The 57,671-nt window shown below is 54.8% G+C and carries 44 protein-coding genes and 3 pseudogenes (1 of these 47 running past the window's edge); 19 read left to right on the forward strand and 28 right to left on the reverse strand.

Features of this window, described 5'->3' with window-relative positions:
* Nucleotides 1-934, reverse strand: a 934-nt coding sequence (locus tag ABLU86_RS10310; RefSeq protein WP_348816937.1) for a BapA prefix-like domain-containing protein, incomplete at its 3' end; no start/stop codon positions are given.
* 627 nt (nt 935-1,561) lie between these two features.
* Between ABLU86_RS10310 and ABLU86_RS10315 the strand changes: the two are divergent.
* Nucleotides 1,562-1,956: pseudogene (locus tag ABLU86_RS10315) on the forward strand (IS4/IS5 family transposase); the annotation flags it as partial.
* Between the two features lie 45 nt (nt 1,957-2,001).
* Here ABLU86_RS10315 and ABLU86_RS10320 read toward each other — a convergent pair.
* Nucleotides 2,002-2,415: a CoA-binding protein gene (locus ABLU86_RS10320; protein WP_015704912.1), complete on the reverse strand. Its 414-nt coding sequence runs from the start codon at nt 2,413-2,415 to the stop codon at nt 2,002-2,004.
* Between the two features lie 157 nt (nt 2,416-2,572).
* On the opposite strand from ABLU86_RS10320, the gene mgsA reads away from it, so the two are divergent.
* Nucleotides 2,573-3,031 (forward strand): methylglyoxal synthase, encoded by a 459-nt coding sequence (gene mgsA, locus ABLU86_RS10325; protein WP_015367424.1) that lies wholly within the window; start codon nt 2,573-2,575, stop codon nt 3,029-3,031.
* 30 nt (nt 3,032-3,061) lie between these two features.
* Here mgsA and helD read toward each other — a convergent pair whose 3' ends face one another.
* The gene (gene helD / locus ABLU86_RS10330) at nt 3,062-5,116 is read right to left on the reverse strand and encodes a DNA helicase IV (RefSeq protein ID WP_046883503.1); all 2,055 of its coding nucleotides are present in this window, start codon (nt 5,114-5,116) and stop codon (nt 3,062-3,064) included.
* A gap of 123 nt (nt 5,117-5,239) precedes the next feature.
* Between helD and ABLU86_RS10335 the strand changes: the two genes are divergently transcribed.
* A complete protein-coding gene (locus ABLU86_RS10335; RefSeq protein WP_020079238.1) occupies nt 5,240-5,686 on the forward strand; it encodes a YccF domain-containing protein in 447 nt (148 codons plus the stop codon).
* Nucleotides 5,687-5,703: 17 nt separating this feature from the next.
* A complete protein-coding gene (gene yccS / locus ABLU86_RS10340) occupies nt 5,704-7,839 on the forward strand; it encodes a YccS family putative transporter (protein WP_020079239.1) in 2,136 nt (711 codons plus the stop codon).
* Here yccS and ABLU86_RS10345 read toward each other — a convergent pair.
* A complete protein-coding gene (locus tag ABLU86_RS10345; RefSeq protein ID WP_046883543.1) occupies nt 7,827-8,450 on the reverse strand; it encodes a TfoX/Sxy family DNA transformation protein in 624 nt (207 codons plus the stop codon). The genes yccS and ABLU86_RS10345 overlap by 13 nt on opposite strands.
* A gap of 449 nt (nt 8,451-8,899) precedes the next feature.
* Here ABLU86_RS10345 and sulA point away from each other — a divergent pair, with 449 nt between their 5' ends.
* A complete protein-coding gene (sulA, locus tag ABLU86_RS10350; protein WP_020079240.1) occupies nt 8,900-9,409 on the forward strand; it encodes an SOS-induced cell division inhibitor SulA in 510 nt (169 codons plus the stop codon).
* A gap of 352 nt (nt 9,410-9,761) precedes the next feature.
* Nucleotides 9,762-10,814: a porin OmpA gene (gene ompA / locus ABLU86_RS10355; RefSeq protein ID WP_080473199.1), complete on the forward strand. Its 1,053-nt coding sequence runs from the start codon at nt 9,762-9,764 to the stop codon at nt 10,812-10,814.
* A gap of 92 nt (nt 10,815-10,906) precedes the next feature.
* Here ompA and matP read toward each other — a convergent pair whose 3' ends face one another.
* Complete coding sequence (gene matP, locus ABLU86_RS10360) at nt 10,907-11,359, reverse strand: macrodomain Ter protein MatP (RefSeq protein WP_015367432.1); 453 nt, start codon at nt 11,357-11,359, stop codon at nt 10,907-10,909.
* 185 nt (nt 11,360-11,544) lie between these two features.
* On the opposite strand from matP, the gene ABLU86_RS10365 reads away from it, so the two are divergent.
* On the forward strand, nt 11,545-13,302 hold the full coding sequence (locus ABLU86_RS10365; RefSeq protein ID WP_046883504.1) for a Lon protease family protein: 1,758 nt from the start codon (nt 11,545-11,547) through the stop codon (nt 13,300-13,302).
* A 69-nt stretch (nt 13,303-13,371) separates the two neighbouring features.
* On the forward strand, nt 13,372-13,890 hold the full coding sequence (fabA, locus tag ABLU86_RS10370; RefSeq protein WP_015704907.1) for a bifunctional 3-hydroxydecanoyl-ACP dehydratase/trans-2-decenoyl-ACP isomerase: 519 nt from the start codon (nt 13,372-13,374) through the stop codon (nt 13,888-13,890).
* 93 nt (nt 13,891-13,983) lie between these two features.
* On the opposite strand, the gene rmf is transcribed toward fabA, so the two are convergent.
* From rmf to rlmKL, 6 genes are all read right to left on the reverse strand, one after another.
* Complete coding sequence (gene rmf / locus ABLU86_RS10375; protein ID WP_015704906.1) at nt 13,984-14,151, reverse strand: ribosome modulation factor; 168 nt, start codon at nt 14,149-14,151, stop codon at nt 13,984-13,986.
* Between the two features lie 254 nt (nt 14,152-14,405).
* Nucleotides 14,406-14,969: a membrane integrity-associated transporter subunit PqiC gene (gene pqiC / locus ABLU86_RS10380; protein WP_348796113.1), complete on the reverse strand. Its 564-nt coding sequence runs from the start codon at nt 14,967-14,969 to the stop codon at nt 14,406-14,408.
* Nucleotides 14,969-16,606, reverse strand: coding sequence for an intermembrane transport protein PqiB (gene pqiB / locus ABLU86_RS10385; protein ID WP_348796114.1), 1,638 nt, complete (start codon nt 16,604-16,606; stop codon nt 14,969-14,971). Before pqiB ends, pqiC begins: the two co-directional genes overlap by 1 nt.
* Nucleotides 16,596-17,864: a membrane integrity-associated transporter subunit PqiA gene (pqiA, locus tag ABLU86_RS10390; protein ID WP_032714173.1), complete on the reverse strand. Its 1,269-nt coding sequence runs from the start codon at nt 17,862-17,864 to the stop codon at nt 16,596-16,598. Before pqiA ends, pqiB begins: the two co-directional genes overlap by 11 nt.
* A gap of 14 nt (nt 17,865-17,878) precedes the next feature.
* Nucleotides 17,879-19,786, reverse strand: a complete 1,908-nt coding sequence (locus tag ABLU86_RS10395) for an ABC transporter ATP-binding protein (RefSeq protein WP_348796115.1) — start codon at nt 19,784-19,786, stop codon at nt 17,879-17,881.
* Between the two features lie 12 nt (nt 19,787-19,798).
* Nucleotides 19,799-21,904 carry a bifunctional 23S rRNA (guanine(2069)-N(7))-methyltransferase RlmK/23S rRNA (guanine(2445)-N(2))-methyltransferase RlmL gene (rlmKL, locus tag ABLU86_RS10400; RefSeq protein ID WP_020079245.1) on the reverse strand — a complete coding sequence of 702 codons (2,106 nt, stop codon included), beginning with the start codon at nt 21,902-21,904 and terminating at the stop codon, nt 19,799-19,801.
* Nucleotides 21,905-22,002: 98 nt separating this feature from the next.
* Here rlmKL and ABLU86_RS10405 point away from each other — a divergent pair, with 98 nt between their 5' ends.
* Nucleotides 22,003-23,112, forward strand: a complete 1,110-nt coding sequence (locus ABLU86_RS10405; protein WP_020079246.1) for a YcbX family protein — start codon at nt 22,003-22,005, stop codon at nt 23,110-23,112.
* Here the strand turns inward: ABLU86_RS10405 and zapC are convergent.
* Together zapC and pyrD are read right to left on the reverse strand one after the other, a co-directional pair.
* Nucleotides 23,109-23,651 (reverse strand): cell division protein ZapC, encoded by a 543-nt coding sequence (gene zapC / locus ABLU86_RS10410; protein ID WP_048230745.1) that lies wholly within the window; start codon nt 23,649-23,651, stop codon nt 23,109-23,111. The genes ABLU86_RS10405 and zapC overlap by 4 nt on opposite strands.
* 169 nt (nt 23,652-23,820) lie before the next feature.
* Nucleotides 23,821-24,831: a quinone-dependent dihydroorotate dehydrogenase gene (pyrD, locus tag ABLU86_RS10415; protein ID WP_045362313.1), complete on the reverse strand. Its 1,011-nt coding sequence runs from the start codon at nt 24,829-24,831 to the stop codon at nt 23,821-23,823.
* Between the two features lie 248 nt (nt 24,832-25,079).
* On the opposite strand from pyrD, the gene ssuE reads away from it, so the two are divergent.
* From ssuE to ssuB, 5 genes and pseudogenes are all read left to right on the forward strand, one after another.
* A complete protein-coding gene (gene ssuE, locus ABLU86_RS10420; RefSeq protein ID WP_015704899.1) occupies nt 25,080-25,655 on the forward strand; it encodes an NADPH-dependent FMN reductase in 576 nt (191 codons plus the stop codon).
* Nucleotides 25,648-26,647, forward strand: a pseudogene (locus ABLU86_RS10425) (sulfonate ABC transporter substrate-binding protein). The gene ssuE and the pseudogene ABLU86_RS10425 overlap by 8 nt, the downstream one beginning before the upstream one ends.
* Entirely contained in the window at nt 26,607-27,752 is a 1,146-nt protein-coding gene (gene ssuD / locus ABLU86_RS10430; RefSeq protein ID WP_015367446.1) for an FMNH2-dependent alkanesulfonate monooxygenase, read from the forward strand. The pseudogene ABLU86_RS10425 and the gene ssuD overlap by 41 nt, the downstream one beginning before the upstream one ends.
* 10 nt (nt 27,753-27,762) lie before the next feature.
* The gene (gene ssuC / locus ABLU86_RS10435) at nt 27,763-28,554 is read left to right on the forward strand and encodes an aliphatic sulfonate ABC transporter permease SsuC (protein ID WP_015367447.1); all 792 of its coding nucleotides are present in this window, start codon (nt 27,763-27,765) and stop codon (nt 28,552-28,554) included.
* Complete coding sequence (gene ssuB / locus ABLU86_RS10440; RefSeq protein WP_047041720.1) at nt 28,551-29,324, forward strand: aliphatic sulfonates ABC transporter ATP-binding protein; 774 nt, start codon at nt 28,551-28,553, stop codon at nt 29,322-29,324. The genes ssuC and ssuB overlap by 4 nt, the downstream gene beginning before the upstream one ends.
* Before the next feature lie 97 nt (nt 29,325-29,421).
* Here ssuB and pepN read toward each other — a convergent pair whose 3' ends face one another.
* Nucleotides 29,422-32,037, reverse strand: a complete 2,616-nt coding sequence (gene pepN / locus ABLU86_RS10445) for an aminopeptidase N (protein WP_042892900.1) — start codon at nt 32,035-32,037, stop codon at nt 29,422-29,424.
* Nucleotides 32,038-32,365: 328 nt separating this feature from the next.
* Here pepN and pncB point away from each other — a divergent pair, with 328 nt between their 5' ends.
* The 4 genes from pncB to ABLU86_RS10465 all read left to right on the forward strand — a co-directional run bounded on the left by pncB (nt 32,366) and on the right by ABLU86_RS10465 (nt 38,182).
* The gene (gene pncB / locus ABLU86_RS10450; RefSeq protein WP_047080107.1) at nt 32,366-33,568 is read left to right on the forward strand and encodes a nicotinate phosphoribosyltransferase; all 1,203 of its coding nucleotides are present in this window, start codon (nt 32,366-32,368) and stop codon (nt 33,566-33,568) included.
* Between the two features lie 164 nt (nt 33,569-33,732).
* On the forward strand, nt 33,733-35,133 hold the full coding sequence (gene asnS, locus ABLU86_RS10455) for an asparagine--tRNA ligase (protein ID WP_015367451.1): 1,401 nt from the start codon (nt 33,733-33,735) through the stop codon (nt 35,131-35,133).
* Nucleotides 35,134-35,725: 592 nt separating this feature from the next.
* Entirely contained in the window at nt 35,726-36,805 is a 1,080-nt protein-coding gene (gene ompK35, locus ABLU86_RS10460) for a porin OmpK35 (protein WP_015367453.1), read from the forward strand.
* Between the two features lie 186 nt (nt 36,806-36,991).
* Entirely contained in the window at nt 36,992-38,182 is a 1,191-nt protein-coding gene (locus ABLU86_RS10465) for an amino acid aminotransferase (protein ID WP_015367454.1), read from the forward strand.
* Between the two features lie 67 nt (nt 38,183-38,249).
* Here the strand turns inward: ABLU86_RS10465 and ABLU86_RS10470 are convergent, their stop codons facing one another.
* From ABLU86_RS10470 to cmoM, 7 genes and pseudogenes are all read right to left on the reverse strand, one after another.
* Nucleotides 38,250-38,897, reverse strand: a complete 648-nt coding sequence (locus ABLU86_RS10470; protein ID WP_015367455.1) for an MBL fold metallo-hydrolase — start codon at nt 38,895-38,897, stop codon at nt 38,250-38,252.
* Nucleotides 38,898-38,910: 13 nt separating this feature from the next.
* Entirely contained in the window at nt 38,911-39,462 is a 552-nt protein-coding gene (locus ABLU86_RS10475) for a YcbK family protein (protein WP_015367456.1), read from the reverse strand.
* A gap of 252 nt (nt 39,463-39,714) precedes the next feature.
* Nucleotides 39,715-41,511, reverse strand: coding sequence for a L,D-transpeptidase (gene ldtD, locus ABLU86_RS10480; RefSeq protein ID WP_348796116.1), 1,797 nt, complete (start codon nt 41,509-41,511; stop codon nt 39,715-39,717).
* Between the two features lie 184 nt (nt 41,512-41,695).
* Nucleotides 41,696-46,144 (reverse strand): chromosome partition protein MukB, encoded by a 4,449-nt coding sequence (mukB, locus tag ABLU86_RS10485; protein ID WP_015704893.1) that lies wholly within the window; start codon nt 46,142-46,144, stop codon nt 41,696-41,698.
* Entirely contained in the window at nt 46,144-46,848 is a 705-nt protein-coding gene (gene mukE / locus ABLU86_RS10490) for a chromosome partition protein MukE (protein WP_015367459.1), read from the reverse strand. The genes mukB and mukE overlap by 1 nt, the downstream gene beginning before the upstream one ends.
* A complete protein-coding gene (gene mukF, locus ABLU86_RS10495; protein ID WP_015367460.1) occupies nt 46,829-48,151 on the reverse strand; it encodes a chromosome partition protein MukF in 1,323 nt (440 codons plus the stop codon). Before mukF ends, mukE begins: the two co-directional genes overlap by 20 nt.
* Nucleotides 48,148-48,952 (reverse strand): annotated as a pseudogene (gene cmoM, locus ABLU86_RS10500) (tRNA uridine 5-oxyacetic acid(34) methyltransferase CmoM). Before cmoM ends, mukF begins: the two are co-directional and overlap by 4 nt.
* A gap of 121 nt (nt 48,953-49,073) precedes the next feature.
* Between cmoM and elyC the strand changes: the two are divergent.
* Nucleotides 49,074-49,853 carry an envelope biogenesis factor ElyC gene (gene elyC / locus ABLU86_RS10505; RefSeq protein WP_348796117.1) on the forward strand — a complete coding sequence of 260 codons (780 nt, stop codon included), beginning with the start codon at nt 49,074-49,076 and terminating at the stop codon, nt 49,851-49,853.
* Here the strand turns inward: elyC and ABLU86_RS10510 are convergent.
* The 7 genes from ABLU86_RS10510 to ABLU86_RS10540 form a co-directional block, all read right to left on the reverse strand.
* Nucleotides 49,830-50,723, reverse strand: coding sequence for a YcbJ family phosphotransferase (locus tag ABLU86_RS10510; protein WP_032706173.1), 894 nt, complete (start codon nt 50,721-50,723; stop codon nt 49,830-49,832). The two genes, elyC and ABLU86_RS10510, sit on opposite strands and share 24 nt — an antisense overlap.
* Nucleotides 50,724-50,853: 130 nt before the next feature.
* Nucleotides 50,854-51,600, reverse strand: a complete 747-nt coding sequence (gene kdsB / locus ABLU86_RS10515; RefSeq protein ID WP_015367464.1) for a 3-deoxy-manno-octulosonate cytidylyltransferase — start codon at nt 51,598-51,600, stop codon at nt 50,854-50,856.
* A complete protein-coding gene (gene ycaR / locus ABLU86_RS10520; protein ID WP_042892909.1) occupies nt 51,597-51,779 on the reverse strand; it encodes a protein YcaR in 183 nt (60 codons plus the stop codon). Before ycaR ends, kdsB begins: the two co-directional genes overlap by 4 nt.
* A gap of 62 nt (nt 51,780-51,841) precedes the next feature.
* A complete protein-coding gene (locus ABLU86_RS10525) occupies nt 51,842-53,071 on the reverse strand; it encodes a winged helix-turn-helix domain-containing protein (protein WP_045362330.1) in 1,230 nt (409 codons plus the stop codon).
* Nucleotides 53,072-53,125: 54 nt separating this feature from the next.
* Nucleotides 53,126-54,106, reverse strand: a complete 981-nt coding sequence (gene lpxK / locus ABLU86_RS10530) for a tetraacyldisaccharide 4'-kinase (protein WP_032714164.1) — start codon at nt 54,104-54,106, stop codon at nt 53,126-53,128.
* Nucleotides 54,103-55,851 (reverse strand): lipid A ABC transporter ATP-binding protein/permease MsbA, encoded by a 1,749-nt coding sequence (gene msbA, locus ABLU86_RS10535; RefSeq protein ID WP_015367468.1) that lies wholly within the window; start codon nt 55,849-55,851, stop codon nt 54,103-54,105. Before msbA ends, lpxK begins: the two co-directional genes overlap by 4 nt.
* A 45-nt stretch (nt 55,852-55,896) precedes the next feature.
* Nucleotides 55,897-57,671 carry the 3' portion of a ComEC family protein gene (locus tag ABLU86_RS10540; protein WP_046883508.1) on the reverse strand. It continues 481 nt past the right edge of the window, so the window shows 1,775 of its 2,256 coding nt (coding positions 482-2,256); the start codon falls outside the window, past its right edge; the stop codon is at nt 55,897-55,899.

A 57,671-nucleotide genomic window follows, 5' to 3' on the forward strand; every position in this document is an offset into this window, starting at 1 on the left:
CGGTGTGCTGCGCCACATCATCCGTCACCTGCAGATCGCTGACCGGCGCCACGGTGGTGTCCACCGTGAGCACAAAATCCGGCGAGTGGCCGCTGGTGTGACCTTCCGTATCAGATACGGTGGTGCTAAGCGAATGTTCACCATCACTTAGTGTTGGGAGCGTAAAACTCCACTTCCCGTCAGCACCAACGACTACCTTACCCACTACAGTCGTGCCATCGTATATGGTCACTGTCGTACCAGCCTGCGCGGTTCCGCTTATTGTCGGAGTGGCATCATTGGTCAAGCCGCCGTTAGATATACTCCCGGTATGTAGAGCAACATCGTCTGTCACCGTAATGTTTTTAGCGGCGGAGAGAGGGTCGACTCCAGGCCCTGCATCCGAATCACTATCAGCATCTGCGTCACTATCTGCATCTGCGTCACTATCTGCATCTGCATCACTATCCGAATCCGAATCACTGTCCGCATCAGAGTCAGTATCATCATTCGAAGAATGCGAGGAATGATCTTTATCGGAAGCCCCCGCAAACATCGCCCCTATACCCAGCAAAGCCGCACCCGCCATTACCCATGGCGCGATACTGCCGCCGGAGCTTCCAGCGGCTAAAAGTCCTGAAATATCACTGATGAGAGAATAATGCGCATCGCCGGTTCCGGCTCCCTCAAGCCACCACAACGCGCCAGTGTCATCATCCTGCAACACTAAATCGCTATGATGTCCATTAGCATCATTAACAAAAAAGTTTTTTAATGTAACGGTGCTACCGTCATTTATTTTCAGAACAAGATCATTACCTTGCCTGGCATAGGAACTAATATCCTCACGCTTAATATGCAATACCACCACTGACTGCGTGTTTAAGCTAACTTGATTGCCATCAACGGTGTATTTCACACCAGTATCTTTTGCTGTCACATTTATATTTTTCATCAGGAAGCACCCTTGAGATGAAGACGCAGTCAGAGGTATGGGATAATTCTTAATTATGCATCTTATTAGATATACCAGAACCTCCGACCTCGCAAGGATGTTACAAAATAAAAACGAAACATACTGAAATAGTCACAACATCATGATTAAATTAACAAAATAATGAAAAAACACATTTTGACATGAGATTATTTTTCATGCCAGCTTTCCAACTCATAACTGAAATCTATGGTAATAAAAATTATACTTCCTGGTTTCTTCATTTCTTTTTGTATCAAGTTCGCGTCATATCAATAAAATCCGTGACGGACATCATCTATTTTAATGATAAAAAGATAAATTATTTTTAATTATTAAAATTTACAAACAACACAAAATAAACACCGTAACTTTTCCGCGGCAATTAAAAAAACGATTTTCGGAGTCTTTTTTAATATTTTCTTCATTCTATTACTGCCCACCAAAAATAAATAAACATCAGTTATATTGTGGGTAATTAACATTTATTAGATTACAACTTTATTGACGAAACGTTTCGCTCATCTAAATAAGTAATAACATCCTTGTTTGCAAATTAAGTCCATAAAAAACCCGCAAATGTGCTGAGGAATCCCCAGTAATGGCTCAATCTTCAGTAGTACGAATGAATTTGAAACCAGAAAAATCATGAAGCTATACAGCTGAAGAATGCAGATAGAGCAGAATTTCCGCGATGAAAAAAGTGAACGCTTTGAGTTTGGTCTGAGGAACAGTCACAGCCATTCAGCGGGTCGTCTGCTGACACTGAGTCTGCTGCAAGTCTGATGACTATAGTGATGTGGCCGTTGGGTTATCATGCTGAAAAAAAAGGATTTCATCTTAGATATCAGGCGAACAGTCTGAAGTCGAGAAGAGTTATTTCGTATCTGACATTAGCGGAGAATATGCTGAGACATTCTCCGCTAGTTTTAAAGGGAACAGTGCTAAGCACTGTTCTTAATCACCCCGCCAGAACCTACCAGAATATGCTACTGGTTTATTAGCGCTGAGTTTGTGGGGAGCCCTCAGCGCAAATGCGGGGTTTTACTTTACTTCGCTAACCCTAGTCGGGGAATTTCAATGGCCGGGCAACGGTCCATAACCACATTAAGTCCAGCTTCACGTGCCATAACCGCTGCCTGCTCATTAATAACGCCAAGCTGCATCCACAACGTCTTCGCACCAATGGCAACCGCCTCTTGCGCCACCCCCCACGCCGCTTCAGAGTTGCGGAACACATCGACCATATCGACTTTTTCCGGTACCTCCGCCAGAGTGGCATAGCCCTGTTGACCGAGCAGCGTTTTACCCGCTACCTTTGGTGAAACCGGAATGACGTGGTAGCCCTGTTCCAGCAGATATTTCATTACCCGATAGCTCGGGCGATCGGGTTTGTCGCTGGCGCCTACCAGCGCAATCGTCCGGGTGGTGGTCAGAATGCTAGCAATATCGTTCTCTTTCATCATAATCCTCCTGCGCTTTAGCCCTAGTGTAAGCTAATCCATGTAAACCAGCCATCAAGCCTAACTCACAGATACGGCAAAATTTTTCTTTCCGACGCTTGCAGCATCAGTCACTTCCAGTACTCTGTCTGCAGGTTAATATAAGTGGAACCCAATTATGGAACTGACAACACGCACCTTACCCGCACGCAAACATATCGCGCTGGTAGCACACGATCACTGCAAAGATCTGCTGATGAAATGGGTCGAACGTCACCAGGCGCTACTGGCTCAGCACCAGCTCTATGCAACCGGGACCACCGGCAACCTGGTCTCACGCGCCACCGGGCTGGAAGTGAAAGCGATGCTGAGCGGACCGATGGGCGGCGACCAGCAGGTGGGCGCGCTGATTTCGGAAGGGAAAATTGATGTACTGATCTTCTTCTGGGATCCGCTCAATGCGGTACCTCACGATCCTGACGTCAAAGCGCTCCTGCGTCTGGCGACGGTGTGGAATATCCCGGTAGCCACGAATGCCGCCACCGCTGACTTTATTATCCAGTCGCCGGACTTTAATCAACCGATTGAAATTTTAATCCCTGATTACCAACGCTACCTTGCCGAGCGCCTGAAGTAATCCCCACGGCGGCCTGATGGCCGCCGACGATCAGGGCTTTCGCGCTACCGGCACGCCCAGTTCCTGCAGTATCTCAACAAATGACGAAGGCCGTTCTTTATTGAACAGCAGCCAGACCCGCAGGCGAGCGCGGGTTATCGCCACATACAGTAGCCGACGCTCTTCAGCATCCGGGAAATCTTCCGGCTGTGGCAACAACGCTTGTTCCATTACCGACTCTCTTGCCGGCGCCGGGAAGGCGTCATCCCCCTCCTGCAGGCCCAACACAATAACAAAGTCAGCCTGCTGGCCTTTGCTGGCGTGAATTGTCATAAAATCTAGCTGTAGATGCGGCCAACGCGTTGCGGCCTTTTCCAGCGCGGCGGGCTTCAGATGGTGATAGCGCGCCAGCAGCAAAATTCGCTGTTCGGGTTTAACGTAGCCGCTCAACTTGTCGAGCAGATCGTCGAGTTTATCGTCAGGCAGCAGGGTCACCGCTTTCTTATCGCCAGCCGTGAGGCTATTCAGCGGTTTAGCCAGTTGATGCGGGTTTAGCTGAATAAAACCGTTGGCAATCTCGCCGATACGACCGTTAAATCGATAGGTGGTATCCAGCGCACAACAGTCCCCTTCACCAAAGTAGTGGTTAAATGCCGTGGTTAAAGAGAGCTGCGCGCCGCTGAAGCGATAAATCGCCTGCCAGTCGTCACCCACCGCAAATAACGAGGTCTGTTTATTTTGCCGGCGCAACGCCGCCAGCAATTCAGCGCGCTGTGGAGAGATATCCTGAAATTCATCCACCAGAATATGTTTCCAGGGGCTCACAAAACGGCCTTTATCCAGTATGTTAACCGCCTGGTGTATAAGCCCGGAGAAATCAACGGCATTTTCCTCTTTCAACGCTGCTTTCCAGGCTTTCAGCAGCGGGGCCATCAGTTTCACACGCTTATTAAAAAGATCGCGGACTTCTTCAGGGGCGCTGGCGATCATCTCCGCCTGCGAGCCGCCGTGCATGCGCATTAAACTAACCCAGCGGTCAAGGCGGCCGGCCAGGCGGCGCAGCAGCGCGCGATCCTGCCAGAAATCGCCTTCGTCAATCTGCCACTCCATCTCATCCACCAGCCACTGACGCCAGCCTTTGGCCTGCGCTTTTTTCTCCTGACACTGCTGCTGCCAGGCCTTCAACAATAGCTTTTGCCGGGCGGCTGTATCGTTTTCCAGCTTACTGATCGCCGGCACTTTCTTGCTGCCCTGCTGAATAATATGTAACGCCAGTGAATGGAAAGTTCGCGCGGCAATCTCGTCAGTTCCCAACCGCTCCTGAATACGTTCATCCATTTCCTGAGCCGCCTGACGGCCAAAGGCCAGTAGGAGGATCTGATCCGCCGCTGCTTCGCCGCGATTTAATAACCACCCGGCACGAGCGACCAGTACCGACGTTTTGCCGCTACCGGCGCCAGCAAGAACCAGCAGCGAACGCTCGCCGTTAACCACCGCCCGCGCCTGCGCCGGGTTGAGCGGCGAAGACTCAATCTTATCGAAGAAACCGCGATACTGTTCCAGCATAGCTTCGGTATAGGCTTGATTATGCGCCAGGCGAGCCTCGTCGATATCGCTAAGCCAACATTGACACTGGCGCCACAGTTCGCGGCAATTATCGAATTCATCCAGACGGCTCTCAGGGAAAGGTAACCCGGTTAAAGCCCGGCGGATTTTATCCTGCACGTCCGCGACCTGCTGGCGCGTCAACCACTTACCTTCGGCGCTGGCTCGTTCAATTTCACTTAACTGCTGGCGCAGCAAGTCCGCGGCGATTTCGCTCATCTCCGCGCTCCACTGCTGCCAGAGATTATTGAGATGATGAAAGAAATGCTGCGTCTCAGTCCATTCGGTACCATGCAAACGCACAACTTTGCTTTCCGGCAGCACGAACTCCAGCTCGCCCCACACAAGGCCACGCTTACATTGAACTGACAATAACTGATTGAAAGGTATAAGATACTCATGACGATCGCCTGAGACTTTGACCCCGGCATTAAGCAACTGCACCCGATCATAAGGATGCTGTGCCATGCGTTTGCCCAATGTTGTCGCTTTAAGTTCCATATATCGCCAAATTTCAATCAGTTTGAATGTTTTTAAGTTTAACCGCCCGCGAGCAGGTGCTCCAGCGCAAAAAAACGTTACAATTGCCGGGTCTTATTATCCACAGGGTTAACCAGAGGGTTTATGCGTACCATTCTGAATATTTTGAACTTTGTTCTTGGCGGTTTCGCCACCACGCTCGGTTGGCTACTGGCGACGCTGGTCAGTATTATTTTGATCTTCACGTTACCGCTGACGCGTTCATGTTGGGAAATCACCAGACTATCGCTGTTCCCCTACGGTAATGAAGCAATTCATGTTGATGAACTGGAACCTGAAGCAAAAAACAGTTTACTGAACGCGGGCGGCACTATTTTGAATATTTTGTGGTTCATGTTCTTCGGTTGGTGGCTGTGCCTGATGCATATTTTCAGCGGTATTGCGCAGTGCCTGACCATCATTGGTATCCCCGTGGGGATCGCCAATTTTAAAATTGCCGCCATTGCACTTTGGCCGGTAGGACGCCGCGTGGTCTCCGTTGAAACGGCTCGCGCCGCGCGCGAAGCCAACGCCCGCCGTCGCTTTCAGTAATTGTACGGAACACTGTTATGTTAAGCCCCCTGCTCCGCCGTTATACATGGAATAGCGCCTGGCTATATAACGCCAGGATATTTATTGCGCTTTGTGGCACCACGGTTGCGCCGTGGTGGATTGGCGAAGTCAAACTCACCATCCCGTTAACGCTTGGGGTGGTTGCCGCGGCGTTGACCGACCTCGACGATCGCCTTACCGGGCGGTTACGTAATCTCGCTATTACGCTGGTCTGCTTCTTTATTGCCTCCGCGTCGGTGGAGTTACTGTTTCCATGGCCGTGGCTGTTTGCTATTGGGTTAACCCTGTCCACGACGGGTTTTATCCTGCTCGGCGGGCTGGGTCAACGCTATGCCACCATTGCTTTCGGCGCCTTACTGATCGCTATCTACACCATGTTAGGGGTCACTCTGTATAACAGTTGGTACCTGCAGCCGCTCTTTTTGCTGGCTGGCGCCATCTGGTACAACGTATTGACGCTCGCAGGACATCTTATTTTTCCCATCCGCCCACTGCAGGATAATCTTGCGCGCAGCTATGAACAGCTGGCCCAATACCTTGAACTTAAATCCCGACTGTTCGATCCGGATATCGAAGATGAAAGTCAGGCCCCGTTGTACGATCTGGCGCTCGCTAACGGCAAGCTGGTTGCGATGCTTAACCAGACGAAAGCGTCTTTACTGACACGCCTGCGCGGCGACCGCGGGCAACGCGGCACTCGTCGCACCCTTCAGTATTATTTCGTCGCCCAGGACATTCATGAGCGTGCCAGCTCATCACATATTCAGTATCAGACGCTTCGCGACCATTTCCGCTACAGCGATGTGATGTTCCGTTTCCAACGGATGTTGTCAATGCAGGCGCAGGCCTGTCAAAAACTTTCCCGCGCCATTCTCTTACGCATCCCGTATCAGCATGATGCGCACTTTGAACGCGCCTTTATGCATCTGGACGCGGCGCTGGATCGCGTCCGCGCCAGCGGCGCGCCGCAAGATCAGGTCAAAGCGCTGGGTTTTCTGCTCAATAACCTACGCGCTATTGATGCGCAATTGGCAACTATCGAATCGGTGCAGACCAGCGTGCTGGCCAGCAACCATCCCGAAAATCTGCTTGCCGACGATCGCCCTAGCGGGTTTAGCGATATCTGGTTACGACTGCGCAGCAATATGACGCCGGAATCGGCGCTTTTCCGCCACGCGGTGCGAATGTCACTGGTGCTGTGCGCGGGCTATGCGTTCATTCAGTTTACCGGCCTCAACCACGGTTACTGGATTCTGCTTACCAGCCTGTTTGTTTGTCAGCCGAACTATAACGCGACCCGGCATCGTCTGGCGTTAAGGATCATCGGTACATTGATTGGCGTCGCGATCGGCCTACCGGTGCTGCTGCTGGTTCCCTCGGTTGAAGGCCAGCTGCTGCTCATTGTACTAACCGGCGTGCTGTTTTTCGCTTTTCGCAACGTGCAGTATGCGCACGCCACTATGTTTATCACGCTGCTGGTACTGCTGTGCTTTAACCTGTTAGGTGAAGGATTCGAAGTCGCTTTACCGCGTATCCTTGATACGCTGATCGGCTGCGCCATCGCCTGGGCGGCAGTGACCTTTATCTGGCCTGACTGGAACTTCCGTAACTTACCTCGCGTACTGGATCAGGCCATCAACGCTAACTGCCGTTATCTTGACGCTATTCTCGAGCAGTATCATCAGGGGCGCGATAACCGTCTTGAGTATCGCGTTGCCCGGCGTAACGCACATAACCGGGATAGCGAACTGGCATCAGTGGTATCAAATTTATCCACAGAGCCTAAAGCCGACACCACGATGCGTGAAACGGCATTCCGCCTGTTGTGTCTTAACCATACCTTTACCAGCTATATTTCCGCGTTGGGGGCGCACAGGGAAAAACTGACGACTCCGGAAATACTGGCGTTACTCGATGATGCCGTCTGCTACGTCGATGATGCGCTGCATCATTCTCCCGCAGACGAACAGCGTGTTCAGCAGGCGCTCAGCAACCTGCAATCGCGAATTCAACATCTGGAGCCGCGAGCCGACAGTAAAGAACCATTGGTCCTGCAGCAGATTGGGCTACTGCTCGCACTGCTGCCGGAAATATGTCGTCTGCAGCGCCGGATTGCTGGTCAACCGGAATAATCCTCCACGCTGTATCCTTGTGTATTAGCCCACTCCCGTAGCTCCTGGCGCCGCTGCGCCGGGAGCGCGGCGGAATGAATGCCGGCAATCGCGCCCGCCAGGGACTCAAGGACATTGATTGATATTCCTTTATTATGCTCTCTCAATTTTAACCAGCTCTTTTCCGCCCCGAGTGTACGCAGCATTTTCACATCGGTTATTCCGGCATGGATCAACATCAACTCCATATGGAAGCTGATATTAGGCAAATTCTTTAGTCTGCCGGCATCACGCTGATGCTGCTTTTCGCTTCGCGCCGAATGCAATGACAGCTGCGATAGGTGAAACAGCATTTTACTGTCCTGCCATAGTGCTTCATCTATCCGGTAATACTTTAAGGCCACTGGCCGGCCATTCTTGCGCATCATCAGCATCGGGCTGTGATGTTCAACCCGATAAGAGGCGCTTTGTTCGCAAACCCTAAGATAGATTTCGCCCTCAGCCACCATGGCGAATACGGTATTTTCAATCGCCAGACTATACCCGCCGAATAAAGGCCGGCTACTGATTTTACCTAAGGGGGAAAGGCACTCCTGAAACTGGAGGAACCGTAATTTTGAAATTTTCTTCATGATCATTCCTTTGGTAATCATGCACATAAAAGTAATTTTATTAACGGATCCGTTATTGAAGAAAATAAGTGAGTTCGTTTTGTGCAGCAAGATGAATTTTGGCTTCATCTCAATCAGCTCGCTGTTTTGCGAGGCGCTTTCAGGAAAAAGTTATTCTGCAAATTGTGTTACAGAGACTCGCTGAATACTTAAGCAATGTTAATTGATGAACAGCATATCGGCCCCATTGACGACACGCCCGGTAGCCGTGAAGTAAAGATTAACGGAGGAAAATGTCGCCTGCGGGTTCAGCATAGAGACAGTGAATTCATATAAATAAGTCGCCGCAGCGATAATTCATAGCCGGGTAGAGTGCATAAAATATATGCAAAAATGGGAAAATGAGGTTGACGACGCCCCCTGGCAGATATACTGTATATGCATACAGTAACCCACAGGCGAGATAGACTATGTTTACTTCAGCTCACGCAAATCGTTCACCACTGACTTCGGCTTCAGTACGTCGCCCTTCGCACAGCGTCGTCGAACATTCAGCCACTGGGCTGATTAGTGAAATCGTCTATCGCGAAGATCAACCCATGATGACGCAGCTTTTACTGCTACCTTTATTACAGCAGCTTGGCCAGCAGTCGCGCTGGCAACTGTGGCTCACCCCGCAGCAAAAGCTGAGTAAAGAATGGGTACAGTCGTCCGGCCTTCCGCTTTCAAAAGTGATGCAGATTAACCAGATGTCGCCCTGCAATACTCTGGAATCGATGATTCGCGCTTTACGTACCGGGAATTATAGCGTGGTTATTGGCTGGCTGACGGATGAACTTACTGAACAAGAACATGAACGTCTGGCGCTCGCCGCAGAAGAAGGTCATGCGATGGGCTTTATCATGCGCCCGGTGAGAAATACAAGCCAGCCTGGGAGACAATTAAGTGGGCTAAAAATTCACTCAAATTTATATCATTGAGTGAAATTAGGATTAATCCTGGAATTTTTTTTGCCTCGTCAAAAACCATTCTCGCAAAGTGGCTAATTTCACAGAGATCCCGGTGTGGTGCGGTTTTGCGACTTTTCACCGCGTTCACAAATTAACCATATTTGTTAAATATTGTGTATACAACCCTTTTTTTTCATATGCCTGACCGAGTTCACACTTGTAAGTTTCTAACTAAGTTGTAGACTTTACATCGCCAGGGGTGATCGGCTTACGCTGCATGTATCAGCATAGTTAACAACGAGTCACGCCCCCGGTGAAGGATTTAACCGTGAGGTCTTATGTACCTTCATGGCGAATTTTGGATGATAATGAGGCGCAAAAAATGAAAAAGACAGCTATCGCGATTGCAGTGGCACTGGCTGGCTTCGCTACCGTAGCGCAGGCCGCTCCGAAAGATAACACCTGGTATGCAGGTGGTAAACTGGGTTGGTCCCAGTTCCATGACACCGGCTGGTACAACAGCAACCTGAACAACAATGGTCCGACCCACGAAAGCCAGCTGGGCGCTGGTGCGTTCGGTGGTTATCAGGTTAACCCGTACCTCGGTTTCGAAATGGGTTACGACTGGCTGGGCCGTATGCCTTACAAAGGCGACAAAGTTAACGGCGCATTCAAAGCTCAGGGTGTTCAGCTGACCGCTAAACTGGGTTACCCGATCACTGACGATCTGGACATCTACACCCGTCTGGGCGGCATGGTATGGCGCGCTGACTCCAGCAACAGCATCGCTGGCGACAACCACGACACCGGCGTTTCCCCAGTATTCGCTGGCGGCGTTGAGTGGGCTATGACCCGTGACATCGCTACCCGTCTGGAATACCAGTGGGTTAACAACATCGGCGACGCTGGCACTGTAGGCGTTCGTCCGGACAACGGCATGCTGAGCGTTGGTGTTTCCTACCGTTTCGGTCAGGAAGACAATGCACCGGTTGTAGCTCCGGCTCCAGCTCCGGCTCCGGAAGTCACCACCAAGACCTTCACCCTGAAGTCTGACGTACTGTTCAACTTCAACAAAGCAACTCTGAAACCAGAAGGTCAGCAGGCTCTGGATCAGCTGTACACCCAGCTGAGCAACATGGACCCGAAAGACGGTTCTGCAGTTGTTCTGGGTTACACCGACCGCATCGGTTCCGAGCAGTACAACCAGAAACTGTCTGAGAAACGTGCTCAGTCCGTTGTTGACTACCTCGTAGCTAAAGGCATCCCGGCTAACAAGATCTCTGCTCGCGGTATGGGCGAATCTGATCCGGTTACCGGCAACACCTGTGACAACGTGAAAGCTCGCGCTGCACTGATCGACTGCCTGGCTCCGGATCGTCGCGTAGCGATCGAAGTTAAAGGTTACAAAGACGTAGTAACTCAGCCGCAGGCTTAAGTTTCCTACGATAAAAAACCCCGCTGATGCGGGGTTTTTTTTTGGCCTGATTTTGAGTTCAGAGGAAAATCTCAAGCAACGTTGGCCGCTACTTACTCTTTTCCTAAGAGCACCTGCAGATCGTGCTTCAGGCTCGACATCTTGCTGGCATATTTTTCTTTATGCTCGGCGTCTTCAATTAGCTGTACGATGGTTTCTGATAATGTCTTGCCTCGCCGTTGCGCAAGCCCGGCCAGGCGTTGCCAGACAACGAACTCCAGATCGATGGACTTTTTCCGCGTATGCTGATGCTCGGCGTTAAAATGACGCTTGCGTCGTGCGCGAATAGTCTGCTTCATCCGGTTAGCGAGCTCCGGATTCATATGCTGATCGATCCAGGTATTCACCAGAACAGGTTCATTTTCGAGCGTCAGCAAGACATCGACCGCGGCTTGCGCAGCGCTGGCTTCAATGTAGCGGGTAATCAACTCACCTTCCCGGTGCTTCTTTACCAGATATTTCCATTTCCAGCCGCTTTCAAGGTTTTCCAGTTGTTGATATTTCATTGCGATCTCAATGTGACCGTGTAACTCATTTCAGGATATCAGTTTTTTCTGGATGTGCTGAGAATAAATCATCTTTCGTGAAGTGGACGATTCCATTATCAGCGTGATAAACGCAATCCTCCGTGTGCGCAGACGAGGTATCGGGTATAATCGCTCGTTTTACATCTGACTAAAAAACAGCGACTTTGACCATTACGAAACTTACCCGAAACGACCTCGCTCCTGATACGGAAAGTTATCAGGCGCTGTTTACCCAGGTCAATCTCGCCGAGACAGAGGCATCCCTCGCCGGCGATCTACAACCCCGTTTATTTTATGCGCTGGAACAGCTTCTGATCACGCCAGCCATTTCATCATTTATGCTGGTAAAGGCACCGGAAGAGCCGGAGTATCTGCATTGGGTAGCCGAAGCCGCGCGCAGCCTGCAGCAGTCCACGACAGCGCTATGCGGTGTACGCTATCAGGTCAACGGCGGCAACGTAACCATGTCGCCGGCACAAAGCGCGGAAGACAGTTTTGCCAGCAACGGTCCGGTTGAATCCGCCGACTGGATTGAAGCGGAACAGCTCTTTGGTTGCGTACGCCAGTTTAACGGCGAAATTTCGCTGCAGCCTGGTCTGGTGCACCGCGCGAACGGCGGCGTCCTGTTGCTCTCCCTGCGTGCGCTACTGGCCCAGCCGCTGCTATGGATGCGCCTGAAGAACATGGTGACCCGTCAGCGCTTTGACTGGTTGTCCATTGATGAATCCCGCCCTCTTCCCGTTAGCATTCCTTCCATGCCGCTGAACCTGAGGATCATTCTGATCGGCGAGCGTGATGCGCTGGCTGACTTTCAGGAGATGGAACCGGAACTCGCGTCGCAGGCCATTTATAGCGAGTATGAAGATAACCTGCAGATAGCCGATGCCGACACCCTGAAACTCTGGTGCCAGTGGGTCTGGCAACATGCTCGTCAGCTTTTGCTGCCGGGGCCGGCGGCTGACGCATGGCCGCTGCTGATTGAAGAAGGCGTGCGCGACACCGGCGATCAGGAGACGCTTCCGCTTTCCCCTCTCTGGATTGGCCGTCAGCTGCGTGAAGCGGCAGCCTTCTGCGAAGGCGAATTGATTAGCGGCGCGGAGATGCAAACTATGCTTGAGCGCCGTGAATGGCGTGAAGGCTATCTTGCCGAGCGAATGCGCGATGAAATTCTTCTCGATCAGATCATGATTGATACCGAAGGCGAATGCATTGGCCAAATCAATGCCCTGTCGGTAATCGAATTTCCGGGCCACCCGCGCGCCTTTGGCGAACCTTCGCGCATCAGCTGCGTGGTACATATCGGCGACGGCGAATTTATTGACGTTGAGCGTAAAGCTGAACTGGGCGGCAATATTCACGCCAAAGGCATGATGATCATGCAGGCGTTTATTATGTCCGAGCTCGAACTTGAACAGCAGCTGCCATTTAGCGCTTCACTAACCTTCGAGCAGTCCTACAGTGAAGTGGATGGCGATAGCGCCTCAATGGCTGAGCTGTGCGCGCTTATCAGCGCGCTGGCCAATGTGCCGATCAACCAGAGTATTGCGATTACCGGCTCGGTCGATCAGTTCGGTCGCGTCCAGCCGGTCGGCGGACTGAATGAAAAGATTGAAGGTTTCTTCACCATCTGCCAGCAGCGCGGATTAACAGGCAAGCAAGGCGTTATTATTCCGTCTGCCAACGTCCGCCATCTGAGCCTGGCACAGGAGCTTCGCCAGGCGGTGGCTGACGAACAGTTCTTTATCTGGGCCATTGACGACGTTACCGAAGCCCTGCCGCTTCTCACCCAGCTGCAATGGGATGGTGAAGGACAAACGCTACGACAAACTATTCAGGAACGGATTGCGCAGGCGATGCAACAAGAGACTCGCCATCGTTTTCCATGGCCGCTACGCTGGTTAGGCGGATCAAATTCGAACTGATCGGACTTGTTCAGCTTACACGTGTTAGCTATCCTGCGTCCCGAACTCAAAATAAGGCTTACTGAAAACATGGTAGATAAACGCGAATCCTATACAAAAGAAGATCTTCTTGCCTCTGGTCGTGGTGAACTGTTTGGCGCGAAAGGCCCGCAACTGCCGGCGCCGAGCATGCTGATGATGGACCGCGTCGTCAAGATGACCGAAACCGGCGGCAACTACGACAAAGGTTACGTTGAAGCTGAGCTCGACATCAACCCAGACCTGTGGTTCTTCGGTTGTCACTTCATTGGCGACCCGGTAATGCCTGGCTGTCTGGGTCTGGACGCAATGTGGCAACTGGTTGGCTTCTATCTGGGCTGGCTGGGCGGCGAAGGGAAAGGCCGTGCGCTGGGCGTAGGCGAAGTGAAATTTACCGGTCAGATTCTGCCGACGGCGAAAAAAGTCACCTATCGTATCCACTTCAAACGCATCGTAAACCGTCGCCTGATCATGGGCTTGGCGGATGGCGAAGTGCTGGTAGATGGTCGTCTGATCTACTCTGCAACTGACCTGAAAGTCGGTCTGTTCCAGGATACTTCCGCGTTCTGATTTACCTTCCGTACTTATCCTGAAGTACAAAAGGTCCTGAAGTACAAAAGGCGAAGCCTTCGCAGAGCGAAGGCTTCTTTTTTAAAGAGACAGTCAGGCAGTTTGCACCCTGTCCTCCATGGCTTCTCGCCAACCTCCTAGCCAATGGGACCTCTGATTAAGGGTCTGGTAGGGACACATTTCTTTCGATCTGCCGGTAATGCCGGCCTGATATCCACGCTGATGTGCCCGTTCCAGGCGATCTCGTTTTTGTCTCTTCATGCCTCGTTTCCCTCATTATTTGATCTGGTGGAAAAGAAAACAGTGGTCACTAAATATGCAACCACGTATAACCTTTACCGCGAAACGCAGGCAGCGTCAATGCGCAAAATTCACGCCAGTGTCATATTTGTGAGCTATATGAAAGTTCATTTGTACAAAAATCGTGAGCCAGCACAACTATCAACCTGATGCGGCAAATAAAAAAGCCGCGGCGATTTTTCAGGTCGCGGCGGCTTTAATTTTATTAATTTTACTTATGGCAGGCGGTTCAACTCACTCGCAATCGCGGTGGCTTCCTGGCTCCAGGCCTGCGCCAGAGTCTTAACCATCGCGTCATAGCCATCCTGCTGTTGCTTAAGTTCAATATTGAACGGACGCTTGATTAACTGCCCCTGATGCTTAAGCAGCCATTCACCGCTAACAATGACCCGGCCGTCGTAGCGGCCGTGGAAGCCGCTAACGGAGACATTAAGCGTATCCTGCTCGCTGCCTAACGGCTGCGATGCCACCACCCAACCCGGCAGTTGATTGCTCAGATTCGCCACCAGCGTGGTACATAACTGCTGGTCCAGCGGGCTCGCCCACAGATTGTTATTAGCAATCACATACTGCACATCGGTAGTCTGATAAACCACGCCATTCCCGGCCAGATAATCAGGGATACTGACCTGCTCAACCCACAGCAAATTCTTGCTCTGGTTGACGGCGCTTTGCGCGCCGCTCTTTGCTACCGGTAATTGATAGTAAGTTTTACTCTCACCACCGCTGCTGCAGGCCGTCAGTACGCATACCGCTGCCGCTACTAACCACTTTTTCATTATTTCGCTCCCTTCGGCTGCGGATCTTTTTTATCCTTGGCCTCAAATACCAGCGCATTGCTCTTGTCGTTGAGGGTTTTCAGTACCGGCTGCAGTTCACGAAGCACCTGATCCAGTCGCTGCATATCCGCAACCATCTTATTGTAGGCCGCCGAGCCTGGCTGGAAGCCCTGCATACTGCGGTTCAACTCGCGCAACGTACTCTGCATATCAGCTGGAAGCTGCTGCATCGACTGGCTTGAAGTGATCTTATTCAAGTTGTCGAGCGTAGTCTGGACACGCTGCATGGTTTTCTGGCTCTGCGCCAGGGTACTGGTCGCCTGCTCCAGCAGCGGGTTAATCGGCAGATTGTTAATCTTATCGAGCGCATCCATCAGACGCTGCTGGATCTGCGCCAGACCGCCGCTGACGGTTGGAATGATCGGATAGCCGCCGAACTCCTGAATCTTGCCGCGCGGAGGCGCTTTCGGATAGAAGTCGAGATCGATATACAGCGCGCCGGTGACCAGGTTGCCGGTTTTCAGCGAAGCACGAAGCCCGCGGTTGATCAGATCGTCAATATGCGCGCGAATGTTCGGATCGCCGCCCAGTTGATTGATCAGACGTTCCGGCTCGATACGTATTTCAACCGGGATACGATAATCATCGTTCAGGCTCTGTTTCAAACCGGGGATAAAGAACGGCACTTTGCCGACGGTACCAAGACGAATACCGCGGAATTCAACCGGCGCCCCTGGCTGCAGACCACGCACTGAATCTTTAAAGAACAGGACGTAATCGATATGTTGGGTGAACACCGAATCCTGAATACTCTTCTGATCGTCAAACAGGTGGTATTCCGTTTTATTCGCCACCGGCTCGCCGAGATCAAGTCCTTCCGGAATGTCAAAACTCACACCGCCGCCAAACAGCGTCGACAGCGATCCCATCTCGACGCGCATTCCCGCGGACGTGAGGTCAACCGCGATACCGCTATCTTTCCAGAAGCGAACGTTGGTCGTCACCAGACGGTCGTTCGGCGCATTGATAAACAGCTGATAGGTGATGCGGCGCTTCTGCGTATCAAAGGTACTGGTTTCAACCGAACCAACGCGATAGCCGCGGAACAGCACCGGATCGCCAGGCGAGAGTTGCCCGGCTTTGCTACTTTCCAGCAGAACACGGATGCCTTTGGCATCCGGTGAAGCCAATGGCGGCGAATCCAACAGCGGATACTGCAGCGCCACAGAACCTTCTTTACCTGGCTGCAATTCGATATAGGCGCCGGAAAGCAAGGTGCCGAGGCCGCTAATCCCCTCGCGCCCCACCTGCGGTTTTACTACCCAGAACACCGAGTCTTTATGCAGCAGCTTCTGCATCCCCGAGTTCAGACGCGCTTTAATTTCTACATGTTTCAGGTCATCAGTCAGGATAGCGCTTTCCACTACCCCGACATCAACGCTGCGGCTCTTGATACGCGTTTTACCCCCTTCAATGCCTTCGGCGTTGGTGGTGATAAGCGTCACCTCCGGCCCCTGGTGGCTGTAGTGGTAAAACAGTATCCATGCGCCGATGAGCACAGTCACAATCGGAAAGATCCAGACCGGTGACCAGTTCTTCACCTTCTGCACTTTCGCTTCTCCGCTCTTATTTTCCATGCTGTTGCATTTCCTCATGGCTTGGATCTGGTTCACGGTCCCACAATAGACGTGGGTCAAACATCATGGCCGAGAACATGGTCATAACAACGACCAGCGCGAACATCACCGCGCCTATCGCCGGATAGATATTCATCAAGCCTCCCATACGCACCAGCGCCGAGAGTACCGCGATGACAAAAACGTCGATCATTGACCAACGGCCAACAAATTCAACCACTTCATAAATCAGGTGCATACGCTCTGAATCACGCGCGCCGTTTCCGTTCGCACTCCAGCATAGCCAGCCGATAGCGATCATTTTTAACGTCGGCACCATGATACTGGCGATAAAGATAACCAGCGCGACCGGGTAAGAGCCCTCACTCCACAGCAGAACGACGCCCGCCATGATTGTCGACGGCATTTTATCGCCCAGCAGATCGGTAATCATAATCGGCAGAATATTGGCGGGTAAATAGAGCACAAATGACGTCAACAGCAGCGCCAGCGTCCACTGCAGGCTGTTTTTACGCCGCGGGGTACCTTTGGTGTGACAGCGTGGACACTCTTTCTCATCCGCTGGCAGCACCGCCGTGCAGCACGAGCAGGAGCGTAACCCCTGGCGAAGCCCCGGCACGCCAGGGCGCAGCGGCTGCTTAATGACCGGCATTGGCGCAATGTCGTCCCACAGCCAGCGGCGATCGACGCACTGAAACGCCCGCAATTGCAGCAGGCAGAACAGACACCAGGGAACAAAGCTCAGCCCAACGCCGATATCACCATAGGCCATGAGTTTAACGAAGCTAACCAGCACCCCGGCGAGGAAAATCTCCGCCATCCCCCAGCTTTTGAGGTGAAACAAAATCCGCGCCAGAAACGCCTTCAAGCGTGAAGGCATATGAACGCGATTGACCAACAATAAGATGGTTACCAGACAAAACGCCGGGACCAGTTGGACAAAGAGTAAAAAGAACGTACCGAGGCTGGCGTAATCCTCGGTGAACAACACATTAGGGATTTCCAGCAGCTCAATTTCGCTGCTGATCCCGCCGACTTTCATATAAACAAAAGGAAACAGGTTCGCCAGCAGCAGCATGAACAGCGCCACCAGCGCATAGGCCGTGGGGCGCTGCCGCGGCGCGTCCCACGATGTGGTGAGCGTGGTGCCGCAGCGTGGGCATGCGGCTTTCTGGCGATGCTCCAGCGGCGGCAAAGCCACCAGCAGATCACATTGTGGGCACAATATGTGCCGCGCAGCATGATGATGATCGCACATGAACACTCCTCAGCTTAAGCGCCGTTTTTGAGTCCTTCGAGATATTCCCAGCGTTCAAAGGCCGCTTCCAGGGCCTGTTCCGCTTCCGCTAACTGCGCCAGCACCTGCTGGGTCTGGTCATGCGGCTGGCCGAAGAAAGAAGGATCGGCAACTTTTTCCTGCAGCGTCTGCAGTTGAGTTTCCAGATCTTCCAGCTTCTGCGGCAGCTGTTCCAGTTCGCGCTGCAGGTTATAGCTTAGTTTGCTGGCGGAGCGTTTGACACTTTCTGCTTTCGGTTGAGCGACTTCCGCCGGTTTTTTTACAATCGGCTGTTTATTCGCCAGCGACTGCGCTTGCTGTCCGCGCGCGTCGTGATAACCGCCGATATATTGGCCGATACGCCCGCCGCCCTCGAAGATCCAGCACTCGGTCACGGTGTTGTCAACAAATTGACGGTCGTGGCTCACCAGCATCACGGTGCCCTGGTAGCCATCGATCAGCTCTTCCAGCAGTTCCAGCGTTTCGACATCAAGGTCGTTAGTCGGTTCATCAAGAATCAATAAGTTACTGGGTTTCAGGAACAAGCGCGCGAGCAGCAGACGGTTACGCTCCCCGCCGGACAACGCGCGTACCGGGGTCATCGCCCGTTTTGGATGGAACAGGAAGTCCTGCAGATAGCCCAGCACGTGACGCGGCTTACCGTTAACCATCACCTCTTGTTTACCTTCCGCAAGGTTATCCATCACCGTGCGGTCCGGATCCAACTCCGCGCGGTGCTGATCGAAGTAGGCGACTTCCAGCTTGGTACCGACGTGGATACGCCCGCTATCGGCCTGCAACTGGCCGAGCATCAGCTTCAACAGCGTGGTTTTACCGCAGCCGTTCGGGCCAATCAGCGCAATCTTGTCGCCACGCTGGATTTGCGCGGAGAAATCTTTGACCAGCACTTTGCCGTCAACCTGATAGTTGACGTTTTCCATCTCAAAGACGATTTTGCCGGAGCGAGAAGCCTCCTCGACCTGCATCTTCGCGCTGCCCATCACTTCACGGCGCTCGCCGCGTTCGCGACGCATCGCCTTCAGCGCGCGGACGCGGCCTTCGTTGCGGGTACGACGCGCTTTAATCCCCTGACGGATCCACACCTCTTCCTGCGCCAGCTTGCGGTCGAATTCAGCATTCTGTAACTCTTCGACGCGCAGCGCTTCTTCTTTATCCAGCAGATATTGATCGTAATTGCCCGGATAGGTCACCAGCTTGCCGCGATCGAGATCGACGATGCGCGTTGCCATATTGCGGATAAAAGAACGGTCGTGCGAAATGAAGATGATGGTGCCTTTGAAAGATTTGAGGAACCCTTCCAGCCAGTCGATAGTTTCGATATCGAGGTGGTTAGTCGGTTCATCCAGCAGCAGTACGCGAGGCCCGCTAACCAGCGCGCGGCCCAGCGCCGCTTTACGCAGCCAGCCGCCGGACAGCGACGCAAGCTGCGCGTCGGCGTTAAGGCCAAGCTGCTCGATCACTTCGTTGATACGGCTATCTAACTGCCACAGCCCCAGGTTATCCAGCTGTTCCTGCAGGCGGGCCAGTTCATTTAAATTTTTGTCGCTCGGATCGGTCATCACCTGATGCGAAACATCATGATAGGCCTTCAGGTACGCCGCCTGTTCGGCGATCCCTTCCGCGACAAAATCGTACACCGTACCGGCGACGTTACGTGGAGGCTCCTGCTGCAGACGCGCGACGATCAGATCCTGTTCATAAATAATACGCCCATCGTCCAGACCCTGCTCGCGGTTGAGGATTTTCATCAGGGTCGATTTACCGGCGCCGTTACGCCCTACCAGGCAGACGCGTTCGTTATCTTCGATATGCAGTTCAGCATTATCCAGCAGCGGTGCATCGCTGAACGAAAGCCAGGCGCCGTGCATACTAATCAGTGACATTCTTTATTCCTTTCAGGCCGCGGTAATCAGCCAGCAGTTGTGGATCTGACGGTTGCGGGCAAAATCCTGCGACAGCGTTTTTTGCGAAATTTCTTGCGCCTTCAGGCCAAGTGCCGCCAGCCCGTCATGATCCATACGGAAACCGCGTTTGTTATTCGAGAACATAATCGTGCCGCCTTTACGCAGCAGACGTTTTAGATCGGTCATCAGACGGATATGATCGCGCTGCACATCAAAGGCATCTTCCATTCGTTTGGAGTTGGAGAAGGTCGGCGGATCGATAAAGATCAGATCGAACTGCTCGGTGCTTTCCCGCAGCCAACCCAGCACGTCCGCCTGCATCAGGCGATGCGCACGGCCGGTTAAACCATTGAGACGCAGGTTGCGTTCCGCCCATTCCAGATAGGTGCGTGACATATCGACAGTCGTAGTTGAGCGCGCGCCGCCCAGACCGGCGTGAACGCTGGCGCTGCCGGTATAGGAGAACAGGTTAAGGAAATCCTTACCCTTGCTCATCTGGCCGAGCATACGACGGGCGATACGGTGGTCAAGGAACAGACCGGTGTCGAGATAGTCGGTAAGGTTAACCCATAGACGCGCGTTATACTCCTGTACCTCGATAAAGTCGCCCTTCTCCGCCATCTTCTGGTACTGATTTTTACCCTTCTGCCGCTCGCGGGTCTTCAGCACCAGTTTATTCGGCGCAATCCCTAACACCGCGATAGTCGCGGCGATAATATCGAACAGACGCTGGCGCGCTTTGTGCGCATCGACGGTTTTCGGCGGCGCGTACTCCTGCACCACCACCCACTCGCCGTAGCGGTCGATAGCTACGTTATATTCCGGCAAATCGGCATCGTACAGGCGATAGCATTCAATGCCTTCCTGACGCGCCCACTTTTCAAACTTCTTCAGGTTTTTACGTAAGCGGTTAGCAAAATCTTCCGCCAGCATCGCCGGCTTGCCGCCTTCGCTTTCCGCCAGATGATAGTTCTTCTGTACGCAGTCCAGCGGGCCGTTTTTGGCTTTAAACTGTTTATCGGCACGCAGCTGCAGGCAGCTCAGCAATTCCGGCGAGGCGCTGAAGACCGACAGGTTCCAACCGCCAAACTGGTTTTTCATAATCCGCCCCAGCAGGCTGTGCAGGGCAATCAGCGCCGGTTCGCTTTCCAGACGCTCGCCGTACGGCGGGTTACTGATAACGGTGCCATACGGGCCTTTCGGCAGCGGATTATTGAGCTGCGCTACGTCTTTTACTTCGAAATTGATAAGCTCGCCAATACCGGCGCGGCGGGCGTTGCGGCGCGCGCGTTCAATCACGCGCTCGTCGACGTCTGAGCCGTAGAAGCGCGATTCATAAGCCGCCAGCCCCTGGCGAGCGCGCGTTTGCGCCTCGGCTTTCACCTCTTTCCAGATAGCGTCATCGTGTTGCGCCCATCCGCCGAAGCCCCAGTGGCCGCGGTGCAGGCCCGGCGCACGATCGGTCGCCAGCATCGCCGCTTCAATCAGCAACGTGCCGGAACCGCACATCGGATCGAGCAGCGGCGTTCCCGCTACCCAGCCGGAGCGCATGACGATTGCCGCCGCTAGGTTTTCTTTGATCGGCGCCATGCCGGTGCCATCACGGTAGCCGCGCAGATGCAGGCCTTCGCCGCTTAGATCCAGTGAAATATGCGCCGTCTCTTTGTTCAGCCAGACGTTGATACGCAGATCGGGATTCTCACGATCGACATTCGGACGCGGCAGATTTTTACGCGTGAAGCTATCGACGATAGCGTCTTTGACTTTTAATGCGCCATACTGACTGTTGCGGATTTCCTCATTGAGGCCGCTAAAATGCACCGCGAAGGTGGCGTCAGTGGTAAAGATCTCCGTCCACGGAATCGATTGAACCCCCAGGTAGAGATCCAGATCGCTATACACGCTGCACTCACCCAGCGGCAGCATGATGCGCGAGGCCAGCCGGCTCCACATCAGGCTTTGATACAGCAGGCGCGTATCTCCCTGAAAATGAACCCCGCCCTGGACGACCTGGCACGCCGTGGCGCCAAGTCCTTCCAGTTCAGTTTTTAACAGCTCTTCAAGACCACGAGCCGTGCTGGCAAACAGAGATTTCATATCGTCACTTTTACTTAAAGAAAATTGGTGCGCATTATAGCCAATATGTGCCCTATGTCATAAAGTTAAAGGCTTATTTTTGAACCCAGGGGCAGCGTATGGTAACGCTATCGAAACTTTTTATTCATCCCGTCAAATCCATGCGCGGAATTGGCGTCACCCATGCCTTTGCCGATATTAGCGGCATGGCCTTCGACCGCATCTTTATGCTGACTGAAACCGACGGTACGTTTATTACCGCGCGCCAGTTTCCGCAGATGGTGAAATTCCTGCCTTCGCCGCTTCATGACGGCCTGCACTTGACCGCGCCGGATGGCAGCAGCGCGCTGGTGCGCTTTGATGATTTCGCTCCCCAGGGCGAGCCGACGGAGGTGTGGGGCAACCATTTCACCGCCTTGATCGCGCCAGCCGCCATCAACCAGTGGCTCAGCGGCTTCTTCAACCGCGACGTCCAACTGCGCTGGCTCGGGCCGCAGCTAACCCGGCGAGTAAAACGCCACGACGCGGTGCCGCTCTCCTTCGCCGATGGTTATCCCTACCTGCTCGCCAATGAAGCCTCGCTTCGCGATCTGCAGCAACGTTGCCCTGCCAGCGTAAGCATAGAACAGTTTCGCCCTAATCTGGTGGTTACCGGCGCCGCGGCGTGGGATGAAGATAGCTGGAAAGTTATTCGCATCGGCGAAGTGGTATTTGACGTCGCCAAACCCTGCAGCCGCTGCATTTTCACCACCGTCAGCCCGGAGCGTGGGCAAAAGCATCCGTCCGGCGAGCCGCTGGAGACGTTAAAGCGTTTTCGTACCGCGCAGGATAACGGCGACGTTGATTTTGGCCAGAATCTGATCGCCCGCAACAGCGGCGTTATCCGCGTGGGTGATGAGGTGGAAGTGCTGACGCGCGGCCCGGCGAAAGTCTATGGCGCTGGCGATAGCGACGATACGCTGGCGGCCGATGCGCAGCCAAAAGCGACGGTTGAGATTGAGTGGCAGGGGCAACAGTTTACCGGCAATAACCAGCAGGTACTGCTGGAGCAACTGGAACAACAGGGCATTCGTATCCCTTATTCCTGCCGCGCCGGGATCTGCGGCAGTTGTCGTATCCGCCTGGAAGAGGGTGAAGTGAGTCCGTTAAAGAAAAATGCGGTCGCCGCGGATGGCACCATTTTATGCTGCAGCTGCGTACCGAAAACCGCGCTGCGCCTGGCGCCTTAAACCGCCTGCCCCAGGCTGTAGCTGGCCGCGCTCTGCGCCGGCTGCAGTCTGTCGTTCATAATTTTAATCACATCGCCTAACTGCATCACCCGCCCTGCCAGAGTCAATCCCGGTTGCGCCAGCAGGCAAAGCGTGGCGTTTTCACCCGGTTCGACCACCAGCAAATTGACCTGCTCGCCGGTATCGCTGATCCACACGCTGGCGGCGTCGCCGCTGGTCGGCTGCCAGTTCTGCTGGTGAGTAGTGAAATGCCAGCTCTTCGGCATCTGCGGTTTCAGAAAACGGATCGCGGTTAAGGCATTTAATACTAATTCGGCACGCTGCTCTTTGTTTAATTCAATATCACGGCATTTTTCTTCAAAAGAAAAATAGAGCGCCGCGTCATCGACGCAAAATCCCGACGGCGAGAAAGCGTCAGGCGTTAACATGCGCCGGGCAAAACGTGAGCGAAATAACATACCATTGGCCAGATCGAGCATCATGCGGTCATGCTCTTCGTCGTAATACCAACGCCAGTTATCGTCAGGTTTAATCCGCATTTCTACCCCCGTCCTCTTCCACTTCCTTCTGCAAAGCAATGGCATCCTGCTACAGAATAATTTCTAAAATTAAGAAAAGACTAAAATGTCTAAATAAGCAACAATGAAGGAATATAAAACAACCAGGGCCGGAAATAAAGCCCTGGGGAAGATTCAGAAGGGGAAAAGATTAGATGTGTGTAACAATTTCTTTAATCAGCGGTGGCCCTTTAAAAATAAACCCGGAATAAATCTGCACCAGCGTGGCGCCAGCAGCCAGCTTTTCACGAGCGGCAATCACCGAGTCAATACCGCCAACTCCGATAATGGGCAAACGACCATTTAATTCCGTGGCCAGCATACGAATAATCTCGGTGCTTTTTAATTGTAATGGACGACCACTCAACCCACCGGTTTCATCACAATGCTTCATCCCCTGGACCAGTGAACGATCGAGGGTGGTATTGGTAGCAATGACGCCATCAATATTATGGCGGACTAAGCTGTCGGCTACCTGGATCAATTCTTCGACAGAAAGATCCGGGGCGATCTTCACCGCCACAGGAACATATTTTTGATGTTTCTGTTGAAGTTCGAGCTGCTTATTTTTAATACCGCTGAGTAAATCATCCAGCGCTTCACCATATTGCAGAGTACGTAACCCTGGGGTATTCGGCGAGGAGATATTAATGGCGATATATCCAGCGTATGGATAGACTTTTTCCATACAAATCAGATAATCATCTTTACCCTGTTCAACCGGGGTGTCTTTATTTTTACCGATATTAATCCCCAGCACGCCGTCAAAATGCGCTTTTTTCACATTCTCGACCAGGTTATCAACGCCGTGGTTATTAAAGCCCATGCGGTTGATCAAACCTTCGGCATCGACGAGACGGAAGATCCTCGGCTTGTCATTGCCCGGCTGCGGACGCGGAGTCACGGTGCCAATTTCAATTGAGCCGAAGCCCATCGCACCGAGCGCATCAATGCACTCGCCGTTTTTATCAAGCCCGGCCGCCAGCCCCAGTGGATTCTTGAAAGTGAGCCCCATACAGGTAACGGGTTTCGACGGTACTTTTTGCCGAACCAGTATTTCCAGCGGCGTGCCGGTTACGCGGCGTAATTGTTGGAAGGTTACTTCATGAGCGCGCTCAGGATCGAGCTGAAAAAGAGCTTTACGAACGAAGGGATAGTACATGAACTCTCCTGGATTCCCGGTGTGCAAACCGGGGGCGTATTATGTTCGATCCGCGCCCGAAAGGGAATTGACCTGCGACAAAAAATCACGCGTCCAACGCAAACGTTTACTTCTCTGCCGCCTGTTATGCGCATTTTGGCAATTTAACCCCGGAAAAATCATTTAGGGAAATAAACGCCCTCTGTCACACTGCCATAAAATGTTATCAATTATAGATAAATGCAAACATTTGGTTATAAGGAGAGAGTATGCGCGTTATTACACTCGCGGGCAGCCCCCGCTACCCTTCTCGCTCAAGCGCATTGCTGGAGTACACCAGAGAGAAACTTACCGCGGCCGACATCGAAGTCTATCACTGGCATTTACAGAATTTTGATCCCGAAGATCTGCTTTACGCCCGCTTCGATAACCCCGCTCTGCATACCTTAAATGAACAACTGGCCGGCGCTGATGGCCTGATTATCGCCACTCCCGTCTATAAAGCCTCTTTTTCCGGCGCGCTGAAGACGCTACTGGATTTGCTCCCCGAACGCGCTCTGGAAGGCAAAATTGTCCTGCCGCTGGCGACAGGCGGCACCATCGCCCATATGCTGGCGGTCGATTACGCCCTGAAGCCGGTGCTTAATGCTCTCAAAGCGCAGGAGATCCTCCATGGCGTATTCGCCGATGACAGCCAGGTCACCGATTATCAACATAAACCGCAGTTCACACCGAATCTGCAAAACCGTCTCGACCAGGCGCTGGAGACCTTCTGGCAGGCGCTGAATCGCCGTAACAGCCGCATCCCGGGGCTAAAGACCTTACAGGGGGTTGAGCATGCTTAATCCTCTGCGTGCCCTGACTCTCGGCGGGCTACTCGCGCTTTCCTTTATTACGCATGCGGCCCCGCAGGCGCCGGAAGCGTTACGCATCGGCTACCAGAAAGGCAGCGTCAGTATGGTGCTGGCAAAGAGCCATCAGCTGCTGGAGCAGCGCTATCCGCAAACTAAGATTTCGTGGGTCGAGTTTCCCGCCGGGCCGCAAATGCTGGAAGCGCTGAACGTCGGCAGTATTGATATCGGCAGTACTGGCGATATTCCACCGATTTTCGCTCAGGCTGCCGGCGCCGATCTGGTCTATATCGGCGCGGAACCCGCGAAACCAAAAGCGGAAGTGATTCTGGTCGCCGATAACAGCCCAATCAACAGCGTGGCTGAACTGAAAGGCCGTAAGGTGGCGTTCCAGAAGGGCTCCAGTTCGCATAATCTGCTGCTGCGCGCTCTACAGCAGGCAGGTCTGAAATTCAGCGATATCCAGCCGGTGTATCTTGCCCCCGCCGATGCCCGCGCCGCTTTTCAGCAGGGTAATGTCGATGCCTGGGCTATCTGGGATCCCTATTACTCTGCGGCGCTGCTGCAAGGCGGGGTACGGGTACTGAAAGATGGTAGCGACCTGAAGCAAACCGGTTCGTTCTATCTTGCCGCCCGTCCTTATGCCGAAAAGAACGGCGCCTTTATCGAAGGGGTGCTGGCGACCTTTAGCCAGGCGGATGCCCTGACCATCAGCCATCGCCAGCAAAGTATTGCCCTGCTGGCCAAAACGATGGGACTACCCGAAGCGGTGATTGCCAGCTATCTCGACCATCGTCCGCCAACTGCGATATCGCCGGTAAGCGCTGAAACGGCCGCTCGCCAACAGCAAACCGCCGATCTGTTCTATGAGAACAAGCTGGTACCGAAAAAAATCACTATTCAAAACCGTATCTGGCAGCCTGCCCCCGCACAAGGAGCGAAATCATGAGTCTGAATATGTTCTGGTTCTTACCCACCCACGGTGACGGCCGCTATCTGGGCACCGACGAAGGCGCGCGCCCGGTAGACTACAGCTATCTGCAGCAAATCGCCCAGGCCGCCGACCGCCTCGGCTTCACCGGCGTACTGATTCCCACCGGGCGCTCGTGCGAAGATGCCTGGCTGGTTGCCGCTTCAATGATCCCCGTCACCCAGCGGCTGAAGTTTCTTGTCGCGCTGCGCCCAAGCGTGGTATCCCCCACCGTCGCCGCGCGCCAGGCGGCTACCCTTGACCGGCTCTCTAATGGCCGGGCATTGTTCAATCTGGTCACCGGCAGCGATCCGAATGAATTAGCTGGCGATGGGGTATTCCTCGACCACACCGAACGCTACGAAGCCTCCGCCGAGTTCACCCATATCTGGCGCAAACTGATGGAAGGTGAAACCGTGACTTTCCACGGCAAGCACCAGCACGTGCGCGGGGCGAAACTGCTCTTCCCACCGCAGCAGCAACCGCGACCGCCGCTCTACTTTGGCGGCTCCTCGGACGTTGCGCAGGATCTGGCCGCCGAACAGGTCGACCTCTACCTGACCTGGGGCGAACCGCCAGCGCAGGTGGCGGAAAAAATCGCCCAGGTGCGTGAGAAAGCCGCGCGCCTCGGCCGCAGCGTCCGCTTTGGTATTCGTTTGCACGTCATCGTTCGCGAAACCAATGAAGAGGCATGGCAAGCGGCGGAGAGCTTAATCTCCCATCTGGATGACGAGACCATCGCCCGCGCGCAGGCAGCCTTCGCGCAAACCGATTCTGTTGGCCAGCACCGCATGGCGGCGCTGCACAACGGCCGTCGCGACAAACTGGAGATCAGCCCGAACCTGTGGGCCGGGGTCGGGCTGGCGCGCGGCGGCGCAGGTACTGCGCTGGTTGGCGATGCGGCCACCGTCGCTGAACGTATTAATGAATACGCCGAACTAGGCATCGACAGTTTTATCTTCTCCGGCTACCCGCACCTTGAGGAAGCCTGGCGAGTCGGCGAACTGCTGTTCCCGCTGCTCGATGTCAACGTCCCGACGATCCCTCAGCCGCAAAACTTGCGCCTGCAGGGCGAAGCGGTGGCGAACGAATTTATCCCGCGTAAAGCGGCGCAAAGTTAGGGAGCGAACTATGGCAGCCTCTTCGCAAAAACTTCTATTACGCCTCGCTCCTTGGTTTTTACCGGTGGGCACCGTGCTTATCTGGCAATTGGCGTCATCGGTAGGCTGGCTCTCAACCCGTATTCTCCCCTCTCCGGAGGGGGTACTGAAAGCCTTCTGGACGCTCTCCGCCAGCGGCGAGCTGTGGCAACACCTGGCGATCAGTTCCTGGCGCGCCTTACTCGGCTTCGCCATTGGCGGCTCCATCGGCCTGACGCTCGGACTCATCAGCGGCCTCTCGCGCTGGGGCGAACGCCTGCTGGATACCTCCATCCAGATGCTGCGCAATGTACCGCATCTGGCGCTGATCCCCCTGGTGATTTTGTGGTTCGGTATTGACGAAAGCGCCAAAATATTTCTTGTCGCGCTGGGGACGATGTTTCCGATTTATATCAATACCTGGCACGGCATCCGCAATATCGATCGCGGTCTGGTGGAAATGGCGCGTAGCTATGGCTTATCAGGATTCGCCCTCTTCCGCCACGTGATCCTTCCCGGCGCCCTGCCCTCGATTATGGTTGGCATTCGCTTCGCCCTCGGATTGATGTGGCTGACGCTTATCGTCGCTGAGACCATCTCCGCGAATGCCGGAATCGGTTATCTGGCTATGAACGCCCGCGAGTTTCTGCAAACTGACGTGGTGGTGGTCGCCATTATTCTTTACGCCATTCTCGGCAAGCTCGCCGATTTTAGCGCGCAACTGCTGGAGCGCGTGTGGCTACGCTGGAACCCGGCGTACCGTCTTCAGGAGGCTAACGCATGAATACTGCTCGTATTAATCCCGGGATCCCGCTCTTACTCAATGGGGTCAGCAAACGCTACGGCGACAATGTCATTCTCAATGAGCTGGATTTACATATTCCTGGCGGGCAATTTGTCGCGGTGGTCGGCCGCAGCGGCGGCGGCAAAAGCACCCTGTTGCGCCTGCTGGCCGGGCTGGAAAAACCCAACGGCGGCGAACTACTGGCAGGCGCGACGCCGCTTGCGCAGATTCAGGATGAAACGCGTATGATGTTCCAGGACGCGCGGTTGCTGCCGTGGAAGACGGTTATCGACAACGTTGGACTTGGGCTGAAGGGCCAGTGGCGCGATGCCGCCCGCCAGGCGCTGGCCAGCGTCGGGCTGGAAGAGAGAGCCGATGAGTGGCCGGCGGCCCTCTCCGGCGGGCAAAAACAGCGTGTTGCGCTGGCCCGCGCGCTGATCCATCGCCCGCGTCTGCTGCTGCTGGATGAACCGCTGGGAGCGCTTGACGCCCTCACCCGTCTGGAAATGCAGGAATTGATTGTTTCGCTCTGGCAAGAACACGGCTTTACCGTGTTGCTTGTAACTCATGATGTGAGTGAAGCGGTGGCGATGGCCGACCGGGTGCTGTTAATAGAAGAAAAGAAAATTGGCCTCGATTTGAACGTGGATATTCCACGTCCGCGGCGGTTCGGCTCGGCGAAGCTGGCGGAACTGGAAGCGCAGGTACTCGATCGGGTGATGAAGCGCGGCGACAACGAGCGTGCGCCGCGTTTGTTTAGTCATGGCTAACTGACGTTCCCGGCCCGCGCTTCGCTCGGCCGGGCTACCAAATCGCACAGCGCTGTAGCCCCGGTAAGCAAGAGCGCCACCGGGGATTTTGCGGCCGTTACGCCAGCGCTTTGGTAATCTTCTCGAACAGATCGCCGGAGAGATTCTCCAGCCCTTTCAGCTGTTCCAGCGCCGCACGCATCTTGGCCTGACGTTTCTCATCGTAGCGTTTCAGACGAATCAGCGGCTCAATTAGACGCGACGCCACCTGCGGGTTGCGGCTATTGAGCTCGGTCAGCATTTCCACCAGGAACTGGTAACCGCTGCCGTCTTCGGCATGGAACGCCGCCGGGTTGCTACTCGCGAAGGCGCCGATCAGCGAACGTACCCGGTTTGGGTTGCTCATCGTGAATGAACGGTGCTTGAGCAAGCCGCGTACCGTCTCAACCACATTGGCCGCCGGGCTGGTGGACTGCAGAATAAACCACTTGTCCATCACCAGGCCGTCCTGGTGCCACTTATCGTCATACTCCTGCATCAATGCATCACGGCACGGCAACTCAGCCGCCACCGCCGACGACAGCGCAGCCAACGCGTCGGTCATGTTGTCAGCATGATGATACTGGGCTTGCACCAGCTTATCTGCCAACTCAACATCGCCAAAAGCCAGATAGCGCAGGCAGGTATTGCGCAGGGAACGTTTACCGATATCGGCATGGTCTACGCGATAGCTGTCGAGCTTGTTGGCGTTGTAAACCACCAGCAGCTCATCGGCCAGCTCTTTCGCCAGCGTACGGGTCAGCGCTTCGCGCACCGCCGCGATGGCAATCGGATCGATGATGGTGAACAGTTCGGCGATTTCGTTGGCCGACGGCAGCGTTAAAATTTCCGCCGCCAGCGCCGGATCGATCTTCTCGTCGAGCAGAATCGCGCGGAAAGCGTCAGCGACGTGGATCGGCAGCGACAGCGGCTGCCCCTGCTGATGGCGGTTAACGTTGAGCTTGATGTAGGTCGCCAGCAGGCTCTGCGCGGCATCCCAACGCGAGAAGTCGTTACGCGCGTGGCGCATCAGGAACGTCAGCTGCTGGTCGCTCCACTTATATTCAAGCTTGACCGGCGCGGAGAATTCACACAGCAGCGCCGGTACCGGCTGGAAGTAAACGTTATCAAAGACGAACGTCTGTTCCGCCTGGGTGACATTCAACACGTGGTGCACCGGATGGCCGCCTTTCTGCAGCGGGATCGCTTTGCCTTCGTTATCGTACAGCTCGATACTGAACGGGATGTGCAGCGGCTGCTTGTCGGCCTGTTCCGCGGTCGGCGGCGTACGCTGGCTGATAGTCAGGGTGTACTGCTCGGTTTCCGGGTTATAGTCGTCATGCACGGTAACGACCGGCGTGCCGGACTGGCTGTACCAGCGACGGAAATGCGACAGATCGACGTTCGAAGCATCTTCCATCGCCTGCACGAAATCATCGCAGGTGGCGGCGCTGCCGTCGTGGCGCTCAAAGTACAACTGCATCCCTTTCTGGAAATTGGCTTCGCCGAGCAGGGTGTGCAGCATACGGATCACTTCCGCGCCCTTTTCGTATACCGTCAGGGTGTAGAAGTTGTTCATCTCAATAACCATATCCGGACGGATCGGGTGCGCCATCGGGCTGGCGTCTTCGGCAAACTGCAGCCCACGCATGGTACGAACGTTGTTGATGCGGTTCACCGCGCGCGAGCCGAGGTCGGAACTGAATTCCTGATCGCGGAATACGGTCAGCCCTTCTTTCAGGCTGAGCTGGAACCAGTCGCGACAGGTCACGCGGTTGCCGGTCCAGTTATGGAAATATTCGTGACCAATGACGCGCTCAATATCGAGGTAATCTTTATCGGTCGCGGTATCGGTACGGGCCAGCACGTATTTAGAGTTAAAGACGTTGAGGCCTTTGTTCTCCATCGCCCCCATATTGAAGAAGTCGACGGCGACGATCATATAGATGTCGAGGTCATATTCGAGACCGAAACGGGTTTCGTCCCACTTCATTGAATTTTTCAGCGAGGTCATCGCCCATGGCGCGCGGTCGAGGTTGCCGCGGTCAACGTATAGTTCAAGCGCGACTTCACGCCCGGAACGGGTGGTGAAGGTGTCACGCAGCACATCGAAATCGCCGGCCACCAGCGCGAACAGGTAACAGGGTTTTGGGAACGGATCCTGCCACTGGATCCAGTGACGGCCATTGTCCAGCTCGCCCTGCGCGACGCGGTTGCCGTTAGAAAGCAGGTAGGGGTATTTGGCTTTATCGGCAATGATTTTGGTGGTGAAGCGCGCCAGCACATCCGGGCGGTCCAGATACCAGGTAATATGGCGGAAACCTTCAGCTTCACACTGGGTACATAGCGCTTCGCCTGACTGATACAGGCCTTCCAGCGCGGTGTTCGCCGCCGGGCTAATTTCGTTGACGATAGTCAGGGTGAAACTGTCCGGCAAACCGCCAATCACCAGCTGATTATTTTCTTCTTTATAGTCGTTCCACGGCTGACCGTTCACCTGCAGTGAAATCAGGGTCAGGTCTTCGCCATCCAGACGCAATGGCACATCAGACGCAGCCGCGTGACGGGAAACCTTACTCTCGGCCGTGACAACGGTTTTCGCGGCATCCAGGTCAAAGGTCAAATCAATATCGCTAATCAGATAATCCGGCGCACGGTAGTCGTGGCGGTATTTGGCTTGGGGCTGTTGTGTCATAAAAAACCTTTAGCGTGTCTGTAAAGTATCGGTTCCAGTCTATTCCTGTTGCGCAGATCGCGCTATGCAGAATCTTCATCTTTTCAACGTTCAACACGAAAATCGCTACATATTGATAACACATGAGGCACGAAATGCGCTCGACCCGGCGCAAAGCTTGTGGTGTGATCCGTGTTCAATATATTAAACTAGGCCTCGCAAATGACCGTCAGCGTTACCGTCGAGCCATCGCAGCAGGACAGCACCGGGTATTAAAGGTATACTCCGCCTCCTTTTTTCTGCTTTGGTTTGAATGGAACGCCCCAGTGAGAGGATGCTACTGCGCACCATGACACAATTCACTTCTCCTGTACTGCACTCGCTGCTTGATACGGATGCCTATAAGCTGCATATGCAGCAGGCCGTCTTCCACCGCTACTATGATGTGGAGGTGGCGGCAGAGTTCCGCTGCCGCGGAGACGACCTGCTCGGCATCTATGCCGACGCGATTCGCGAGCAGGTTGAAACCATGCGCGACCTGAAGCTGCAGGACGATGAGTATCGCTGGCTGTCCACCCTGCCGTTCTTCTCGCAGGACTATCTCGCCTGGCTGCGCGACTTCCGTTACGACCCAAGCCAGGTCACCGTCATCAACGATCATGGTAAGCTGAATATTCGCCTCGCCGGGCCGTGGCGCGAAGTGATCATGTGGGAAGTGCCGCTGCTGGCGGTCATCAGCGAACTGGTGCACCACTACCGTTCGCCGGAAATCAGCGTCGGCCTGGCGCTGGAGACGCTCGAACATAAGCTTGCCGACTTCGCCGACATGACCGCCGACATCGATATGTCGGCATTCCGCCTGATGGATTTTGGCACCCGCCGCCGCTTCTCCCGCGAAGTACAGCAGGCTATCGTGCAGCGCTTGCAGCAGGAGCCGTGGTTTGTCGGCACCAGCAACTACGATCTGGCCCGCCGATTGAATTTAACCCCGATGGGTACCCAGGCGCACGAATGGTTCCAGGCCCACCAGCAGATCAGTCCAAACCTGGCCAGCAGCCAACGCGCGGCGCTTGCCGCCTGGCTGGCGGAATATCCGGATCAGCTGGGTATTGCCCTGACCGACTGCATCACCATGGACGCTTTCCTACGTGATTTCGGTCCTGAATTCGCCACCCGCTATCAGGGGCTACGCCATGACTCCGGGGATCCGCTGGAGTGGGGCGAGAAAGCTATCGCCCATTATCAGAAATTGGGTATCGACCCGATGAGTAAAGTGCTGGTGTTCTCCGATAACCTCGACCTCGCCAAAGCGGTCGATCTGTATCGCCACTTCTCCTCGCGGGTGAAGCTCAGCTTCGGTATCGGCACCCGGTTAACCTGCGACATCCCACAGGTGAAACCGCTAAATATCGTGATAAAACTAGTAGAATGTAACGGCAAGCCGGTGGCGAAACTCTCCGACAGCCCGGGTAAAACCATCTGCCACGATAAGGCGTTCGTCCGCGCCCTGCGCGAGGCGTTTGACCTGCCGCCGATTAAAAAGGCGAGTTAATTTCAACAAGGAGCCTGGCAGGCTCCTTTTTCTTTATTAATTATTATCAAATTATCCCTTTATGATGCGAATTCTGCTTGTCTGATGGAAGATGACAGGTAACATAGATATCCCCCCGTTGCAGGGGAAGAGACTTTTTTATTGGACTATATAGAGAGAATATTATGAGCGTTGTGCCTGTAGCCGACGTACTCCAGGGCCGCGTTGCCGTTGACAGCGAAGTCACCGTGCGCGGATGGGTGCGTACCCGCCGAGATTCTAAAGCTGGCTTTTCTTTCCTCGCCGTCTATGACGGTTCCTGCTTTGATCCTGTACAGGCCGTTATTAATAATTCTCTGCCCAATTACAATCAGGAAGTGTTGCGCCTGACCACCGGCTGCTCGGTTATCGTCACCGGTAAAGTCGTGGCCTCCCAGGGTCAGGGACAGAGCTTTGAAATCCAGGCCTCCAATGTGGAAGTCACCGGCTGGGTTGAAGATCCGGACACCTACCCGATGGCGGCGAAGCGCCACAGCATCGAGTATCTGCGTGAAGTGGCGCACCTGCGTCCGCGCACCAACCTGATTGGCGCGGTAGCGCGCGTACGTCACACCCTGGCGCAGGCGCTGCACCGTTTCTTCGACGAACAGGGTTTCTTCTGGGTATCCACCCCGCTGATCACCGCTTCCGATACCGAAGGCGCCGGTGAAATGTTCCGCGTATCAACGCTGGATCTGGAAAACCTGCCGCGTAACGACCAGGGTAAAGTCGACTTCGATAAAGACTTCTTCGGTAAAGAGTCGTTCCTGACCGTTTCCGGTCAGTTGAACGGTGAGACCTATGCCTGCGCATTGTCCAAAATCTATACCTTCGGCCCAACCTTCCGCGCCGAAAACTCCAACACCAGCCGCCACCTGGCGGAGTTCTGGATGCTGGAGCCAGAGGTAGCCTTCGCCAGCCTCAACGATGTTGCCGGTCTGGCGGAAGCCATGCTGAAGTACGTCTTCAAAGCGGTACTGGAAGAGCGTGCAGATGACATGAAGTTCTTCGCCGAGCGCGTAGATAAAGACGCCATCGACCGTCTGCAGCGTTTTGTCTCTGCTGATTTCGCCCAGGTTGATTACACCGACGCCGTCACTATCCTGGAAAACTGCGGCAAGCAGTTTGAGAACCCGGTGTATTGGGGCGTGGATCTCTCCTCCGAGCATGAGCGTTATCTGGCCGAAGAGCACTTCAAAGCGCCGGTGGTCGTGAAAAACTATCCGAAAGACATTAAGGCGTTCTACATGCGCCTTAACGAAGACGGTAAGACCGTCGCCGCAATGGACGTTCTGGCGCCGGGCATCGGCGAAATCATCGGCGGGTCCCAGCGTGAAGAGCGTCTCGACGTGCTGGACGCGCGTATGGCCGAAATGGGTCTGAATAAAGAAGATTACTGGTGGTATCGCGACCTGCGTCGTTACGGCACCGTACCGCATTCTGGCTTCGGTCTGGGCTTCGAGCGTCTTATCGCCTACGTAACCGGCGTACAGAACGTTCGCGACGTGATTCCTTTCCCACGTACGCCACGTAACGCCACTTTCTAATCGCGTTTCGTTAAAATACTGACAAGGTCGGCGCAAGCCGGCCTTTTTTTATGTCAATTTTCGTGAACGAATTTCAACAAACTTAAACATCAACCTTCACAATTCGTAATTATGTTACTCACTATTTCCTTACCCTTCGTACGTAGATTTCGCACCTTATGTTAAGACACAAGTGAATACACTGATTGATTTGATTATTTTTTAATCATTCTGCGCACGTTATGCAAAAATAGCGCCTGAGCAAAAAAGGGACCGAATTGAGCTAAAAAATAATCAAATCTGTCTTTAGCGAAAATATTCATAACTAATTCATATAGATATATATGAGAAGGTGACAATCTTCGCAAAGTGGAACGGAATTTTGATTGAGTTCACAAAGTTCCAAAAAATACATATTTAGTTACATGTTTTTTCTTTTCGTAACTAATTTACGATATTGGTAGCATTTTCCGGCTAGCGAAACGGCACTACCGATGGAAAGATGCCTTCAGACACCAAACTATCTTCAATAGTTCTGTAAATTTTCATTGACGGAAATTATTGCTGGCGGTGGCAAGTGTCATATAAAAAATATTAATGAGGGTAATAAATAATGATGAAGCGCAATATTCTGGCAGTGGTGATCCCTGCCCTGCTGGTAGCCGGTGCGGCCAACGCTGCGGAAATCTATAACAAAAATGGTAACAAACTGGATTTCTACGGAAAAATGGTTGGCGAACATGTCTGGACCACCAATGGTGACACCAGCAGCGACGACACCACCTATGCCCGTATCGGCCTGAAAGGCGAAACCCAGATCAACGACCAGTTGATCGGTTACGGCCAGTGGGAATACAACATGGATGCGTCCAACGTTGAAGGTTCCCAGACCACCAAAACCCGTCTGGCTTTCGCCGGTCTGAAAGCGGGTGAATACGGTTCATTCGATTACGGCCGTAACTACGGCGCCATCTACGACGTTGAATCCGCAACCGATATGCTGGTTGAGTGGGGCGGCGACGGCTGGAACTACACCGATAACTTCATGACCGGCCGTACCAACGGCGTGGCCACCTACCGTAACTCAGACTTCTTCGGTCTGGTGGACGGCCTGAGCTTTGCGCTGCAGTATCAGGGTAAAAACGATCACGACCGCTCAATTCGCAAACAGAATGGCGACGGTTTCAGCACCGCGGCAACCTACGCGTTTGATAACGGTATCGCGCTGTCTGCAGGTTACGCTAACTCCAACCGTAGCGTTGACCAGAAACGTGACGGCAACGGTGACAAAGCTGAAGCATGGGCAACCTCTGCCAAGTACGATGCTAACAACATCTATGCCGCAGTTATGTACTCCCAGACTTACAACATGACGCCGGAAGAAGATGACCACTTCGCGGGCAAAACTCAGAACTTCGAAGCCGTAGTTCAATACCAGTTCGATTTCGGTCTGCGTCCGTCCCTGGGCTACGTGCAGACTAAAGGTAAAAACCTGCAGGCTCGCGGTGGCTTCGGCGGCGGCGATGCGGACCTGGTTAAATACGTAGAACTGGGTACCTGGTACTACTTCAACAAAAACATGAACGTGTACGCGGCGTACAAGTTCAACCAACTGGATGATAATGCCTACACTCGCGCAGCTGGCGTAGCCACCGACGACCAGGCTGCGGTTGGTATCGTTTACCAGTTCTAATCTGTAGTACACCCCTTCGTGATATGCCTAAAAAGCAGGACTTCGGTCCTGCTTTTCTGCGTTACTAAGACGAAGATCGTAACTTGCAAAAACCTTCTCGCTTTTTGTCGCAAACGGTTGGCAATTTGTAAATCTACCGTTACCCTGATAGCGGATTTCCCTCAGTAATCACAATGGAACCTCGTCATGTTTGAGAACATTACAGCCGCCCCTGCCGACCCTATTCTGGGCCTGGCCGATCTGTTTCGTGCCGATGACCGCCCAGGCAAAATTAACCTCGGAATTGGTGTTTACAAAGATGAGACAGGTAAAACGCCTGTTCTGACCAGCGTAAAAAAAGCCGAGCAATATCTGCTGGAAAATGAAACCACCAAAAACTACCTCGGTATTGATGGTATTCCGGAGTTTGGTCGCTGCACTCAGGAGCTGCTGTTCGGTAAAGGAAGCGCAATTATCAACGATAAGCGTGCCCGCACCGCCCAGACCCCAGGCGGTACCGGCGGCCTGCGCGTTGCGGCTGATTTCCTTGCCAAAAACACCGACGTTAAACGGGTATGGGTAAGCAATCCAAGCTGGCCAAACCATAAAAGCGTTTTCGGCGCCGCCGGGCTGGAAGTGCGCGAATATGCTTATTATGATGCCGCCAACCACCAGCTTGATTTCGACGGCTTGCTGGCCAGCCTGAACGAGGCACAAGCGGGTGATGTCGTACTGTTCCACGGCTGCTGCCACAACCCAACCGGCATCGATCCGACGCTGGAACAGTGGCAACAGCTGGCGCAAATGTCTGCTGAAAAAGGCTGGCTGCCGCTGTTTGACTTCGCCTACCAGGGCTTCGCCCGCGGTCTGGAAGAAGACGCTGAAGGCCTGCGCGCGTTTGCCGCGCTGCATAAAGAGTTGCTGGTCGCCAGTTCTTATTCGAAAAACTTCGGCCTGTATAACGAGCGCGTTGGCGCCTGTACGCTGGTTGCCGCCGATCAAGACACCGTCGATCGCGCGTTCAGCCAGATGAAAGCGGTGATCCGCGCCAACTACTCTAACCCGCCGGCGCACGGCGCCTCCGTGGTGGCGACGATTCTCAGCAACGACGCGCTGCGCGCCATTTGGGAACAAGAGCTCACCGATATGCGCCAGCGTATTCAGCGCATGCGCTTACTGTTTGTGAATACCCTGCAGGAAAAAGGCGCCAGCCGCGACTTTACCTTCATCACCAAACAGAATGGGATGTTCTCATTTAGCGGCCTGACCAAAGAGCAAGTACTGCGTCTGCGTGAAGAGTTCGCTATTTATGCGGTCGCATCCGGGCGTATCAACGTTGCCGGCATGACGCCTGATAACATGTCGCCGCTGTGCGAAGCCATTGTCGCGGTGCTGTAATTTTCAGCCGTGACGCATAAGAAAAAGGCCGCAGACGCGGCCTTTTTTATTTCTTTGAGGTCAGGCATTACCAGACCGGCATTTCATCCTGCAGGAACGGATTATGCAGGCGCTCATACCCCAGCGTCGATAACGGTCCATGACCGGGGATAAACGTCACGTCGTCGCCCAATGGCAACAGCTTACGTTTAATCGCATCAATCAACTGGCCATGGTCGCCGCGCGGGAAGTCGCTGCGCCCTACTCCGCCTTTGAAAATCACATCGCCGGAAATCAGCAGACGAGAGGCATCGTCAAAGAAAACCACGTGCCCCGGCGTATGACCAGGACAGTGCAATACCTGCAAAGCGATATTGCCGACGGTCACCACATCGCCTTCATTTAGCCAGCGGTCCGGCTGCAACGGCTGACACTCATCCAGCCCGAACATACGGCTTTGCGCCGGCAATCCTTCCAGCCAGAACTCATCTTCTTTTTCCGGTCCAATAATTGGCACACCGTAATGTTGCGCCAGCTCGGCTGCGGCGCCGACGTGATCCAGGTGACCATGCGTCAACAGGATCTGCATCAGGCTGACGCCTGCCGCCGCCACTTCTTCCTTGATGCGCTCGGCATCGCCGCCAGGATCGACCAGCGCGGCAAGCCGGGTTTGTTCACACCAGATTAAAGAACAGTTCTGGGCGAACGCCGTGACCGGAATAATACGATAGTTCATGATGCTCCTTTCGTTACCAGTGCCGTACCGGACCGGTATCAATATGCACAAAGTTGCTACGTGGGTAGTATCCTACACCACCTGAGCGCATAGATAACGCCGCTTTGCGAATATTGCTTAAGGCAACGCCTTCAATGTGGAAATCCATCGCCTGGCCTTTGGTGTGATAGCTGTGTTTCGCTACACCACGGCTTCGTGCGCGAAGTTCATCGTTGGTATCGACGGAGCGATAACCGGAGATGAGCTGGACAGGCTTGTTGGTGCCGAGTAGTCCCTGCAGGCGGTAAAGCTGATCGAACAATCCTGGGTCAATAGACTTAATTTTGTTCGCGCGGAAATCACGGAAAAAGTGGTTAAGTCTTGCTAATTCATCCTGAATATAGCCTCTACCATCGAAAAACTCCGCCTTGAGTGATTCACCGGTGTGCAGGTTATTCAGCGTCAAAATACGCGGTCGGGGGGTCGAGAGGGTGGCAAATGCCGGCGCAGGGAGAATGGCGGCAGCACCGAGGGCAGCGCCACCCAACGCCAGCAATCTGCGGCGATTAGCGTCAAATTTGTCCATGATAATCAGGTCTACAGGTAAATGAATCGTAATATACTTTTCCGCTAAAATGTCCTTGGCTGGGTCGTATTGACCGCCGCAACACATTTTTGCGGATTATATGTATATGCACTTCTGGCGCACGAAAGGCACCTTACCGGGCATTATTGCCAACGTCAAGGCAGCCTCACCCCAGGAAATACGGGCCTTGTAGACGACCAGGGCCCGATTTCGTTCAGTGCTAGGACAACATTTTTCGCAGAACTACTTCATTTACCTGATTAATTGTTCCGCTTTTGGCAGAATTTGTGCGCTGGATCGCGCGGTGAGATCGTAATTGTAAATATCTGTTCGATATTGTGTACGTCCATCAGCGCCAACAAAGGCGGTTAAATAATATAAATTAACCGGAATATTTTGCCGAATATTGACGTAGCGCGTATCCCCCTGCTTCAGCGCGTCGGAAATGCGTGAATCATTCCAGCCCGCATCCTGCAATAGCATATTCGCCAGCTCAGAGGCTTTATTGACGCGAACGCAGCCCGAGCTCAACGCGCGAACATCTTTCTGGAACAGATTGTGGTTCGGCGTATCGTGGAGATAAATAGCATCCGAGCTTGGCATATTGAACTTATACCGCCCCAGCGAGTTGCGTGCGCCCGGCGCCTGCTGGAAACGGAACGGTAGATTCTTCTCGGTGATGGTAGACCAATCGACACCATACGGATCGATAGCTTCTTTGCTGTTCCAGCCGCGCATCAACGTATAGCCATGCTGCTCCAGATAGCCCGGATTGTTACGCACCTTCGGCAGAATATCTTTGCGCGCCAGCGTCGGCGGCACGTTCCACGGCGGGTTGACCACCACGTTGTTCAACGCGCTGCTCATCATCGGCGTTTTACGATCCGGACGACCGACAATGACCCTCGATGCCAGCACCTGACTGCCGTCCTGATAGTAGACCAGCGAGAACGCTGGAATATTGACCATGATGCCGGTGGACAATTTGCTCGGTAGCAAACGCAGACGCTGGATATTCAGCGCCAGCACCCCGGCACGCTGCGCCGAAGAGACGTTCAGCCAGTCGCGGGTGGACTGGCCGATGACGCCATCAGCGCCCAGCCCTTGCCAGGCCTGAAAGCGCTTAACGCCTTCTACCAGTTGGCGATCGTAAACGCCACGCGCGGCAGGTTTTGCTTTCGACTTCGGTTTCGCCGATGGGCTAACCACATCGCCCGGTAAGGCGATTTTCGCCGAATCATCCAGCATGCCGGTACGCTGCAGGATTTCACGCAGCGCGCCGATATCGTTACTCCACTCTCCCGGACGAAGCGAGGCGTTGCTGGTCAGTTGCGGCCACGGACGGTTATCCGCCACCAGCGTCAGCAGCGCCTGATGCATTGCTTCATATTGCGAATGTTGTGGCGCCAGTCCGGCAATAAACTGTGGTAGCGAACCGTTATCCAGCGCCAGCTGCCACTGGTTAATCACCGACAGCGGCGGCGTCGCCATTTTGTACGGCGTTGAGCCATACAGCCAACGGTTCCCCTGCATCGGAATACCGCTAATAAAATGCAGATATCCCATCATGGCATCGGAAAGCACGACATCGCGAGCCATGCCGCTGACGGACGGATCCGTCAGCAGGCTCACCCAGGTGGTGAACTGCGGCTGGAAACCGGCGATAGCGACCTCTGCCAGCTGCTGCTGGAAGGCCTGTACTGCTTCGCGGTTCTCCCACATGGGTTTCATGTCGCGGGCAGCGTATAGCGCCACCAGCGGGTTGATATAAACCGGATGATAACCCGACGGCAGTAAGGCCTCGATTTCAGCGCGGCTTTTCGCCACCGCATCCGCCGCCAGCGGCTGCTCGCCGGCCATTTGCGCGACCGCAGCGGACTGACCGTCGTTTTGTACTAATGCCGAAGAAAGATCGCCCACCGTCGCAGAGCTATCTGTGGGTATGACTTCAGGCTCTGCGGCCTGGACATTGAACAGCGGAGCAAATGCAAAAGCCAGGCTCAAGCTGAGCACTGACAATTGACGACCATACCGTTTTTTTAGCAACATCCCTTGCCCCCTGTTGACACATTGCCGCCCGCCAAATGGGGCTTTCTCTCAGTATATAAAGGCGAAAACGCTTTTGCCTTGCCAAATGTAAAGAAGTTTAAAGATCACATGTTGTAAGAATACTGTACAGAAAAACAAAAAGGGCGACAAATTGTCACCCTTTTTCCTATTAATCGACGCCCTTTCAGGAGGCGTCAGCGGTTCCAGGCAGCGCTTCCGGTACCGGCGCGGCAAAACCGCGCAGCCCGACAACGTGTACATGTTCGTGATTATTGAACACTTTACGCACCAGTTTATAGGTGGTGCCTTTTTCCGGGCTGATATTTTCCGGAGCCGCGATAATCAGCTGCATCTCCAGACGTTCGCACAGTTCGAACAGCGTGGCGATAGAGCGAGCATCCAGACGCGCAGCTTCATCGAGGAACAGCAGACGGCAAGGCGAGATATCCTTGCCGCGCAGGCGACGGGATTCATCTTCCCAGCTCTGCACTACCATCACCAGAATCGACATCCCGGTACCGATCGCTTCACCGGTCGACAGCGCGCCGGACTCCGCGCGCAGCCAGCCGTCGGAACCACGGTTAACTTCCACTTCCATCTCCAGATAGTTGCGGTAGTCGAGCAGTTCCTCGCCGATGGTTTGCGGTGTACGCTGCCCCATGTCAATCTGCGGATTCAGGCGCTGATACAGTTTAGCCAGCGCTTCCGAGAAGGTCAGGCGATTGCTGTTAAACAGATCCTGATGTTGCTCATGCTGTTCAGACAGGACATCCAGCAGCGTCGAGTGGGTCTCGCGCACGTTGACGTTCAGACGCACGCTGTTGACCTGGCCGAACGACACGCTCTGCAGCCCCTGGTTGAGCATGCGAATACGGTTCTGTTCACGCTGAATGGTCTTGCGAATGATATTCGCCACGCTGCGGGAACTGATGGCCAGCTTCTGTTCACGGTTGGTCAGCTCTTCGGTCAGACGGCTGAGCTCGATTTCCATCTGCTCGATCGCTTCCACCGGATCGTCGGTGCGAATAATATCCTGGCGGATACGCTCGCGCAGGTGCTGATAAACCGCAACGAAGAACTGAATTTTGCGCTCCGGACGTTTCGGATCTTCCGAAATACGTAGGACGTCGCGCAGGTGTTCGTTATCGGCGACCGCCAGACGCAGCGCGCCCAGCGCCTTATCCGACATCGAACGCAGTTCGTCGGCGGAGAGATAGGCCAGCTCGCGGCGGTGCAGACGACGTTCTACGCCGTTGTCTTTCACCAGACGCATCACCGCGCACCATCCCGCTTTAGCGCTCACCACCTGCTCGCGCATTTCGCAGTAATCGCGCTCCAGCTTGCGCAGTTTGCGGGTCAGGTTGTCCATCTCCGCTTCGCAGAAGGTCAACGCTTTCTCCAGCTGATTACGACGGGAGCGGTTGTTGCTCAGCTGCATATGAAGTTCATCACGACGCGCACGCGCACGCTCTTCCGCGCCGGTATCGGCGCGTACGCCGATATCCTGCAGCTCTTTATACAGATCGTTGAGCAGCTCTTTCTTGGTGTCATACGAGCTTTTCAGCGACGCCAGCACCTGGTTGTACTGGTTCAACTGCGCAACGTGGCTACGCATCGCTTCGCGAGCGCGACTGCGCTCAGATTCTGCTTGTTGCAGGCGCTGGCGCAGCTTCTCGTTGAGATCGCTGTTGCCGCTGAGCATCTCCGCCGAGTCAGAGTAGCTGAAGTGGGCGCGGCGCTGCACGACTTCCGCCAACGCGAAAGCCTGCTGACGCGCATCGCGCTGCATTTGCTGCGAATAGGCATAGTCTTCTTTCAGCTGTTCAAACTGTTCCGGGTCGCTTTGCAGTACCGAGACGATCGGTTCCAGTTTCGCCAGCTGATTGCCATGCTGCTGGATAAAGCGCGCCGCTTCCTGCGCTTCGTCCAGACGTTCCTGGATTTCATCTACGCGATCGGCCAGCGTCTCATCGGCCAGCAGGTTCAGGCGCGGCAGCAGGCGGTTCAGCGCCGATACGCCCTCTTTCGCCTGCTCGTACTGGACGCGATTCTGTTGGTTATCGCTTTCATGCGCATTCAGCGCACGCTCGAGTTCACCGCGGCGGCTATTGAGTTTGCGGATCTCTTCTTCCGGGTCGTCATCAAAGGCAACCGCCAGATGGCTACCGATGAAGCGGCTGAAGGCCTGATGCAGGCGCTGCGTTTTCTGCACGTCAAACGACAGCGTAGCAAAACGCTCGGAGAGACTTTCACGCTCGGCGTGCAGCGTTTCGATGCGGTTTTCACGGGCGGCGCGGCCAAACAGCGGCAGCGTCGGAAAACGCGAATAGCGCCACTGGCGGTCGGCAATCTTCACCACCACCGCTTTTTCCAGCTCATCGACGCTGAATACGCTGTCATCGAAGGACTGCGGATCGCCTTCGATCAGATACAGGTCTTCCGGGCAATCTTCCAGCCCTTCGAGCTGCTCCGCCACCTGTGACAGATCCGGAACCACGATCGCATGGCGCGATGGGCCATACAGCGCGGAGAAGTACGGCGCATCGTCGAGGCTAACGTCGTCATAGATTTCCGACAACAGCACGCCGCCAAAGCGCTCCGCCAGCGCGTTCAGACGCGGGTCTTCAGAGCCGCCCGGTTGGCTGAGACGCTCAATTTCTTCGTCAATGGCGCGCTTGCGGGCGCCGACTTCATCGCGCTCAACAATGGCTTCGCGCTCGCGCTCCAGCAGCTGCTGCAGGTATTCGGTGACGTCCTGGCTTGATTCAAACTGCTCACCGCACTGCTCGCACAGTTGGTTGAGGCTGTTTTGCGCCGCCAGCCAAATCGGCGCCCGGCGCATCAGCGTCTGAGTACGCGACTGCAGCTGCTCAAGCTCCTGACGCAGAGCCATGCGCTGTTCCTGAGCGTTAGAGACGCTGTCGGCCAATGAGGCAATGCGCGCTTCCAGCTCCTGATGCAGCGTTTCCAAATCGTCGATATCGTAGCGTTTGCCCTGGCGCTTACAGAATTCGGCCAGCTGGCGCTCGGCGTCTTGTTGTTCACGCAGACGCTGTTCCAGCTCGTTGAGACGGCTACGCAGCCCATGCGCCTGCTCCGCCAGATGACGCTGGTTGACGCCGTCGCGTAGTAATTCACGCGCCACATCCCAGGCTTCATTACGCGCCAGCGGCCCGTTGATCGCCGCAACCAGCTGATACGCTTGTTCAAACTGGCTGTGCGCGGTTTGCGCCACGCTCATTTTCTGTTCCAGCGACAGCATTTTTTCCGTCGCTTCCAGCTCTTTCGCCTGGAACGTTTCCAGCCATTCGTCGGCGCTGTCGGCGGTTAAATCCGGCAGGTGACACAGCGCGCGCGCGCGTTCCAGCGCCTGTAGCGCCTGATTGTACTGAATGGCGCGAGTCTGCTGCACGTCGAGCGCCTGCTGGTAATCGGCGAGCTGGCTTTTCAGCTCATCCACTTCCAGTTCGGCGGCCTCGGCGCGGGCTTCGTTCTCTTCCTGCTGGTCGGCGGCTTCCGCCACCACTTCATTTTGCTCTTCCAGACGGATCTGCAGTTCGTCGAGATCCGCCTCGTAGCGCTCGATTTTTTCCTGCTGACGCAGCGCGGTTTGTACCAGGTTCAGGTGATCGCTGGCGGCCTGGTAGTCGGCTTCCAGATCGCCTTCTGCGCCGTTGTGTTCCTGCAGCTCGCGTGCCATATCGACATGTTTGTACTGCTCTGCCGCCAGCTGCGAACGCGAGGTAAAGAGCTCGCGACGGTACTCCAGCGCTTTATCCAGATGGATGCGCCGCTCGTTGGCGTGACGCATGTAGTCCGCCGCCACGTAGTTGGTGGCTTCACTGATAAGGTGCTTAAACAGATCGCGATCGGACTGGGTAACGCGAATCGCTTCCAGCGTCATACGGTTTTCACGCAGCGCCGCTTCCATATCCTGGAATGCCTTACGTACGCCGCTGTTTTCCGGCAGCAGGTAATCGCGCAGGGAGCGGGTAATGGTGCTGGAGATCCCGCCGTACAGCGAGGCCTCAATCAGGCGGTAGTATTTGCTACGATCGGATGCTGAACGCAGACGACGCGCTACCACGCCCAAATCAAACATCAGCGAGTGATATTCGGTAATCGAGTTAAACTGTTTGAACTGCACCCCTTCCATCGCGTCGAGCTTCTCTTTCAGCTCGTTGAGGCTCACGACGCGCGCCTGGCGCTCGTTAAGGGTTTCGGTCAACAGTTGGGTCGGCTGGATCGAGGTTGGCAATCCCTGGATGGCAAATGGCTTAATATCGACTTTACGGTCGCGCCCGGCAACCTGCTGCAGACGCACGCCAACCACCACACGCTGGTGGCGCGAGTTGATCACATCAAGCACCGAGTAACAGACGCCGGCGCGCAGTTTACCGTGCAGGCCTTTATCACGCGAACCGCTTGTGGCGCCCGCTTCGGTGGTGTTACGGAAGTGCAGCAGGGTTAAATCCGGGATCAGCGCTGTGACGAAAGCCGCCATGGTCGTGGATTTACCGGCACCGTTACCCCCGGAAAGGGTGGTTACCAGCTCATCAAGATCGAAGGTCCGGGCAAAAAAACCGTTCCAGTTAACCAGCGTCAGCGAGCGAAACTTACCGCGTTCAATCATTATTCTTCCTCCCCGCTATCCGGCTGATTCTCTTCATTCTCATCATTGAGCTGCAGGTGATTCTCCAGCGCCATCGCTTCGCCGTCGCGGATCATGCGCAGCTGCGCTTCGCGCGGATCGTCGCCAACGCGCACGTCAGCACCAAAGCGGAACACCGATTCGGTGATGCGGAATTTACTGCTGTCGTGGCCCATAAACCACACCATGCCGAGGCGGCGCAGGCGGTTGAGGGACGCGCGCATTTTTTCCTGCAGCTTCTGGCGGTCGAGGTCGGAACCGGTGGAACGGTTGTTGACCAGCTTCAGCAATTTGCTTTCATCCGCCAGCGTCAGCAGCTCATCGTAGAGCTCTTGCTGAGTGAAGATGCCTTCATTAGCCAGACGTTCGGGGCTGAGGTAGAGGTAGCACAGAATTTTGCCGACCATCATATCCAGCTCTGATAATACCGAGCGCGGGATCAACGTCGTGGAGCGCGGACGCAGGTAGAAGAACCCCTCCGGCGCGCGAATCAGCTCAACGTTGTAGCGCGCGTAAAACTCTTCCAGGTAATCCTGAAAATCCATCAAAAATGCGTGATTATCCAGCTCATCCAGGCCAATGTGGCGGCCCGCACGCAGGGCGCTGTCCAGCGCCGGAAATAACGGATTGGCCAACGCCTGCGCCAGCTTAGCTGGCATCACTTGTTCAATATTTGTCAATGACATGCGCCTGTACCTTGGCTCCGTAATCATTAATCGGCTGCCATTTTGCCGGCAGTCCGGTGAAATCTGCCTGGGCGACGCCCAGCTGTACCGCCTGGTCAACAACGATTCGCGCGACGTCAAAGTGACGCGCGCGCGGATACTGCGCCAGAAACTCTCGCGCCACCAGGCCGAGATCCAGCGGCATACCCTTCTCTTTGTAGACCGCCAGCTGCGCTTCAATCAGCGCGGCCAGCTGCTCGCGAATTTCGTTGAACTCTTCGAATTCAAGGTCTGCCGGCAGCTCGCCGGTGACTTCTTCATCGCGCAGCGCCATCTCTTCATCGCGCATATCCAGCAAACGGTCGGCACTGGCATAGGTCAGCGCCCACGGTGCGTCGAAGTAGGTCTGTACCGACTGACGCAAACGCTGGGCGAAAACGCGGTTTTTATCCATATCGATGGCGGTACGGATAAATTTATGTACGTGACGATCGTAACCGATCCACAGGTCGATAGCCTGTTGACCCCAGCTGACAATACGATCGAGCTTGCTTTGCAGGTCGAACACCAGACGGTCGACAAAATGCAGATCGTCGCGCGCGATGGTGGCGTCCTGGATACGCAGCAGGTTGGCCTGTAGCTTATCGCCCGCCGCATCCAGAGTATCTTGCAATTCGCGCAGAGTGCCGGAGGTTTCGGACAGCAACAGTTCGCAGCTGGAAATCGCCGCGCGCCAGTCTTTGTTCAGCAACTGGGCGATATCGTCTTTCACCTGCTGTTGCTGCTCATCCATGATGCGTTGAGTCAGATCGATACTATCGAAGATTTCCGCCACCGAATATTTCAGCGGCGCAAAGACGTTGCGATGCCAGTGGAATTCATCGCCGCCCTCATCCGCGGAATCTGCAGCCCGCTTCAGTTCGCCGGCCACAATCGACAGCTGCATCGACAAACGCAGGGTGGAGAATTCACGCTGGCGAATATAGTAGTCGGTAATGCCAATACCTAACGGCGTCAGGCGGTAGATCGCATTCCCTTCCGTTATTTCGCTGGTAAAGCGGTTCAGCAGACGCTGGCGCACCATATCGTTGATGGCGTTATTGGCGCGCTGGCTGATGGTTTCGCTGGTCTGCTCAAACGCATCACTGACGTGGCGGAACGCGTCCACCAGTTCTCCCTCGGTCATTTCCCCTTCCAGCCGCTCGCCGTTCAGCGTGGCGACAGCCAGCAGAAAAGAGAGTCTGTCGACCGGCAGCGAGATGGAAAAATCATTTTTCCTGGCCCAGGCAACCAGTTCGGGGACTGTCTGGGAAAATTCACTCATAGTTTATCCTTGCATCTGCGGCTGTGCGCCTGGATCTTTCTTAAGCGCAGTGACATGAATATAGCGGCCCAGGCTGATATACGGCTCCTGGCGACAGTAGCGCGTTTCCAGCTCCAGCAGCGCAGTAAAGCTGTCATGCTGTTTACGTTTCTCACGCAGATAATCATGAAACACCCGCACGCCGGTTTTACCGGTTATCTGCCAACCGAGAGCTTCCAGCCAGCCGTATACCTGCTGCGGATCGCGCGGATAATCCGGCGACAGCGTGCGTTTTTTCTTTTTCGGCATGCCGATTTGCACGTAGTCGAAGTTTCCGGCGACCATATTGTGCATCAGCAGGCCGTTAGCATTGTAGAACATTAACGACAGCGCGCCGCCCGCGCGCAATACCGACCACAGCGTGCGCAACATTTCCTGCGGTTCCGCGACCCACTCAAGCACCGCATGAAACAGTATCAGATCGACGGGGCTTTCCAAATGCTGAGCAATATCCTGCGCCGCGCATTGTACAAAATGCATGTTGTCGATCACACCTTTATCGCGGGCGGCCTGCTGAGCACGAGCCACCATTTCGGCGGAAAGATCGCATAGCGTCACGTGATGGCCTAATTCCGCGACGCGGATCGCCGTTTGCCCTTCGCCGCCGCCGGCATCAAGTACCCGCAACGGCCCTGGCCCCATCTGCGCGAGCAGCGGTTCCAGATCCTGCCAAAGGATCGCCTGGCGCAGTTGGCCTTTGGTGGTGCCATAAATATTGCGCGAAAACTTTTCAGCGATGTCATCAAAATTGCGATCCTGCACGGACGACTCCACAAGCCAACACAAAACCGCTATTTTGTCATACCCACGGCGATAATGAAGCGATCTGTTATAAGATCCGTATATAACTTTGGTTATATGGTTAAAAAAGGAACCATTCGGGATGCTTTTCACTCTGAAAAAGGTATTGGGCGGCATGATGCTGCCGCTTCCTCTGCTGTTATTGCTGATGGCGATCGGCATCATTCTGCTCTGTCGCAGCCGTTTTCAAAAAACCGGCAAAGCGCTGGTTACCCTGAGCTGGCTGTTGCTGGCGCTATTAAGCCTGCAGCCGGTAGCCGATGGGTTGTTAAAACCTATCGAAAAAAGCTACCCGACCTGGCGTGGCGGCCAATCCGTTGAGTATGTCGTGGTGCTGGGCGGCGGCTATACCTGGAATCCGCAGTGGGCGCCGAGCTCCAACCTGATCAACAACAGCCTGCCGCGGCTGGCAGAGGGGATCCGCCTGTGGCGGGAAAACCCAGGCTCGAAAATGATCTTTACCGGGGCGGCGGCCAAAACCAACCCGGTTAGTACCGCCGAGGCGGGGGCGCGCGTCGCCGAAAGCCTCGGCGTACCACGCAGCGCGATTATCGTCCTTGACCGACCAAAAGATACCGAACAGGAGGCGGCTGAAGTAAAAAAAGCCATCGGCGGCGCGCCATTCCTGCTGGTGACATCCGCCTCGCATCTGCCGCGAGCGATGATATTTTTCCGCCATGCCGGACTGAATCCATTACCGGCGCCAGCCAACCAGTTGGCGGTGGAATCGGCGCTTAACCCCTGGGAACGCGCGCTGCCGTCACCGTATTGGCTGATGCACAGCGAACGCGCGATTTACGAGACCCTGGGACGAAGCTGGCAGTGGCTGAAGGGAGCGTCAGGCGATCCAGGGCAGGATTGATTTCGCGGCAAGCGAGAAACGGGCGCGATCGAAGCGCCCGGTATTCACCAGATTTTCGACTTCATCCCATAACTGATATAGCCAACGCCGCCAGACGAAAGACTCCGCTACCGGCGCCCGCTGCAGGTAGCGCCATAATAACTGCTCCCCTAATCCGCCGTCGGCAAGGCGGAACAGTTCGTACTCCCGCGGCGCCCACAGCATCATCCCCGGACCGACCATCGCCAACAGCTGATCGCTGCGCGCGTCTTTGAGCATACTTCGTAGCGTAAAGCAGCCATGGACCAGTACGCAGTTATCGTTGAAATCGCTAAACAACTGCGGCAGGCTCTCACGACTGCGGAATAAAATGCGCTTATCCTGCATCGTTAGCCCGGTGTCATGATAGAGGTTGAGCGTGCTCCACAGCATTTCTACCCGCTGGCGATACCAGTGCGGCCAGAGGTTTTCCTGAGTGCTATCGACCATCCCCACACAGCCGCCGCTATCATGCCGATGCCACGCCAGTAACCCCTCGACAATCTGATCCTGCAGCTGCTCCCAACGCTCGGGCGTGCGCGCTGGCGCTTCAACTGAAACGCCGCGTAACCGTTCAATGAGCAATACGTCAGGCCCCGGATGTTCTTCATGCGTCATGACGCCGTATACCACCGGCATACGAACGGTGCCGCTACGGGCAAGCAGCGAAATTTTCCACGCCAGCTGGCGCGCCACACCGGGCGTGGTAAAGCTTTTCGCCAACAGCGGCATCGGGTTTCCCTGCGCATCATACAGCGACCATAGCGCTGACGAGGGTTTCTCGCTAACGCACTCCACGCGGCTTAGCTTCTCGCCAAGCAGGTGGCTCAGTTCGGCTCGCAACTGTTCCATCATAGATACCCTCATGAAGACTACTGTTTTCATAATGAGCGTCTGGGGGCGACTTGTCAGCGGATAAGATCAAAAATGGGCTAATTAGCGGCAGAAATATGTCCCCTTCAGCCGAAGGGGACGGCAAGGATTAACGCAGCTCGGCGCGGACGCGCTCCAGATCTTCCGGCGTATCAACGCCGGTGCCAGGAACCACTTCCGCCACCGCGACGTGGATTTTTTCGCCGTACCATAGTACGCGCAGCTGTTCGAGCATCTCAATTTGCTCCAGTGGGCTTGGCGCCCAGCTGACGTAGCGGCGAATAAAACCGGCGCGATAAGCGTAAATACCAATATGGCGCAGCAGGGAATCGCCAATTTCTTCGCGCGATTTTGCAAAACGATCGCGATCCCAGGGAATAGTCGCTCGAGAAAAATAGAGCGCATAGCCGTCGGCATCCATGACCACTTTGACCGCATTCGGGTTAAATGCTTCTTCGGCATCGTGAATAGGCACCGCCAGCGTTGCCATCCCGCTGGTGCTGGCCGCAAGGTTTTCCGCCACCTGGCGCACGATCGCCGACGGGATCATCGGTTCATCACCCTGAATATTGACGATGATAGTGTCATCGCTGAAAGCACATTTTTCAACGACTTCCGCCAGACGTTCGGTGCCGGATTGATGGTCGGCGCGGGTCATACAAACCTCGCCGCCCGCGGCTTCCACCGCACGCGCGACATCTTCATGGTCGGTGGCGACGATAATGCGATCCGCGCCGGATTCGCGGGCGCGTTCCAGCACGTGGACGATCATCGGCTTACCGTTGATATCCTGCAGCGGTTTCCCCGGCAGGCGCGTGGAGGCAAATCGCGCGGGAATAATGACGACAAAACTCATGGCTGGCTCTCTTCAACCGCGAGCGAACGCGCTTCGTTTTCAAGCAGTACCGGGATCCCTTCGCGCAGCGGGAAGGCCAGGCTGTCGGCTTTACAGATAAGCTCTTGCTTATCCTGGCTGTAGTACAGCTTACCGTTGCAAACCGGGCAGGCGATAATTTCGAGTAAACGGTGATCCATGATTCCTCCTGATGGACCGAATAGATTTGGCAGCAGCATATCACAGGATGGTAGCCCGCGTATCACGCGGCATCAACGCCCCAACCTTGCCGCTGGTTAGCAAATAGCGTCGCGGGTAACTGGCGCAGCACAACCTCTTCTGCCCCTTGCCAGCGCGCAAAATCATTAATTGCCCGCTGGAGTCCGCTCTCCAGCCCGGCAGTCACTTTAACTCCCTCTTCCAGCCACAGCGAAAAGATCTCCAGCACGCCGCCCTTACGGTGCAACTTGCTGTCCATCCTGCCAACCAGTTTTCCCTGATGCAGCAACGGTAGTACAAAGTAGCCGTATTGCCGTTTCGGCGCTGGGGTATAACATTCCAGCCGATAGCTGAAGTTGAATAACTGCTCGGCGCGTTTACGGTCCCAGACTACCGGATCAAACGGCGAGAGCACGGCGCTGTGGCTGGCGGTTAACTTACCGCCGGATGCCGATTCCAGCACAGCTTGCAGATCGCGGTGCAGCCACATCTCACCCAACTCCTCAACCATCACCGGCACCACCAGCCCCTCATCCTGCCAGCCCTTCAGCAGCGCCGGTAATGCAGGCTGGCGTAGACGATAATAATCGGCCAGCCACTGTGGACGAAAAACGCCCAGGCTGCGCGCGCTGTTACGTAGCATAATGGACTCGGCCTCCTGACGGGAGAGCGCATCGCGCCCATCATCCCAATGCGGCATCGCACGATGGGTTAAATCATAGACGCGATGAAAATTACGCCGCTCAACGACCATCAGTTTGCCGGCGGTGAACAACCCTTCCAGATGACGTTTATGTGGTTTCCACTCCCACCAGCCGCTGGCGCCTTTACGTGGATGGGAAAAATCCGCCGAGCGAACCGGGCCATTTTGCGCAATATGCTCCAGCAACTCTTCTATGCTCGCGGCATGCTCGAGCATCCACTCTTTATGGTATTTCCAGCCCATCTTGTCGGGATTCAACATCCGGTGGCGCACGAGGGCGAAATCGCTGCGTGGCAAAAAACAGGCTTCATGCGCCCAGTATTCCATCAGTTCGCCGCTACGCAAGGAATCATCCAGCCAGTGCTGCGGATAGCTACCAAGGCGGCTAAACAGCACCAGATAAGGGCTACGGGCGACCACGTTGATCGTATCGATTTGCAGCAGCGACATCTGCTGGATGGTGGAAAGGATGTCAGTCTGGCGAGCGCGACGTCGGGGCTTTTTCAGTAACCCCTGCGCCGCAAGATGAAGATGGCGAGCCTCTTTTAGCGATAGTTGCAATACCGACATGCAGGTTCTCCGTAGGGGATTCAAGCACAGCGGCGAGCAAAGCCAGCACGCAGGTTAACGTTGCGCCAGCGTCACTAAGTCCGCGAGCAACCGCTGTGCGCGATCATCGGTCATTATGGCGTCAACCGGCAGATACCACCAGTTAGCGGCGGCGAATTCACGGCATTTTACCGCGTCTTTCTCGGTCATCAACAACGTCTGCGACGGGGTTACCAATGCGGCGACTGCGCTTTGACTCAGCGCCTGATGATCCGCCAGCGCCACGGTTTTCACCGGCCGCACGCCGCAGTTTTCTAGCGTCGCGAAAAAGCGCGGCGGATGGCCAATACCGGCCATCGCTACTACGTTATCGAGGGTCGCAACATCGCGACGCTCGCCGGTAAGCAGGTTCACCGCCATGCCGGGACGCAACTGCATCGGAATTTCACCCGGGCGGGCGACCCCGCCGTTGACGATAACGGCATCGACACTTTGCAAACGGGATGCGCGCTCGCGCATCGGCCCGGCCGGCAGCCACCAGCCGTTGCCAAAGCGGCGTACACCGTCAATCACGACAATTTCTACATCCCGCGCCAGCTTATAGTGCTGCAGACCGTCATCGGTAACAATAATTTGCAAATCGTGGGCGGCCAATAACGCTTTTACCGCGTCGCTGCGTAGCGGAGAAACCGCTACCGGCGCGCCGGTACGCTGATGAATCAACACCGGTTCATCGCCCGCCTGCGCCGTACTGGTCGCGTCATCCAGAACCAACGGATAGCTGTCGGCTTTGCCGCCGTAACCGCGAGACACCACGCCGACGCGAATGCCTCGCTGCTGTAGTTGCTCCACCAACCACACTACCACCGGCGTTTTACCGTTGCCGCCGGCGGTCAAATTACCGACTACGACAACCGGCACCGGCGCGCGCCAGGCTTTTTTCCACCCCAGCTTATAGCTGAGGCGAATGAAAGCGCTCACCAGGCCATACAGCCAGGAGAGCGGCAGCAATAGCCGCCATAGCGGCGATTCGCCGGACCAGATGCGCGCTATCATTGACCGAATTGCATCTTATGTAGCTGCGCGTAAACGCCTTTATGCTCCAGCAGCTCCAGATGGCCACCGCGCTCAACGATACGCCCATCTTCCACAACCACGATTTCGTCAGCCTGCTCGATTGTCGACAGACGGTGGGCGATAACCAGTGATGTACGGTTTTTCTGCAGTTCATCCAGTGCCGCCTGAATCGCACGTTCCGACTCGGTATCCAGTGCCGAGGTGGCTTCATCGAGGATCAGGATAGGGCTGTTGCGCAGCAGCGCGCGCGCAATAGCGATACGCTGACGTTGACCGCCGGAGAGCATGACGCCATTCTCGCCGATAATCGTGTCCAGGCCATTATCCATCTTGTTGATAAAGTCCATCGCATAGGCCATACGCGCCGCTTCTTCAATTTGCTCGCGGGTGTACTCTTCGGTACGCGCATAGGCGATGTTATTGGCGACGGTGTCATTGAACAGGTGCACGTTCTGCGAAACCAGCGCCACCTGGTCACGCAACGAGCTCAGTTTGTACTCGCGCAGATCGTGGCCATCCAGCAGAATTTGCCCCTCGTCAACATCATAAAAACGGGTAATCAGGCTGGCAATGGTGGATTTACCTGAGCCGGAACGCCCTACCAGCGCTACGGTTTTTCCCTCCGGAATGCTCAGATTAATGTTACGCAGCGCGGCAACTTCGCGACCAGGATAGCTAAAGGTGACGTTGTGGAATTCCAGGTTACCTTTGGCGCGCTCAATCACGCGCGTGCCTTCATCTTTCTCCTGCTCGGAATCCAGAATGGAGAACAGCGTCTGACATGCCGCCATCCCACGCTGGAACTGCGCGTTGACGTTAGTCAGGGATTTAAGCGGACGCATTAGCGCAATCATCGAAGAAAAGACCACGGTGATGGTACCGGCGGTCAGGGTTTCCATGACGCTTGGGAAGCTCGCCGCATAAAGCACAAAGGCCAGAGCCAGAGAGGCAATCAGTTGAATGACCGGGTCGGAGATAGAGGACGCGGAGACCATTTTCATCCCCTGCAGGCGCATCTTATTACTGACCTTGTCAAAACGCTTGGTTTCAACGGCCTGGCCGCCGAACATCAGCACTTCTTTATGCCCTTTGAGCATCTGTTCAGCACTGGTGGTCACCTGCCCCATGGTGTTCTGCATATTCTTACTGATATTACGAAAACGCTTCGAAACCACCCGAATCGCCACTGAGACGATAGGCGCCAGCACGATAAGAATCAGCGACAATTGCCAGCTGTAATAGAACATCATGGCGAACAGACCGATAATTGAGGCCCCCTCTCGCACCACGGTGATCAACGCGCTGGAGGAAGATGAAGCGACCTGCTCAGAATCATAGGTGATACGCGACAGCAATGTCCCGGTGGACTGTTTGTCGAAGAAGGCGACAGGCATACCCATCATATGGCCAAACAGGCGGCGACGCATCGTCATCACCACTTTGCCGGAAACCCAGGAGATGCAGTAGCTTGAGATATAACTGGTGATGCCGCGCAGCACCATTAAACCAATCACTACCAGCGGCATCCATAACAGTACTGAGCGATCCGTTTTACCAAAACCATCATCCAATAACGGTTTAAGAAGCGATAACATGAAGGTATCACTTGCCGCGTTAAGCACCAACGCCACGGCCGCTACGATTAGCCCGGCTTTAAACGGCGCTATCATCGGCCAAAGTCGGCGGAAGGTCTGCCACGTGGAGAGATCTTTATCGTTCTGCATTCAATAAACCAGCTTATGTTGAAATAGCCGCATATTCTACCCGTTCTACGCCTCTGCGCCAAACCACTGATGATACCAACGAGGTAAAAGTTGATCCCGTAAGCTCTGGATTTGCCAACCATCTGGAGAAAAAATAATCGTTATTTGCCCCGAGTGCGGCGTATCAAACCACAGATATCCCTGCTTACGATAACGCTCTTCGACTTTTTTGGAAGGCATCTTCCATGCATTGTAACGCGCTGCCGAGGCGATAGCCGCCTCTCCTCCTACCCGCTGCAGCAATGTCACGCCGGATGACGTATTACTGCCATGGTGCGGAACCTGAATAAGTGTAGACGTAAGATGTTGCCAGTAATGGCTTATCATTTGCTGTTCGGCAGGGATTTCGATATCACCGGTAAGCAAAACGCTACGCCTGCCGTCATCGACCCTAACCACGCAGGAACCATTGTTTCCCTTATGCTCGCCTGCAGGCAACGGCCAAAGCGCCTGAAATCGAAGCCCTCGCCAGCGCCAGGCTTCCCCTCTGCGGCAAGGGAGATGTCCACGCAGATTAAGCGAGCTACGAATAACGAGATTTGGCCACGCCTGAACAATCGCATTCAGGCCACCGCGATGATCAAGATGTTCGTGGCTCAAGATGACTCCTTCAGGATGGAGACCACGCCAGCGCAACCAGGGCACGATGAGTCGCTGGCCGCTATCGCCCCCCGGCCAGGCGGGGCCGGTATCGTACAGAATAGCTGCTCCCTGACGCTCGATAACCACCGCTAACCCTTGTCCGACATCCAACATCGTCACTCTCCACTCGCCTGGCGTCGCGGTGCGCCAGAAGGGCCAACTGAGTAGCGCCACGCCGCTCATACAGAGTAACGGCATCTGACGCCAGGCCTGAAAACGCCATGCCAGGAGCGCCAGCCACGGTAGTACACTGATCGCCAACCACCGTTCGTCAAGCGATAACCATCCGGCAGGCAAATGGCGTAAGAACCAGAATAATATTGCCAGCAGACGATCGGCGAGTTGCCATAACGCCATTTCAAGCAACACCGGGCCGCTTAGATGCAGTAGCATCGCCGCTAAAATCAGCGGGACTATCAGAAATGTCACCAGCGGAACGGCAACCAGGTTTGCTATCAATGAAGTCAGGCTAATCCCATGAAAAAGCCCTATCTGCAGCGGCGCCAGCAGTAACATCAGGCCGCATTGCAGGTGGCCCAGCGCCAACAGTTGCCGCCACGGTGAACGACAGCGGAGCCGGCGAAGCGGCGCAAGCTGATACCAGAAAATCAACGCAGCAACCGCAAACACCGATAACCACAGGCTTTCTGAAATCATCGCCAGCGGATCAGCCAACAGTATTGCCGCAATACAACAGCAAAAGATTTGCCACGGCGACCAACGCCTGGCCTGTAGCCTTAACAGACATCCTGCGCTTAAGGCCGCACAGGTACGCAGCGCCGGGGGTTGCATGCCGGTAAGCCAGGCGTAAAACAGCGCGCAGCCTAACCCGACAAGTAGCGGTATCCGCCAGCCTATCCAGCGGCACGGAAGAAAGAACTGTATTCCACGAACCAGCAACCAGCCAAGCGACGCCCCCAGCGCAATATGCAGGCCGGAGATAGCCATTAAATGGGAGGTTCCCGTCTCCTGCATTAATCTTTTTATCTCATCCGCAACTGCCAGGCGCTCCCCCATTCCCAGCCCCAGCATCACCGTTTTCCATGGATACTCAGCGAGTGTGCGGTTTAACGAGGCCAGATAGCGAGCCCGGAAGCTGCAACGTGAATCAAGCGATGAGGCATTTAGAAAACGTCCGC

Origin of the sequence: Klebsiella sp. JN_Kp121, assembly GCF_040062145.1 — a bacterium.
Taxonomy (GTDB): Bacteria; Pseudomonadota; Gammaproteobacteria; order Enterobacterales; family Enterobacteriaceae; genus Klebsiella; species Klebsiella aerogenes.

Coding starts and splice junctions, on each gene's coding strand:
- ompA (WP_080473199.1), top strand. CDS start 9,762: ATGAAAAAGACAGCTATCGCGATTGCAGTGGCACTGGCTGGCTTCGCT.
- ssuD (WP_015367446.1), top strand. CDS start 26,607: ATGAGTCTGAATATGTTCTGGTTCTTACCCACCCACGGTGACGGCCGC.
- ssuB (WP_047041720.1), top strand. CDS start 28,551: ATGAATACTGCTCGTATTAATCCCGGGATCCCGCTCTTACTCAATGGG.
- mukB (WP_015704893.1), bottom strand. CDS start 46,144: ATGATTGAACGCGGTAAGTTTCGCTCGCTGACGCTGGTTAACTGGAAC.
- pqiA (WP_032714173.1), bottom strand. CDS start 17,864: ATGTGCGATCATCATCATGCTGCGCGGCACATATTGTGCCCACAATGT.
- ompK35 (WP_015367453.1), top strand. CDS start 35,726: ATGATGAAGCGCAATATTCTGGCAGTGGTGATCCCTGCCCTGCTGGTA.
- ycaR (WP_042892909.1), bottom strand. CDS start 51,779: ATGGATCACCGTTTACTCGAAATTATCGCCTGCCCGGTTTGCAACGGT.
- ssuC (WP_015367447.1), top strand. CDS start 27,763: ATGGCAGCCTCTTCGCAAAAACTTCTATTACGCCTCGCTCCTTGGTTT.
- zapC (WP_048230745.1), bottom strand. CDS start 23,651: ATGCGGATTAAACCTGACGATAACTGGCGTTGGTATTACGACGAAGAG.
- mgsA (WP_015367424.1), top strand. CDS start 2,573: ATGGAACTGACAACACGCACCTTACCCGCACGCAAACATATCGCGCTG.
- mukE (WP_015367459.1), bottom strand. CDS start 46,848: ATGTCATTGACAAATATTGAACAAGTGATGCCAGCTAAGCTGGCGCAG.
- rmf (WP_015704906.1), bottom strand. CDS start 14,151: ATGAAGAGACAAAAACGAGATCGCCTGGAACGGGCACATCAGCGTGGA.
- matP (WP_015367432.1), bottom strand. CDS start 11,359: ATGAAATATCAACAACTGGAAAACCTTGAAAGCGGCTGGAAATGGAAA.
- elyC (WP_348796117.1), top strand. CDS start 49,074: ATGCTTTTCACTCTGAAAAAGGTATTGGGCGGCATGATGCTGCCGCTT.
- ldtD (WP_348796116.1), bottom strand. CDS start 41,511: ATGTTGCTAAAAAAACGGTATGGTCGTCAATTGTCAGTGCTCAGCTTG.
- ABLU86_RS10395 (WP_348796115.1), bottom strand. CDS start 19,786: ATGTCACTGATTAGTATGCACGGCGCCTGGCTTTCGTTCAGCGATGCA.
- helD (WP_046883503.1), bottom strand. CDS start 5,116: ATGGAACTTAAAGCGACAACATTGGGCAAACGCATGGCACAGCATCCT.
- asnS (WP_015367451.1), top strand. CDS start 33,733: ATGAGCGTTGTGCCTGTAGCCGACGTACTCCAGGGCCGCGTTGCCGTT.
- fabA (WP_015704907.1), top strand. CDS start 13,372: ATGGTAGATAAACGCGAATCCTATACAAAAGAAGATCTTCTTGCCTCT.
- pepN (WP_042892900.1), bottom strand. CDS start 32,037: ATGACACAACAGCCCCAAGCCAAATACCGCCACGACTACCGTGCGCCG.
- lpxK (WP_032714164.1), bottom strand. CDS start 54,106: ATGATAGCGCGCATCTGGTCCGGCGAATCGCCGCTATGGCGGCTATTG.
- ABLU86_RS10335 (WP_020079238.1), top strand. CDS start 5,240: ATGCGTACCATTCTGAATATTTTGAACTTTGTTCTTGGCGGTTTCGCC.
- pncB (WP_047080107.1), top strand. CDS start 32,366: ATGACACAATTCACTTCTCCTGTACTGCACTCGCTGCTTGATACGGAT.
- ABLU86_RS10405 (WP_020079246.1), top strand. CDS start 22,003: ATGGTAACGCTATCGAAACTTTTTATTCATCCCGTCAAATCCATGCGC.
- pqiB (WP_348796114.1), bottom strand. CDS start 16,606: ATGGAAAATAAGAGCGGAGAAGCGAAAGTGCAGAAGGTGAAGAACTGG.
- ABLU86_RS10320 (WP_015704912.1), bottom strand. CDS start 2,415: ATGAAAGAGAACGATATTGCTAGCATTCTGACCACCACCCGGACGATT.
- ssuE (WP_015704899.1), top strand. CDS start 25,080: ATGCGCGTTATTACACTCGCGGGCAGCCCCCGCTACCCTTCTCGCTCA.
- ABLU86_RS10510 (WP_032706173.1), bottom strand. CDS start 50,723: ATGGAACAGTTGCGAGCCGAACTGAGCCACCTGCTTGGCGAGAAGCTA.
- ABLU86_RS10525 (WP_045362330.1), bottom strand. CDS start 53,071: ATGTCGGTATTGCAACTATCGCTAAAAGAGGCTCGCCATCTTCATCTT.
- mukF (WP_015367460.1), bottom strand. CDS start 48,151: ATGAGTGAATTTTCCCAGACAGTCCCCGAACTGGTTGCCTGGGCCAGG.
- ABLU86_RS10465 (WP_015367454.1), top strand. CDS start 36,992: ATGTTTGAGAACATTACAGCCGCCCCTGCCGACCCTATTCTGGGCCTG.
- pqiC (WP_348796113.1), bottom strand. CDS start 14,969: ATGAAAAAGTGGTTAGTAGCGGCAGCGGTATGCGTACTGACGGCCTGC.
- ABLU86_RS10475 (WP_015367456.1), bottom strand. CDS start 39,462: ATGGACAAATTTGACGCTAATCGCCGCAGATTGCTGGCGTTGGGTGGC.
- sulA (WP_020079240.1), top strand. CDS start 8,900: ATGTTTACTTCAGCTCACGCAAATCGTTCACCACTGACTTCGGCTTCA.
- msbA (WP_015367468.1), bottom strand. CDS start 55,851: ATGCAGAACGATAAAGATCTCTCCACGTGGCAGACCTTCCGCCGACTT.
- ABLU86_RS10345 (WP_046883543.1), bottom strand. CDS start 8,450: ATGAAGAAAATTTCAAAATTACGGTTCCTCCAGTTTCAGGAGTGCCTT.
- rlmKL (WP_020079245.1), bottom strand. CDS start 21,904: ATGAAATCTCTGTTTGCCAGCACGGCTCGTGGTCTTGAAGAGCTGTTA.
- ABLU86_RS10470 (WP_015367455.1), bottom strand. CDS start 38,897: ATGAACTATCGTATTATTCCGGTCACGGCGTTCGCCCAGAACTGTTCT.
- yccS (WP_020079239.1), top strand. CDS start 5,704: ATGTTAAGCCCCCTGCTCCGCCGTTATACATGGAATAGCGCCTGGCTA.
- pyrD (WP_045362313.1), bottom strand. CDS start 24,831: ATGTACTATCCCTTCGTTCGTAAAGCTCTTTTTCAGCTCGATCCTGAG.
- kdsB (WP_015367464.1), bottom strand. CDS start 51,600: ATGAGTTTTGTCGTCATTATTCCCGCGCGATTTGCCTCCACGCGCCTG.